The 57,671-nt window shown below is 36.0% G+C and carries 46 protein-coding genes and 2 tRNA genes (2 of these 48 only partly in view); 26 read left to right on the forward strand and 22 right to left on the reverse strand.

The genetic code is table 11. The annotated features are described in order from the left end of the window. From ATE49_RS15135 to ATE49_RS15150, 4 genes are all read left to right on the forward strand, one after another. Window positions 1-588 carry the 3' portion of an FAD:protein FMN transferase gene (locus ATE49_RS15135; protein WP_179124256.1) on the forward strand. It extends 384 nt beyond the left edge of the window, so the window shows 588 of its 972 coding nt (coding positions 385-972); its start codon lies off the left edge, out of view; its stop codon occupies window positions 586-588. 149 nt (window positions 589-737) lie between these two features. Next, complete coding sequence (locus ATE49_RS15140; protein WP_260256190.1) at window positions 738-3,869, forward strand: glycoside hydrolase family 2 TIM barrel-domain containing protein; 3,132 nt, start codon at window positions 738-740, stop codon at window positions 3,867-3,869. Window positions 3,870-3,996: 127 nt separating this feature from the next. After that, complete coding sequence (locus ATE49_RS15145; protein ID WP_065082829.1) at window positions 3,997-4,968, forward strand: hypothetical protein; 972 nt, start codon at window positions 3,997-3,999, stop codon at window positions 4,966-4,968. A gap of 9 nt (window positions 4,969-4,977) precedes the next feature. Next, window positions 4,978-7,485, forward strand: coding sequence for a hypothetical protein (locus tag ATE49_RS15150; RefSeq protein WP_065082830.1), 2,508 nt, complete (start codon window positions 4,978-4,980; stop codon window positions 7,483-7,485). Between the two features lie 67 nt (window positions 7,486-7,552). On the opposite strand, the gene ATE49_RS15155 is transcribed toward ATE49_RS15150, so the two are convergent. Beyond that, window positions 7,553-8,125 (reverse strand): YiiX/YebB-like N1pC/P60 family cysteine hydrolase, encoded by a 573-nt coding sequence (locus ATE49_RS15155; protein ID WP_081278504.1) that lies wholly within the window; start codon window positions 8,123-8,125, stop codon window positions 7,553-7,555. A gap of 161 nt (window positions 8,126-8,286) precedes the next feature. Continuing rightward, the gene (locus ATE49_RS15160) at window positions 8,287-11,265 is read right to left on the reverse strand and encodes a glycoside hydrolase domain-containing protein (protein WP_065082832.1); all 2,979 of its coding nucleotides are present in this window, start codon (window positions 11,263-11,265) and stop codon (window positions 8,287-8,289) included. Between the two features lie 167 nt (window positions 11,266-11,432). Between ATE49_RS15160 and ATE49_RS15165 the strand changes: the two genes are divergently transcribed. Beyond that, the gene (locus ATE49_RS15165; protein ID WP_065082833.1) at window positions 11,433-12,137 is read left to right on the forward strand and encodes a hypothetical protein; all 705 of its coding nucleotides are present in this window, start codon (window positions 11,433-11,435) and stop codon (window positions 12,135-12,137) included. A 72-nt stretch (window positions 12,138-12,209) separates the two neighbouring features. Here ATE49_RS15165 and ATE49_RS15170 read toward each other — a convergent pair whose 3' ends face one another. The 7 genes from ATE49_RS15170 to ATE49_RS15200 form a co-directional block, all read right to left on the reverse strand. After that, window positions 12,210-13,022, reverse strand: coding sequence for a sterol desaturase family protein (locus ATE49_RS15170; protein WP_052669360.1), 813 nt, complete (start codon window positions 13,020-13,022; stop codon window positions 12,210-12,212). An 86-nt stretch (window positions 13,023-13,108) separates the two neighbouring features. Next, window positions 13,109-13,927 carry a GLPGLI family protein gene (locus ATE49_RS15175; RefSeq protein WP_078793970.1) on the reverse strand — a complete coding sequence of 273 codons (819 nt, stop codon included), beginning with the start codon at window positions 13,925-13,927 and terminating at the stop codon, window positions 13,109-13,111. A 118-nt stretch (window positions 13,928-14,045) separates the two neighbouring features. Further along, on the reverse strand, window positions 14,046-14,351 hold the full coding sequence (gene rpsJ, locus ATE49_RS15180) for a 30S ribosomal protein S10 (RefSeq protein WP_009087374.1): 306 nt from the start codon (window positions 14,349-14,351) through the stop codon (window positions 14,046-14,048). 18 nt (window positions 14,352-14,369) lie between these two features. Further along, complete coding sequence (gene fusA, locus ATE49_RS15185; protein WP_034871611.1) at window positions 14,370-16,487, reverse strand: elongation factor G; 2,118 nt, start codon at window positions 16,485-16,487, stop codon at window positions 14,370-14,372. Window positions 16,488-16,495: 8 nt separating this feature from the next. Beyond that, window positions 16,496-16,972, reverse strand: coding sequence for a 30S ribosomal protein S7 (gene rpsG, locus ATE49_RS15190; RefSeq protein ID WP_034871612.1), 477 nt, complete (start codon window positions 16,970-16,972; stop codon window positions 16,496-16,498). Window positions 16,973-16,994: 22 nt separating this feature from the next. Then, complete coding sequence (rpsL, locus tag ATE49_RS15195; protein WP_009087380.1) at window positions 16,995-17,402, reverse strand: 30S ribosomal protein S12; 408 nt, start codon at window positions 17,400-17,402, stop codon at window positions 16,995-16,997. 150 nt (window positions 17,403-17,552) lie between these two features. Continuing rightward, a complete protein-coding gene (locus ATE49_RS15200; RefSeq protein WP_065082834.1) occupies window positions 17,553-18,515 on the reverse strand; it encodes a sulfatase-like hydrolase/transferase in 963 nt (320 codons plus the stop codon). A gap of 242 nt (window positions 18,516-18,757) precedes the next feature. Between ATE49_RS15200 and ATE49_RS15205 the strand changes: the two genes are divergently transcribed. The 7 genes from ATE49_RS15205 to ATE49_RS15230 all read left to right on the forward strand — a co-directional run bounded on the left by ATE49_RS15205 (window position 18,758) and on the right by ATE49_RS15230 (window position 24,021). Then, window positions 18,758-19,234: a Dps family protein gene (locus ATE49_RS15205; RefSeq protein WP_065082835.1), complete on the forward strand. Its 477-nt coding sequence runs from the start codon at window positions 18,758-18,760 to the stop codon at window positions 19,232-19,234. A 116-nt stretch (window positions 19,235-19,350) separates the two neighbouring features. Continuing rightward, entirely contained in the window at window positions 19,351-20,538 is a 1,188-nt protein-coding gene (gene pncB / locus ATE49_RS15210; RefSeq protein WP_034871615.1) for a nicotinate phosphoribosyltransferase, read from the forward strand. 113 nt (window positions 20,539-20,651) lie between these two features. Next, on the forward strand, window positions 20,652-21,140 hold the full coding sequence (locus ATE49_RS15215) for a TspO/MBR family protein (RefSeq protein ID WP_065082836.1): 489 nt from the start codon (window positions 20,652-20,654) through the stop codon (window positions 21,138-21,140). A 121-nt stretch (window positions 21,141-21,261) separates the two neighbouring features. Further along, window positions 21,262-22,758 carry a DNA recombination protein RmuC gene (gene rmuC / locus ATE49_RS15220; protein WP_065082837.1) on the forward strand — a complete coding sequence of 499 codons (1,497 nt, stop codon included), beginning with the start codon at window positions 21,262-21,264 and terminating at the stop codon, window positions 22,756-22,758. After that, complete coding sequence (locus ATE49_RS20610) at window positions 22,759-22,941, forward strand: hypothetical protein (protein WP_233174432.1); 183 nt, start codon at window positions 22,759-22,761, stop codon at window positions 22,939-22,941. It begins immediately after the preceding gene. Window positions 22,942-22,989: 48 nt separating this feature from the next. Next, window positions 22,990-23,184, forward strand: a complete 195-nt coding sequence (locus tag ATE49_RS20615; protein WP_233174433.1) for a hypothetical protein — start codon at window positions 22,990-22,992, stop codon at window positions 23,182-23,184. A 72-nt stretch (window positions 23,185-23,256) separates the two neighbouring features. Continuing rightward, a complete protein-coding gene (locus ATE49_RS15230; protein WP_065082838.1) occupies window positions 23,257-24,021 on the forward strand; it encodes a TrmH family RNA methyltransferase in 765 nt (254 codons plus the stop codon). Between the two features lie 117 nt (window positions 24,022-24,138). Here ATE49_RS15230 and ATE49_RS15235 read toward each other — a convergent pair whose 3' ends face one another. Beyond that, on the reverse strand, window positions 24,139-24,393 hold the full coding sequence (locus ATE49_RS15235; protein WP_065082839.1) for a hypothetical protein: 255 nt from the start codon (window positions 24,391-24,393) through the stop codon (window positions 24,139-24,141). A gap of 182 nt (window positions 24,394-24,575) precedes the next feature. On the opposite strand from ATE49_RS15235, the gene ATE49_RS15240 reads away from it, so the two are divergent. Beyond that, window positions 24,576-25,679 (forward strand): hypothetical protein, encoded by a 1,104-nt coding sequence (locus ATE49_RS15240; protein ID WP_065082840.1) that lies wholly within the window; start codon window positions 24,576-24,578, stop codon window positions 25,677-25,679. Continuing rightward, window positions 25,663-26,265: a hypothetical protein gene (locus ATE49_RS15245; RefSeq protein ID WP_065082841.1), complete on the forward strand. Its 603-nt coding sequence runs from the start codon at window positions 25,663-25,665 to the stop codon at window positions 26,263-26,265. The genes ATE49_RS15240 and ATE49_RS15245 overlap by 17 nt, the downstream gene beginning before the upstream one ends. Here ATE49_RS15245 and ATE49_RS15250 read toward each other — a convergent pair. Together ATE49_RS15250 and trhO are read right to left on the reverse strand one after the other, a co-directional pair. Beyond that, window positions 26,202-26,795 (reverse strand): 5-formyltetrahydrofolate cyclo-ligase, encoded by a 594-nt coding sequence (locus ATE49_RS15250; protein WP_065082842.1) that lies wholly within the window; start codon window positions 26,793-26,795, stop codon window positions 26,202-26,204. The two genes, ATE49_RS15245 and ATE49_RS15250, sit on opposite strands and share 64 nt — an antisense overlap. A 136-nt stretch (window positions 26,796-26,931) precedes the next feature. Continuing rightward, window positions 26,932-28,302 (reverse strand): oxygen-dependent tRNA uridine(34) hydroxylase TrhO, encoded by a 1,371-nt coding sequence (trhO, locus tag ATE49_RS15255; RefSeq protein WP_065082843.1) that lies wholly within the window; start codon window positions 28,300-28,302, stop codon window positions 26,932-26,934. Window positions 28,303-28,591: 289 nt separating this feature from the next. Between trhO and ATE49_RS15260 the strand changes: the two genes are divergently transcribed. After that, on the forward strand, window positions 28,592-30,115 hold the full coding sequence (locus ATE49_RS15260) for a trypsin-like peptidase domain-containing protein (RefSeq protein WP_034871625.1): 1,524 nt from the start codon (window positions 28,592-28,594) through the stop codon (window positions 30,113-30,115). 71 nt (window positions 30,116-30,186) lie between these two features. On the opposite strand, the gene ATE49_RS15265 is transcribed toward ATE49_RS15260, so the two are convergent. The 7 genes from ATE49_RS15265 to ATE49_RS15295 all read right to left on the reverse strand — a co-directional run bounded on the left by ATE49_RS15265 (window position 30,187) and on the right by ATE49_RS15295 (window position 42,984). Next, on the reverse strand, window positions 30,187-31,797 hold the full coding sequence (locus ATE49_RS15265; protein WP_260233684.1) for a RagB/SusD family nutrient uptake outer membrane protein: 1,611 nt from the start codon (window positions 31,795-31,797) through the stop codon (window positions 30,187-30,189). An 81-nt stretch (window positions 31,798-31,878) separates the two neighbouring features. Then, window positions 31,879-34,665 (reverse strand): SusC/RagA family TonB-linked outer membrane protein, encoded by a 2,787-nt coding sequence (locus ATE49_RS15270; protein WP_059346180.1) that lies wholly within the window; start codon window positions 34,663-34,665, stop codon window positions 31,879-31,881. Window positions 34,666-34,829: 164 nt separating this feature from the next. Continuing rightward, window positions 34,830-36,488, reverse strand: coding sequence for a RagB/SusD family nutrient uptake outer membrane protein (locus ATE49_RS15275; protein ID WP_233174401.1), 1,659 nt, complete (start codon window positions 36,486-36,488; stop codon window positions 34,830-34,832). A gap of 19 nt (window positions 36,489-36,507) precedes the next feature. Further along, window positions 36,508-39,375, reverse strand: coding sequence for a SusC/RagA family TonB-linked outer membrane protein (locus ATE49_RS15280; RefSeq protein WP_081278493.1), 2,868 nt, complete (start codon window positions 39,373-39,375; stop codon window positions 36,508-36,510). 148 nt (window positions 39,376-39,523) lie between these two features. After that, window positions 39,524-39,964 (reverse strand): hypothetical protein, encoded by a 441-nt coding sequence (locus ATE49_RS15285; RefSeq protein ID WP_045183140.1) that lies wholly within the window; start codon window positions 39,962-39,964, stop codon window positions 39,524-39,526. A 6-nt stretch (window positions 39,965-39,970) separates the two neighbouring features. Next, complete coding sequence (locus ATE49_RS15290) at window positions 39,971-40,351, reverse strand: RidA family protein (RefSeq protein ID WP_009087415.1); 381 nt, start codon at window positions 40,349-40,351, stop codon at window positions 39,971-39,973. Window positions 40,352-40,377: 26 nt separating this feature from the next. Then, complete coding sequence (locus tag ATE49_RS15295) at window positions 40,378-42,984, reverse strand: putative LPS assembly protein LptD (protein ID WP_065082846.1); 2,607 nt, start codon at window positions 42,982-42,984, stop codon at window positions 40,378-40,380. A 45-nt stretch (window positions 42,985-43,029) separates the two neighbouring features. Here ATE49_RS15295 and ATE49_RS15300 point away from each other — a divergent pair, with 45 nt between their 5' ends. The 4 genes from ATE49_RS15300 (at window position 43,030) to ATE49_RS15315 (ending at window position 44,873) form a co-directional block, all read left to right on the forward strand. Next, window positions 43,030-44,328 (forward strand): N-acetylmuramoyl-L-alanine amidase family protein, encoded by a 1,299-nt coding sequence (locus ATE49_RS15300; RefSeq protein ID WP_059155931.1) that lies wholly within the window; start codon window positions 43,030-43,032, stop codon window positions 44,326-44,328. A 61-nt stretch (window positions 44,329-44,389) separates the two neighbouring features. Further along, window positions 44,390-44,461: transfer RNA gene (locus ATE49_RS15305), tRNA-Glu, on the forward strand. 70 nt (window positions 44,462-44,531) lie between these two features. Beyond that, window positions 44,532-44,786, forward strand: coding sequence for a 30S ribosomal protein S20 (gene rpsT, locus ATE49_RS15310; RefSeq protein WP_021348600.1), 255 nt, complete (start codon window positions 44,532-44,534; stop codon window positions 44,784-44,786). A 12-nt stretch (window positions 44,787-44,798) separates the two neighbouring features. After that, window positions 44,799-44,873: transfer RNA gene (locus ATE49_RS15315), tRNA-Glu, on the forward strand. A 412-nt stretch (window positions 44,874-45,285) separates the two neighbouring features. On the opposite strand, the gene ATE49_RS15320 is transcribed toward ATE49_RS15315, so the two are convergent. The 3 genes from ATE49_RS15320 to ATE49_RS20620 all read right to left on the reverse strand — a co-directional run bounded on the left by ATE49_RS15320 (window position 45,286) and on the right by ATE49_RS20620 (window position 48,156). Beyond that, window positions 45,286-46,155 (reverse strand): hypothetical protein, encoded by an 870-nt coding sequence (locus ATE49_RS15320; RefSeq protein ID WP_065082847.1) that lies wholly within the window; start codon window positions 46,153-46,155, stop codon window positions 45,286-45,288. Window positions 46,156-46,176: 21 nt separating this feature from the next. Continuing rightward, window positions 46,177-47,370 (reverse strand): hypothetical protein, encoded by a 1,194-nt coding sequence (locus ATE49_RS20430; protein WP_065082848.1) that lies wholly within the window; start codon window positions 47,368-47,370, stop codon window positions 46,177-46,179. Window positions 47,371-47,862: 492 nt separating this feature from the next. After that, window positions 47,863-48,156 carry a hypothetical protein gene (locus tag ATE49_RS20620; RefSeq protein WP_233174400.1) on the reverse strand — a complete coding sequence of 98 codons (294 nt, stop codon included), beginning with the start codon at window positions 48,154-48,156 and terminating at the stop codon, window positions 47,863-47,865. A 410-nt stretch (window positions 48,157-48,566) separates the two neighbouring features. Here ATE49_RS20620 and ATE49_RS15340 point away from each other — a divergent pair, with 410 nt between their 5' ends. The 7 genes from ATE49_RS15340 to ATE49_RS15370 all read left to right on the forward strand — a co-directional run. Further along, window positions 48,567-48,743: a hypothetical protein gene (locus ATE49_RS15340; RefSeq protein ID WP_155759312.1), complete on the forward strand. Its 177-nt coding sequence runs from the start codon at window positions 48,567-48,569 to the stop codon at window positions 48,741-48,743. Window positions 48,744-48,760: 17 nt separating this feature from the next. Continuing rightward, window positions 48,761-50,467: an FISUMP domain-containing protein gene (locus ATE49_RS15345; RefSeq protein ID WP_065083180.1), complete on the forward strand. Its 1,707-nt coding sequence runs from the start codon at window positions 48,761-48,763 to the stop codon at window positions 50,465-50,467. Window positions 50,468-50,653: 186 nt separating this feature from the next. Then, the gene (locus ATE49_RS15350; RefSeq protein WP_065082851.1) at window positions 50,654-51,415 is read left to right on the forward strand and encodes a GntR family transcriptional regulator; all 762 of its coding nucleotides are present in this window, start codon (window positions 50,654-50,656) and stop codon (window positions 51,413-51,415) included. Between the two features lie 102 nt (window positions 51,416-51,517). After that, entirely contained in the window at window positions 51,518-54,808 is a 3,291-nt protein-coding gene (locus ATE49_RS15355; RefSeq protein WP_065082852.1) for a glycoside hydrolase family 38 C-terminal domain-containing protein, read from the forward strand. 360 nt (window positions 54,809-55,168) lie between these two features. Continuing rightward, window positions 55,169-55,423, forward strand: coding sequence for a hypothetical protein (locus ATE49_RS15360; RefSeq protein WP_065082853.1), 255 nt, complete (start codon window positions 55,169-55,171; stop codon window positions 55,421-55,423). Between the two features lie 4 nt (window positions 55,424-55,427). Next, window positions 55,428-56,369, forward strand: coding sequence for an ROK family protein (locus ATE49_RS15365; protein WP_065082854.1), 942 nt, complete (start codon window positions 55,428-55,430; stop codon window positions 56,367-56,369). A gap of 14 nt (window positions 56,370-56,383) precedes the next feature. Further along, window positions 56,384-57,671 carry the 5' portion of a class I mannose-6-phosphate isomerase gene (locus tag ATE49_RS15370; RefSeq protein ID WP_081278506.1) on the forward strand. The gene runs 467 nt beyond the window's last position, so only the first 1,288 of its 1,755 coding nucleotides appear in the window; the start codon lies at window positions 56,384-56,386; its stop codon lies off the right edge, out of view.

The raw sequence follows: 57,671 nt of genomic DNA on the forward strand, positions 1-57,671 counted from the left end.
AATGAGCTTCCAAGTGAACAGGCTATTAAAGAATCGGTAAGAAATGTTGGCTATCAGAATATAATACTCGATAGTACCAACTCTACTATTTTTTTGAAAAACCCCGGAATGAAAATAGGTTTCGGTTCTATTGGCAAAGGCTATGCTGCGGATAAAACCCGGGATCTGATGAAAAGTATGGGGGTAAAAGCAGGAATTATTGATGCTTCCGGAGATATCTCAACATGGGGAAACCAACCCGACGGGAAGCCATGGGCTATAGGAATCAACAACCCATTCAATGATCATAAAATGGCAGCTATTCTTTATTTCAAAGAAAATGCTGTAACAACTTCCGGCAGTTATGAGAAGTATGCAGAAATTCACGGGAAACGCTATTCTCATATTATGAACCCTAAAACCGGATATCCATCTACCGGCCTTACAAGCGTAACGATTACCGGACCTAATGCAACTATGGCCAATGGCTTCAGCACTTCTGTCATGGTATTAGGAGAAAAAGACGGCTTAAAACTCTTAAAACCGTTTCCGGAATATCATTATCTTCTAATTACTGACAAAGGAAAGATTATTAAGAATATCAAATAAAACAAAACGAGCCGGAAAATATTCCGGCTCGTTTTTGTTAATCTCTTGGGTATTCATATAGTTTATAAACAAGAATAATTATAATTCATTATCTTAGAGGTCATTATCTGCTTATAAACAGATATACACAAGCATAAACTAATACCAAGATGATCAAACACAAAACATTTTATTGCTGTGTAGCAATGCTATTTGGAGCATTGCTGTATAGTCAGGAAGCTTCCGAATCTTACATGTCGGATCCTACAGTCAACGCTGTGAATAGGGAACCTATGCGCGCCAGCTATTTCGCTTACTCTTCAGCAAATGAGGCCAGAGAAAACAATCCCTGGAAAGTGTCCAACTATCAGTCTCTTAATGGTGCCTGGAAATTTAATTGGGCAGATGCTCCTGCCAAAAAACCAAAAGGCTTCTGGAAAACAGATTATAATGACAGTCAGTGGCAAAGTCTGAATATTCCGGCAGTATGGGAACTCAATGGCTATGGAACTCCTATTTATGTCAATCAGCGCTACGAGTTCGACTACCTTATGAAGCCTAATCCACCATATGTTCCTCAGAATTATAATCCCGTAGGATCTTATCGCAGGGAGATTGTGGTAGATAAGAACTGGGATGGTAAAGATATTTATATTCAGTTCGGAGCTGTACGTTCCTGTATGTATCTATGGGTAAACGGACAATGGGTTGGCTACAGTGAAGACAGTAAGCTTCCTGCGGAATTCAATATTACCAAATACGTCAAACCTGGGCAGAAAAACGTCATTGCTTTTCAGTTATACCGTTGGAGCGATGGTACGTATATGGAATGTCAGGATATGTGGAGACTTTCGGGTGTTACCCGCGATACCTGGCTTTATGCGCGCGAACCTGTCCACATCAGAGATTTACAAATTACCGGGGATTTGGACAAAAGCTATAAAAATGGCATTTTAAATGTTGATCTAAATCTTTCTAATCATAAAAATATACCACTAAAGGGCTATTCTGCCAGTATAGAATTAAAAGACCAGCAAGGTAAAACTGTCGGGACAACAAAAATTCCGGTGGATAATCCCAGTGCACTTAAAAATATAAGAATACCTGTTAACCGTCCGGAACTTTGGTCAGCCGAGATTCCGAATCTGTATACAGTATTGGTTTCACTGCAAGACGCTTCCGGAAAGGTGCTGGAAGCTATCCCACAGAAAACAGGATTCCGTAAAGTAGAAATCATAAACGGAGTTTTACTCATCAATGGAAAAGCACCTTTAATAAAAGGAGTAAACCGACATGAAATGGATCCTGAAACAGGCTATGTTGTCTCGAAAGAACGAATGGAGCAGGACATCCGGATTATGAAGGAGAACAACATCAATACAGTACGTACCAGCCATTATCCCAACGATCCTTATTGGTACGAGTTGTGTGACCGCTATGGAATGTATGTAATAGATGAAGCCAATCTGGAAACTCACGGGATGGGCTATGGAGAAGAAACACTGGCCAAGAAACCAGAGTGGTATAACCAACACCTGGAAAGAAACCAGCGTATGGTAGAACGGGATAAAAACCATCCATCTGTAATCATTTGGTCTCTGGGTAATGAAGCCGGTATGGGTGAAAACTTTGAAAAAGCTTATCATTGGGTTAAAAACAGAGATGCTTCCCGTCCGGTACAATACGAACGTGCCAATATGGGTGCTACAGATATCTATTGCCCTATGTATGTATCCCCTGAAGACATGGTGCATCATGTAAAGGAAACTAAATCTCCAAAACCTTTTATACAAACAGAATATGCACATGCTATGGGGAATTCTCTTGGGGGATTCAAAGACTATTGGGATACCATCCGTGCTAATTACCCTAAAATGCAGGGTGGCAATATCTGGGATTTTGTAGATCAGGCCTTTCTGAAGATCACACCTAAGGGTGATTCCATTTATACATATGGCGGAGACTATGGTTTCAATATGCCTAGTGACAATAACTTCAACAGTAACGGGCTTATTGCTGCTGACCGCAGTCTGCATCCACACATGCTAGAAGTAAAGAAACTATACCAGAGTATTCACACTACAAATACTGATGCAGCTAAAGGAAAAGTAAAAATATTTAACGAGTTCCTTTTCAGAGATCTCAGCGATGTATATATGCAATGGGAAGTAATGGCGGATGGTAAGCCTATAAAAACAGGTCGTATTAATGACCTAAGAGTAAATCCTCTACAAAGCACTAGCCTTACTCTTCCTTATACTATTCCTTCGGATGATAAAGAATATTTCCTGAATGTATATTATAAAACCAAGAAGAAAGACGGACTTGTTGATGCCGATTGGGAAATTGCCAAAGATCAGATTCTCATCAAATCACCACAGCCAGACAATAAAATGACTTCGGATTCTCAAACCGGAGCTTTGCAACTAAAGAACAATCCTGATAATATCACTCTATCCGGAAATGGTATTTCAATTCTGTTTGATCGTAAAGACGGATTGATACATCATTATATCATTAATGGTACTGACTTCATGGAGAAAGGATTTGCCCTGAAACCAAATTTCTGGCGACCACCTACAGACAATGACTTCGGAGCCGGACTTCAGCAAAAGTTGCAAAATTGGAAGCGTGCCAGCTATGAATATGAATTAACGTCCCTTCTTTCGGAAAATGAGGGCAAGACTACTAAAATAACAGCAACCTACAACCTGCCTTATGTAAATGCAGTATTGAATATTGTATACAGAATTACTGATTCTGGCCAAATAGATGTTACTCAGACAATGAAACATCAGGAACTAACTGCCAAAATACCTATGTTTCCTAAATTCGGTATGCAGCTGGTACTTCCTGAATCTTATAAACAAGTCAACTGGTACGGCCGTGGTCCGGGTGAAAATTATCAGGACAGAAAAGAAAGTACATTTATAGGACTCTATCAAAGTACAGTGAAAGATCAGGTTCATCCGTATGTAAGACCGCAAGAGAGTGGTAACAAGTCGGATGTCCGTTGGTTCACACTGACATCTTCTAACGGAACAGGCCTTAAATTTAGCAGTGAAGCTTCTCTCAATTTTACAGCAAGGCCGTTCTTAGACGGAGACCTTGATGATGGTATTGCAAAGAAACAATCTCATTCAGGATCATTAATACCAAGACCATATACAGTACTGAGCATAGATTTGCAGCAAATGGGCTTAGGATGTATAGATAGCTGGGGCGCTCTACCCATGGAAGCCTATCGACTAAATTATCAGGATTATAATTATCAGTTTACCATAACTCCTGTAAAGCAATAAATAGTTTATTCATAATAATAATAAAGGCGGTCTGTATAAGACCGCCTTCTTTTTTATCCGGTTTTCTCATTTATGATAAACTGAATTACAGACCCGGAATACTTATAATAATTCAATACATTTGAGTATGAAAAAAAGTTTACTTCTCCTGTTATTAATATCCTTATTTACATGGTCTTGCAAAAAAGGAGAAAAAAAACATCCATATACTTTCTACTACTGGAGAACTAATTTTGAACTTAATCAGACAGAGAAACAGGCTTTGGAAAAAGCCACTACTCCGATATTGTACACCCGATATTTTGATATTGACAAAGTTAACGGGCGTTTTCAACCCGTGGGTATTCTGACATCTAAACAGAATATTCAGCAAAAAGTAGTTCCTGTTGTTTTTATTATGAACAGAGTGTGGGAAAATATAACACCTGAAGAATTGGACTTTCTTGCAGCAAAGACTAACGAATTCATCCAAAGAGTCAGTAGAGAAAATACTTTTAATAGCATTAACGAAATTCAGATTGACAGTGACTGGACAGCCGGAACTAAAGCCGATTATTTTGCTTTTCTGAAAAAACTAAAACAGGTTTCGGGAAAAGATATTTCGTGTACCATACGCCTTCACCAGGTAAAGGATAAAAAGAATACCGGTATTCCACCCGTAAGCAAAGGCTACCTGATGTGCTACTCTACCTCTTCTCCTCTGGAAGATAAACAGGAAAACTCTATCCTGGATGTTGCGACACTGAAGAATTATCTATCCGGTATAGGTGACTATCCACTAAAACTAGATATTGCTTTGCCTATTTATTCATGGGGTATTGTAACCAACCATTTGGGAAAACATAAACTCATAAACGCTGTATCAGAAGAAAATCTGAAGACCGATCCAAAGTTTAAAAAAGTAGCAGAACATATCTATCAGGTTGAAGAAGATCACTTTTACGAAGGTTTCTACCTGAGTAAAGGCTTTCAGGTCAAAGTAGAAGAAATCTCCCAAAAAGATCTGGATCAGGTAAAAGGCTTCCTGAGCAAAAAATTAAATAACTACAACATTATTTATTATCATTTAGATTCACGATTTTTACACTATCAATACTAAAAACCAATTATGAAAAAGATATTAACTTCCGTTGCACTATGCTTTCTGATGTACAATCAGGCTTCTGCATGTGCCGATTCAGACACAGATGGTATTTATTTCAATCTGTTTGGACAGGAAATTATCCAGCGTCCTGAATACTTTCCGTTTTTGTTGTCATATGATTATGCATATTATGAACCGGAAAGCAAACTGAAAGCAGAAGATGAAAATATAAAAGACTGGGAGAAGTACTTCAACAATCAGCTGTCTTATGAAGAAACCAATGCCCTGGTGAAGGTTGTTGGATTGAAGCATCTGCAAAACTGGAAAAAAGGAGATCTTACACACCAGCTTTCAAAAAAACTGGGAAAAGATTTCTATACCAAATACAGAGACGGACTGGATTACCTGACAAAGGCGAAGGAACTGGAGCCTTATATGTTTGTAAAATATGTTCCGAGCAAAGACTCTTTTTATTCGACACACTCAGAAGGGCAACGTAATGCATCGGATCTGAACTATGCTGCTACTGTAAAATCCTTGCTGGATGGTTATAATACAGCTAAGGGAGCCGATATAAAACTAAGATATGCCTATCAGCTTGTAAGATTTAATCACTATAATTTAAAATTTGATGAAGCGGTTAGGGCATTCAATACCTACGCTGCACCTTTGAAGTTGAAAAATGCAATCTATTGGGATGCACTAGATCAAAAAGCGGGTGCACTAAGAGGATTAAAGAAAAAGGATGAAGCTAACTGGGATTTCTTTCAGGTGTTTATTCATAGAAAAACGAATAAAGAATCTGTTTATTCTTCATTGAAGCTTACAGAAGCCAACGATTTCAAAAGTTTACTGGCAAGAGCCAAGACACCTGAAGAAAAGAACATGGCCTATTTCCTTTTGGCTTATAACGAGTACAACAATCCTGTACCTATTATGGATAAAATGATCGCCAACAATGCTGATTCTGAAATCCTGAAAGTTCTTGCAGTAAGAGGCATCAACCAATTGGAACGAAATTACCTGCCAACGAATATTTATTGTTACGATCTTAACTGCCAGTATAAAACTAACAAACTTCCGTTCTATGGTTCAACATATTTTTATCAGGACAAAGGAGGTGAAAACTTTATAGCAGCATTAGATAAAACTCTGCAAAATGCCAAAGCAAAAAGCCAGGACAAAGCGTTCTGGGATATTTCAATTGCTTATTTGAAATTTTTACAAAGCGACTATGCATCAAGTGTTGCTATCCTGAATAAAATATCTACTTCTAACCCCGAATATCAGCAGCAGATTACAAAAATGAAAATGCTGAATGATATCCTTTCTCAAAAGAAGATAACTCCGGAATTCGAAAACAGCCTGCTTACAAAATACAGTGAGGTTTTTAAAGAAAGCCAAAACACAGATGAAAGATATGCCTGGAGGCATATGCAGACCAGAGATTTCATCATAGATATACTAGCCAACCGCTACTTCATGGAACACCAGGATGCTAAATCTTTCCTACTGAATAATAAGCTTTCTGATCTGCAATATAACCCTAACTCGGATCTGGTAGCCAAAGTTCAGGCATTCTATAAAAAGCCAAATAAAACAGCACTTGAAAAATATATCGCCAAAAGCCTTGACAATGTTGGTGATGTAGATTCTTTCTTCAATATTATCTATGGAGACCGTGCCATGCGTACAGGTGATTTCCAGAAAGCGCTATCTTTCTACCAAAAGTCAAAAAACTTCAAAGGTATTCCAAGAACTGAAGCTATGTATGATGATAAGGGAAATTACCGTTCAAGTCTGATTGTTTATAAATCCGGAGTATACGACGGATACAACAATATTCCGTCATTGGTATTCGGAAGAAATAAATGGGTAAGTTATGAAAGTGCTCCAAATGAAACCATGATCGCAGAAGATACTTCGGCTTTCCCTTTCCTTACCAAAAACATGAATAAAATGCAGCTTACCGAGGCTCTTATACAGCTGAAAAAGATTGGTGAAGGGAATAGTGACAAAGCTAAAATGGCCAATCGTCTGATCGGTAATCTTATGTATAATACTTCTATTTTAGGATATTACCGCCATATTTTTGTAATGGATGTTGATAATGCTAACAGTCAGAAGTTTCATTTCGACAACTCCAAAGGTCAACCTTTCCACTTCTATTATAAGAACTTCCTGGACGCTCACTATGTAGAGCCCGATAATTTCGATATTGCTATCGGCTATTTCCAGAAAGCTTTACAACAGTCGCCAAATAAAGAGGACAAAGCCAAGATTCTCTTCCAAATGGCACAGGCTGAGCAAGGGAAATACTACCAGTGGGAAGCAGCACAAAGTTCGAACACCTCTTACAGTGATAAGGATTATGATGCTAAAATGAAGAAGTTTGATAATATGTTGCTGACAACAAAGAATCAAAAATTCCGAACCTATTTTGCTGAACTGAAAAAGAATTACAATAGCACTTCTACAGTAAAAGCTTTAGAGACTAATTGTCTGTATTTTGATTATTACATGAGTAAGTAATCAAAATACCTCTATAAATAAACATGGCGCTAAGAATCTTAGCGCCATGTTTATTTATATTTATTAATTATTTCTGCTCTCTTATTTTCCCAAGGAACTTTATTTTAGGCGAAGCGGCCATCCCATTGGGATTACATCCAGGCTTACCTTCCGGTACTTCCAGGTTTTGTTTTTTATAAAAAGCTTCCCATGCGACATCGGTTTTACCAGTTTTAGGATTCACAAAGGTCATTGGCTCTAACTGAAAAATAGAATCTCTGGCAAAGCTCCTGTGAACAAAGTCTGAACAGTATAACTGATCATCGGAAAGGATATAACTATAGTTGTATGGTTTTCCCAGCCAGTTTTTAGCAACGCTAATAGCATTGGGAATACTTTTACGATAAGCTGTTCTCAGGCGGTATACATCTACATGGTTGTTATCATTCTGTTCGTCCCGAAGGAAGTGGTCCAGAGGAACTCTTTCAGATCCGTTCCGGGTACCGGCATGCAAAACCCAATAGTCTTTTCCTTCTTTTTCTAACATCCCGACATGGGAATAGTGTGTTGATTTATCTGTCTGAGTCACCCGGTCTATAGCACCTGACAGCGTACTGCCATTGGCCGAAACCAGTAAAAGATCTCCGTTCTCTAACTGCATACCATATTTTGTTGCACAGGATCCTAAAACAAAAAGTATGATCCCTAATAATATTACCTTTAAACTTCTCATTTGCAACGGCAAATATAGCTATTCTGTAAAAAATAAAAACCTTACAGATTTTGTTTCTGTAAGGTTCATAATTTATCTGGTCACATTATTTATTCAATAACCAATAGCCATCCTTTGTTTTGCGCAACCGGAATAGCACCATTTATACCAAATGTTTTAGCTTCCTGGAAGCCTTCAATAGTCTGTGCTTTTATTATCGCTTTCTTAGGATTAATTCCCAGTTTCTTCCAGTCTATATTTAGTTTTACAGAGGTATCACCAGAAGCCCAGCTTGCAAGTGCTACCATAACTTTGTTATCTTTCTTATAAACTGTTGCCAGAACTTCTTTATTGTCAGTTTTTACCGGATTGTTATCTACCCAGTAGCCTATCATTTTAGATCCTTTAATTCCGAAATTGTCCCAAGCCTTCCACAGATGAGTTGGATTACTTTTATCCGACCAGCCTAACCTGTTTGTCATCCCGAAGATCATTCCTCTCCATTGATTTCCGTCATTCTGTAACATTTCTCCCATTAAACCGAAAGGAATACCACTAACTTCTGTAAGGAAAAAATCTGGTTTATTTTTCTCATAATCGAAATACTCCCCAAACCATAATCTGTTCAGGTACGGGAAATGCTCCATATAAAGATTAGCACTGTTGTTGAAGCCGTCTTTATCATTAAACTGATTGGCAGAATGCAGATCTATAATACCCGGATGTCCGTTTTTAGTCATCACTTTTTTTACACGCTTCATCGTTACTCTGTCGAAGGCTACATCATCCAGATAAATTCCGTCAATACCAATATTATCAACCAGCCAGTTCATACCTTCTACGTAGTAATTATGCCAACGGTTCATACCACTATTGATAATAGCTGCATCTTTAAATTCCGGAACATACCATGCGGCAATATAATCGTTGTGAAGATGTTCCTGCAGCCATGAATAACCACCACCCTTTCCGGCAGAAAAAACTTCGTGTCCAAGACTTCTTACAGGATACAGCTCGTACATTCTGTTGGAAACCTCACGGATGGTATTGTAGATTTTCACCTTCAGCCCGCTCTGGTGTGCCTTGCTGATATAATCTTTCATTTCTTTTGTAGCAATGAAAGGGTAATTGATATACGGGTTGATATCAGTACCATGGTGAATATTGATTACGTTGGCACCACTCTCTTTGGCCTTTTCTATCGGAACATATTTATGGTAAAATCTGTTTTCCCATTGCCATTCTGTATTTATAGTATGGAAAGGCGTGATGAGTAAATGGAAGTTATAATACAACTCCTCACCTTTTTTCAGGTTTCGGCTTCCGCTGTAATTATTAACAATTACTCCGGATTTGTCTTCTGTAATATTAATTCCGCCCTTATTATTATTTCCCCATGAACTCGGAAGTATCAGAGGTTTTTGCAAATAGAAATTAGTATTCAGCGGGCGCGAGTATTTTTCATCCCGAAGGCTGAACTGTAGCCCGGCATTTACATTACCCAACCAGGCACCATCCTGATTCTTTTTAGCCACATCCCATTTCCATGAGAAATTTTCAGGACGGTTTCCTCCTTTCTCACCTAGCCCCATCAGGTACCTGGATGCATAAGATGAAAACGGAATCTGCATAGAGATATCCTTTAGCTCTACATCATTCAGCGCCGTTACTTTTACTTTATATTCCATAAAGCCATCAAACTCCAGAGATCCTTCTATTTCCATTTTCAGGTTCTGTCCCTGACTTTGCGAATGCCAACTGTACAATCCTTCTTCTTTTTTGTCCAGCTTAAATTCTGCCTGACCAAACTTCTCGGGAGTTCCGTTAGTATTTACTATATTAAATTTAACTGGTGAAGCCAATACTTCATTAGCTTTTGTGGAGATTTCCGTCATCTCCTGAGTAAAGAATGTCTGTATTTTTGCGGGAAGTCCATCCGGCGAAAGAATTACCTTTCTTCCTAACAGAGAAATTTCACGATTGGCTGTATTATATACTAATGGTGTATAAGGTTTGATTACCGTATTCTCTTGTGCCATGGTAGAGTTAAGCCATGGAAGGCGCGTCATCTTCCAGGGTTCATCATAACCTTTGTGCTGCGCAACGGTACCGGAGATATTAATTTCTACCGGAATATTTTGTGCTGGTGCATTCTCAGGCTGAATAGTTACAACGGCTTTGTAAATCCCGGCAGGAACATCAGCAGGAATATCGAATCCACACCAAATGGGCTGAATATTACCTGGCTTTACATTTACAGCAAACTTAAGAGGTTTTCCTTCATAGCTGGTACCATCTGTATTGATAGAAGTAAAAAGCGATGCACTTATTTTACCTGCAGGGGAAATGAGATTTGTTGCAGTAACTTTTACATTTTTAAGCTCAGTATCTTTTGCCAATACACCCAACTGAAAAGCATAGAACTCTCCTTTGTCAGTCTTTCCGGCAAATTTGCTGTTATCCCTCTTAGGATCTACCCATATCTGTGGAAGTTCATTCATCTTTACCGGATTCTCTCTGGATTCCGGGAATATCAGATAGGCATCGTTTACATGTTTTTTCAGATACTGGTCTATCTCAGTTTTTGAAGCCAGAACTTCCATAGGATTGTTCTCGTTAAATCTGTCTACAGCATCTATCCGCATAAACTTTGCTACCTCACTTCCTTTTACATCCGAAGTACCGGAAACTGTTTTCTTGAGATAAACAGCTTGCGGGTAATTTTCACTGGCCTTCAACTCATAAGGAAGATAATAAATATAGTATGTCCCTTTTCCGGAAACAGGGTCGAAAAGAACTTCTCCCTGCTCTCTGTTGATATTGAGATAAGCACTTACTTCATATTGTTTCTGTGAAGTACTGTCTACTACTAAAATCCGTTGTCCATCTTTTACTTCGGGACTTCTCCACGGAATTATAGCTTTTGCAACTTTAGATTTTCCTTCAAATTTCACAACTGCTCTTTTGTTACCCAATTTATCGGGATTCCAAAGTTCTTTTTGTGGAGGATAAATATGCTGGGCATGTATAGCAATACCCAGAAATGAAAGTACGGACAGCCCTAATTTTTTAGAGTATGCTGTTTTCATAGTTTATGGTTATTTGTTTTATTCTATCAAAAGTACTACTCTTCAATTAATTAACCGTTATAAATTGTGACATTTAATCCCTGAAAACAGGGATTTTAGCAGTTAATATTCTCTAAAATACATTAAATATTGGGGCTTTTCGCTACTTTCACCATATAAAAACAAATATGAAAAATACATTCAGCTTATTATTTTCATTTATTTCTTTATTGGCTTTCTCACAGATGCAAACATATAAATTTGAAAATGCAGTATCCTACAGGATTAAAGACGATTTTTACTCCAATTTTTTAAATATTTTTTCCACATCTGATTATTCAGCTAATCTCTTTGTCGTAGCAACTCCTATGGGAAACACTGCTTCCTTAAATGTAAATAAGCATTTTTATGCGGTATATTCAGATGATGGGAAAGTTTTTAAAATTGCTGTTGAAGACACCTTTGACAGGAACAAGTATAAAAATAATGATGATCCGGATCTTGACTTAACAGATTTTAAAAATACTCTTCTGGTAAAAAGAACAAATAAGAAAGAAACTATAAAATCCAAACAATGTGATGTATATTCTATAATCAGTAAGGATAGTAAAAACAACAATGAAACAGTTTGCATTGATACAACATCCAGATTGAATACTGTTCCTTTTATAATTCCGGCAATAAAAGATTCAGTAAGGGGTTTAGTTTATCGTATTGGCAATAAAATTGAGCTTAATTATTCCGGTACAATTGAGGATATGGAAAAAGATTCTGAAGACGGAAGTGATGGCGAAGTGGCTAAGACAAAGCAAAAAGATCTCGTTATACAGTTTGATGAAAAAGCTGAAATAGAAAACTATAAGAAGGAATACAAAAAAAATAAAGGATTATAACTTTCAAGTTACAATCCTTTATCAGAGAATAATATAATAAAAACAGAATCTGTAAATCAATATAAAATTGATTTAAAAATACTTTTTCTTCAGTTTTCTAAAAGGTAATACAAAAAGTGTTTTGAAATCACTTGTCTCCACTTTCTTTGGATAATAATCCACGCCAAATACAATTTCGTGCGCTTCAGCTCTTCTGTATGTTCCAAAAATCCTATCCCATATAGTCAGAACATCTCCATAGTTGCAATCTGTTAACGGAAGCTTATGATGGTGGTGAACATGATGAAAATTGGGTGTATTGAAAAGCAAACTTACAATACGGTCTGTTTTTTCCGGAAGACGGAAATTGAGATGACTGAAAAGACTAAAAAACAACTGAATAATCTGGCGAAGGATAAGTACCCAAAACAAACTTCCGGAAAGAAATACCCAAAGCAATGTCAGAAGCATTCTTAAAAGATTATCACCGGGATGCTCTCTTAATGTTGTCGATATATCCATGACTTTATCACTATGGTGTACAGCATGAAAACTCCACAATGGCCTTACTTTATGTGCAACAACATGGTAGATATATTCACCAAGATCTAAAAGCAGAAAACTGACCACAAACAATAATACAGGATGACCATCTAAAGGCAAAAGGTAGATAACACCAAAATGATGTAACTGCGTCCATGCAATTGTCTTAACAAACAGTACACTCAGAATAAGTTCTGCAGGCAGGCTGGTAAAAATAAATGGCATGTTGGTAAAGGCATGTTTCCATTTTTTATAATCAAGTCCCGAAGAGATAAAATTTTCAAGATTCCACCCAACAAAAAACAACATGAAGAAAATAGCAATCTGAATCTTTTCTCCGTCTCTTAATAATAATTCTTCCATAGGCTTGCAAAGGTATTTTCCCGTGCTTAAAACCAAATTAAAATACCCTGAAAAAAATATTAAAAAGTGGAGTTATTTATCTCACCCTAATTATATTTAATTGCCTTGTCCAGTTCTATTGGATTATACTCTCTTCTAATCTTCTCCTGCATTTTTACAGAAAGCTCCTTAAACTGCTCTTTTTTAGTAATCCTTATTCCCATTACAGCAGACTGGGACTTTCCCTCTACAAAGTTTTCTCTGGCCCACTGTAGAGGATCATTATATGTTTCTAAAAGTTTTTGCTGATACTTTTCTAATGTAATTGGCACTGGTTTCTTACCATAGGCAGTTTCGAAGAAATTAGTTGTATTGTATGCAGCCTTCTCATTTGTACTTCTCACAAGATTGAAAATGAAGTTATGTCCAGTATCTTCAACTTCAAAAATAAGTCCCGGTAAGCCTCGAAACTTATAAGGTCCTTCATCTATATTTACTTCTTTACAAAACCAGGCAACCCAATTGCGTCCTCCAAATTTTGTAGTAGCTTTTTGTAGCTGGTATCCGTCCTTTATCTTAGTTTCTTTGGTAAGCCTCCAGTCCATCTTGTCAGTACTAGCCAGTGAAAAACTGTTGAAATCTAGTTGTACTCTGCTTATATTATTAAAAGTATTCCTTTTACGCTCCAACATCGGAGCACCTGTATAACCTTCCATCTGCCCACCTTTCATGTTAATAGAATCCATACTTATATATTCATTATCATAAAACTTCACAGTATTCGGTAATACTTCCAGAATCATTTTTACTTCATCATAATGGCTACTCAAAGAATCTGATTTGTATTTGTACTGGTAAATAAACTTATGTACCTGCCCTTGCATAACTGAAACGCAGAAACTTAGAATGAGAAGAATATATTTCATATATGTATATTATTTCTCTAAAATTAGAGAAAAATTTTATCGTGGCAACAGTACATAAAAAAACACCACATTCTTTCGAATGTGGTGTTTCTATTATCACGGCAAAGTATGCACGTTATCACACTTTAATTTCTACGTCTACACCGCTAGGAAGTTCTAACTTCATTAGAGCATCCACAGTTTTAGAAGAAGAAGAATAGATATCCATCAATCTCTTATGAGCAGAAAGTTGGAACTGTTCTCTTGATTTCTTGTTTACGTGTGGAGATCTCAACACAGTGAAGATTCTTTTATTTGTTGGTAAAGGGATAGGCCCGTTTACGATAGCCCCTGTAGCCTTTACTGTTTTTACGATTTTCTCAGCAGATTTATCAACTAAGTTGTAATCGTAAGATTTTAGCTTTATTCTGATTCGTTGTGACATTTTTAATCTAATTTAAAATTAACCTCTAGCTTTTGCGATTACATCCTCAGCAACATTGCTTGGAGCTGGTTCGTATTTCTCAAATTCCATAGAAGAAGTAGCTCTACCAGAAGATAATGTTCTTAATGAAGTTACATAACCGAACATTTCTGATAATGGAACGAATGCTTTGATAACTTTAGCGTTATTTCTGTCATCCATACCGTTTACTGTACCTCTTCTTCTGTTAAGGTCACCTACGATGTCCCCCATGTACTCCTCAGGAGTTACAACTTCAAGTTTCATAATAGGCTCCATGATTACAGGCTTAGCAGCTCTACCAGCTTCTTTGAAACCTAGCTTCGCAGCTAATTCGAAAGATAACTGATCGGAGTCAACCGGGTGGAAAGATCCATCCTTAAGAGTTACTTTGATACCTTCAATTTCGAATCCAGCTAAAGGACCATTTTTCATAGCCTCTTTGAAACCTTTTTCTACAGAAGGAACAAATTCTCTTGGAATGTTACCACCTTTAATTTCGTTGATGAATTCAAGACCTAACTTACCTTCTTCTGCAGGACCGATTTCGAATACGATATCTGCGAATTTACCACGACCACCAGTTTGTTTTTTGTAAACTTCTCTGTGGTTAGCAGTAGCAGTAAGAGATTCTTTGTACTCAACCTGAGGCTGACCTTGGTTAACTTCAACTTTGAATTCTCTTCTTAAACGGTCTACAATGATATCTAAGTGAAGCTCACCCATACCAGAGATAATAGTTTGGCCAGAAGCCTCATCAGTTTTAACCTGGAAAGTTGGATCTTCTTCAGCAAGCTTAGCTAATGCGTTACCAAGTTTATCCTGGTCTGCTTTAGTTTTAGGCTCAACAGCGATACCGATTACCGGATCTGGGAAGATCATAGATTCAAGAACGATAGGGTTCTTTTCATCAGATAGAGTATCACCAGTTTTAATATCCTTGAAACCTACAGCTGCACCAATATCTCCTGCCTCGATATACTCAACAGGGTTTTGCTTGTTAGCGTGCATCTGATAGATTCTTGAAATTCTTTCTTTGTTACCAGATCTTGTGTTAAGAACATAAGAACCTGCATCTAGTCTACCAGAGTAAGCTCTGAAGAATGCTAAACGACCTACGAATGGGTCAGTAGCAATTTTAAATGCTAAAGCTGCGAATGGTTCTTTAACGTCTGGTTTTCTTGTAATTTCTTCATCAGTTCTTGGGTCTGTACCTTTGATATCGTCTTTATCCATTGGAGAAGGAAGATATTTACATACAGCATCCAGCATGAACTGAACACCTTTATTTTTGAAAGATGATCCACAAGTCATTGGGATAATAGAAAGATCAATTGTAGCTTTTCTTAAAGCTTCGTTGATTTCGTCCTCAGAGATTGAATCTGGATCTTCGAAGAATTTCTCCATCAAAGTCTCATCATAGTCAGCAACAGCTTCAACTAATTTCTCTCTGTATTCAAGAACTTCAGCTTTCATATCCTCAGGAATTGGAACTACTTCGAAAGTAGCACCTTGTCCAGCCTCATCCCATACAATTGCTCTGTTCTTAATAAGGTCTACAACACCTTTGAAGTCTTCTTCAGCACCGATAGGTAATACAATTGGAACTGCGTTAGATCCTAACATATCTTTAACCTGGTTTACCACGTTAAGGAAGTCAGCACCTTGTCTGTCCATTTTGTTTACGAATCCCATTCTAGCAACTTTGTAGTTGTCAGCAAGTCTCCAGTTGGTTTCTGACTGAGGCTCTACTCCGTCTACTGCAGAGAATAAGAATACTAAACCATCTAATACTCTTAAAGAACGGTTTACTTCTACTGTGAAGTCAACGTGTCCTGGTGTATCGATGATGTTGAAGTGGTATCCTTTAGTTTCTGGTAAAGATTTACCTTGGTCTGTAGGGAAGTTCCAGCTACAAGTTGTAGCAGCAGAAGTAATAGTAATACCTCTTTCAGCTTCCTGCTCCATCCAGTCCATGGTAGAAGCACCTTCGTGAACTTCACCAATCTTGTGAGTTTTTCCTGTATAGAAAAGGATACGCTCAGTTGTAGTAGTTTTACCAGCATCGATGTGTGCAGCGATACCAATATTTCTTGTGTATTTAAGATCTCTACTCATCTTACAAATTAAAATTTAAAGTGTGAGAATGCTTTGTTAGCCTCAGCCATTTTGTGCGTATCTGTCTTTTTCTTAACAGCAGCACCTTCTTCTTTAGCAGCAGCAACAATCTCTGCAGCTAATTTCTGAGCCATAGACTTATCATTTCTGGCAGTAGCATACTTAATTAACCACTTCATTGCCATAGAGATTTTTCTATCTGCACGGATAGGCATTGGAATTTGGAAGTTAGCTCCTCCAACTCTTCTAGATCTTACCTCTACGTGTGGCATTACGTTAGTTAACGCATCTTTCCAAATTTCAAGGGAAGTTTTTTCCTGATCTTCTTTCTTCTTTTCAACGATTTCTAATGCATCATAGAAAATTCTGAAAGCGATAGACTTCTTACCGTCTAACATCAGGTTATTTACAAATCTTGTTACCAATTGATCATTAAACTTTGGATCTGGTAGCAAAGGTCTTTTTTTAGCTTTTGTCTTTCTCATTGTACTGTTCCTAATTTAATGATTACTTTTTCTTACCTGTAGCTGCAGGCGCTTGTCCTGGTTTAGGTCTCTTAGCTCCGTACTTAGATCTTCTCTGAAGTCTTCCGTTAACTCCCGCAGTATCTAAAGCACCACGTACAATGTGATATCTAACTCCCGGTAGGTCTTTCACCCTTCCGCCTCTTACCAATACTATCGAGTGCTCTTGAAGATTATGTCCTTCTCCCGGGATGTAGGCGTTAACCTCTTTACCATTAGAAAGTCTAACTCTCGCAACTTTTCTCAAAGCTGAGTTAGGTTTCTTAGGCGTGGTTGTATATACTCTCGTACATACGCCTCTTCTTTGTGGACATGATTCCAAAGCAGCCGATTTACTCTTCTTAGTAAGCGTGGCTCTTCCTTTTCTAACTAATTGTTGAATAGTAGGCATGTAATTGCTTTATTATTTTTTATTTGAGGATGCAAAAATATAAATTATTTTTTGATTTACAAACAATTATGTTTTTATTTCGTGCAGAAAAATCAGTATTAAAATTTGTAAACCATATCATTACAATTCTAAAGCTCATTATTTCTTCACTTATTTAAATACATCTTTTATTACTTTTCCTTTTGAATATTGCAGCGGAAATTGCAGAAGTTCTGCAATCGTATTTGCAATATCTATTTGCTCGTAGTTACCCGTATTAATGGTAGCATTCTTTTTAAAATCCGGACCCATTGCAAAAAATTCAATATGTCTGCAACCCGCACAATCATCTCCATGATTCTGGAATCCACCCTTAGTATCAATGTGCCTTCCGTGATCATTACTTACAATTAATGTGGTCTTATCTTTATATGAAGGCAAAGATTGGATATAATCCCATATTTCTTTAATTGAAGCATCTGTTGTTTTTATAGCCTTAATATATTCCTTCCAATTATTATTGTGCCCATAGGAATCTACATCTTTCAGATTTATAACAATAATATTAGGGCTATACTTTTTCATTACCTCTTTTGTATTCGCTACAGTTACAGCATCATCACGATAGTCGGATCCATTACCACTAATACCACAATCTGCACTAGGTTGAAACTTATCTTTCCAACCATCAAGCTTGCAATTATTCAGGACTTCAAGTTTGTCTTTAGAAGCAATCACCCAAGCTTTAGTCTTATCCGCTCCAGTATACTTCAGCCACTGCTGCATTACTGACGGAAAGCCTGGCAGCTCTTTCCCATTATTTTGGATGGACTCATAGACTCCACTACACATTGCACTATGCCCCGGATTGGTATTGGTTGTACCATTATTTTTGAAGTCACTGATAAAAACTCCCTGTTGTAAAAGATTTACTCTGTTCGGAATATTTTCTTTATTGGCAGCCTCCCAGGTCTCGGAGATACGGGGACCATCTACTACAAGCAGGACAACATTTTTAGTCTGGTACTTTTCTGCCACCTTTTGAGCGGACTCAAATGACTCATTATTATTATCATTACATGAAAATGATAACAACAATGAAATAAGAGGAAATAGCAATGTAAATTTCTTCATTATAAAATATTTTGTGATTGGTGTTTTATATGACCGCAAAAATAACCTTCCTCTCCTGTTAAGACGATGAACATAATATTACAGAATCATTAAAAGTATTTAACACACTTTTTCATAATTATCCACTGCAACTTTCAATGTTTATCTTTTAGTTAGATTTAATCTATCAAAATTAAACAAGTCAATAGTTTTAATTTATTAAATTTGTATATCGAAATATTAACATTAATAAAATAATACAAATGAAAAATTCTAATTTAATAGGACTAAAAGCTGAAAATTGCAAGAACATTGCTGAAAAACTAAATGTTTTATTGTCTAATTATTCAATATTTTATCAGAATACACGTGGAGCGCACTGGAATATAAAAGGTGATTTATTCTTCACACTTCACCCAAAATTCGAGGAACTATACAACAGCCTTATATTAAAGATTGATGAAATTGCTGAAAGAATTCTTACACTAGGTGCACAACCACAGCATAATTATTCATTCTATATTAAAAACTCATCTATTAAAGAGAGCAACGAAGTAAGCGATGGCCGCAAATGTGTTGAAGACATTCTTGTTTCTTTCAAAAAGATTATTGAACTTCAGAGAGAATTGCTAGACATTACAGACGAAGCAGGTGACGAAGGCACAAACTCTTTAATGAGCGATTATATTACAGAACAGGAAAAAGAAGTATGGATGTACAGCTCTTTCCTTGGAAAATAAACCCATTCTATATCATATAATATATAGAACAAAGCAGCCTCTTGATTTTAAAGAGGCTGCTTTTTATTTCTATAATCTTTCATCTATCTTCCTTATATTAGCATAAATAAACGAAGATGTTAGAAGATCATAACGTAAGATTGGTTTCCCTATTAGATAATGATTTTTACAAATTCACCATGCAATGTGCTGTTGTAAAGCTGTTTCCAAGTGAAGTTGTAAAATATGATTTTATAAATCGTGGTAAACACGAATATCCTGAAGGCTTTGCGGACGAGCTAAAAAAAGCTGTCAATGCAATGTCTCAACTAAGGCTTACCAAAGAAGAAAAACAATTCTTAAAAAAAACATGTCCATATCTGGACCTACCCTATATAGACTTTCTGGAAGGCTATCGCTACGACCCATCCGAAGTACACATTAAACAAGAAGGAACAAGCCTGGAGGTACAGGTTTCAGGATTATGGTACCGGACAATCTTGTGGGAAGTTCCTTTATTATGTTTGATCAGTGAGCTTTATTACTCGATGAAAGGCCTTCAAAGAGAAGATGACGAAACAATCATCCAGAAGACTATAGAGAAAGAGAAAAAGTTCAAAACACTTCAGGTTCCTTTTGCAGAATTCGGAACGAGAAGAAGACACTCTTACAGGGTACACCGATTGGTTATGCAGGCACTTACATCGATGGAAGACTCTACCTTTACAGGATCTTCCAATGTACACATGGCTATGCTGTACAATGTAAAACCAATTGGCACACATGCCCACGAATGGTTTATGTTCCATGCAGCAGAATATGGTTTCAAGATGGCCAATTCTCTTTCCCTGGAACACTGGGTGGATGTTTACCGTGGTGATCTGGGAGTTGCTCTTTCCGACACTTACACTACAGATGTATTCTTTCAGCAGTTCGATAAAAAATTTGCAAAACTATTCGATGGCGTAAGACACGACAGTGGAGATCCTATTGAATTTGCTAACAAAACTATAGAACATTATAAAAAGCACGGCATCAATCCATTATTTAAATACATTATTTTCTCTGATGCCCTGAACCCTGAGAAAGTTGAAGAAATCACTAAAGCCTGCCGTGGCAGAATTGGCATTTCTTTCGGTATCGGAACCAATCTGACTAACGACGTTGGTCTTGCGCCAAGCAACATCGTAATGAAGCTTATCAGTGTAAAAGGAATTAACAACGAATGGATTCCAACCGTAAAACTTTCTGATGAGAAGGGTAAATATACCGGAGATCCTAAAATGATAGAACTTGCCAAAGAATTTCTTCAGATAAGAGATTAGCAGAGTCTACACTTTCATTTGCATCAAAAAATTATAAAAAATAGTTAAAGAAAATCCTTAGTGATTTTCTTTTCTATTTTTGAGTAAATTTGCACAACCAAAGAGAAGAGCACATGAAAAGACAAATTGACTGGAAGGCTTTAGCTGCATGTATATCCTTTCATGTATTTGTATTTTTCATTATACACGCTTTAACGCCTGCCAACTCATTCAATGTATGGTACAATCATTTGGACAAACCTCTTTTCACTCCGCCATCTAATTTTCTATTCCGGACTATATTTTTAATGTATTTCCTTTCCGGCATTGCATTTTATTTCATCTGGAAAGCCAAAGAGAATCGTTTCAAACATCGCCAGAAAGCGCTTACCTATTATTATATCATTTTCGTACTCATATCTTTATGGTTCATTATTTTCTTTAACTTCAAATTATTAGATCTTGCAGTTATCGTAAATATTATAACATGGGTATTGACCATAATTTTATTCTTTCTCTTCAAGCGAGTTTCTAAAACGGCAAGCTACCTCATACTTCCCACTTTATTATGGGATACTTTCAATATGGTTTTAGCCTGGGGATTCTGGCAGCTAAATCATTAAATATTTTTTCTTTTCTTTCTTCTTAATTATCAGCAGATAAACCATTATTTTACGGTTTCCAGTAAAGAATACCTTTATAATTAGTTTTATATTGCCACACAATATTTTGTAATTTTGAAAGATGGAAATAACCTATTTACTTATTGGATTTATTGTTGGCGGAGTTATTGGTGCTGTAATTTTGTATTTTATTTCAAAATCATCTTCCATTTCCAGAAACTCATACAATGAATTAAACAATTCATACATTAAAAGTGTATCAGACCTGGAAAACCTTAATCTGAAAAATCAGGAACTAGCACTGATTATTAATAAAGAAAAGGAACTTAGCCAGCAGCAGTCAGATCTATTAAGCGATCTGAAAAACGAGTTTGCAAAAATATCAGCTGAATATTCGGCTCTTAACTCTCAATCTCAGGAGCAAAAACAAATAAACACAAAACAGGTATCTCAGATTGAAAACCTTATATCCGATAAACAAACATTATTTGCAAAAAATTCTGAATTATCTGCTATTAATGAAAGTTTACAGAAATCTCTTGAAACCCAAAAAGAAGAGGTAACTAAAATTCAGGAAGAAGCAAAACTTCAATTTGAAAACCTGGCCAATAAAATTCTGGAAGAAAAAACTGAGAAATTCACCACTCTTAATCAGAACAACCTTAAAACAATTTTAGAACCCTTCCAAGAGAAGATTGCTGAACTAAAAAACAGAGTCAATGAAGCTTATGAAAAGGAAAATAAGGAGCGTTTTTCATTAGCAGAAAAGGTAAGAGAACTCGCGGAACTAAATCAGCAAATCTCTGAAGATGCAAAAAAGCTGACAAGAGCCTTGAAAGGAGAAAGCAAAACCCAGGGAAATTGGGGAGAAATGATTCTGGAAAGCATCCTGGAAAAATCCGGACTGGTAAAAGGAAGGGAATATTATCTTGAACACGAACTCCGCGACGAAAACAACAAGGCTATCTATTCTGAATTCTCCGGAAAAAAAATGCGTCCGGATGCTGTTGTGAAATACCCTGATGAAAGGAATGTAATTATAGATTCCAAAGTTTCTCTAACAGCCTTCACTGAGCTTGTAGATGAAACTGATCCTGAAATCTATGCAATAAAACTCAACCAGCATTTAGCATCCATTAAAAACCATATCCAGCAGCTTAGCCAGAAAGCCTATGATGATTATGGAAAATCTCTGGACTTCGTCATGATGTTTATCCCTAGTGAGCCAGCCTATATTGCAGCAATGCAGGCAGATCAGAATCTATGGAATTATGCCTATGAAAGGAGAATTCTATTACTGAATCCAAGCAATCTTATTACTTCTCTTAAGCTGATTGCTGATCTGTGGAAACGGGAATACCAAAACAGAAATACAATGGAGATTGCCGACAGAGGCGCTAAATTATATGATAAATTTGTAGGCTTTGTAGAGAATTTAGAGAAAGTAGGAAAAGGCCTTGATCAGGCTAAAAATGCATATACAGATGCTTATAAACAGCTTTCCACAGGAAATGATAACCTTGTAATACAAACTCAAAAGTTAAGAGCACTGGGAATAAAAAGCAAAAAAGAACTTCCACAAAATCTTATTGAAAACAGTGAAAGTATCGAGGAATAAATGAAACCACAAAGCCTGGCACCTATCATAAGTATAGCGCTATTTCTTACATCATTAACACAGACTGCTGTTAATATGGATAGTGACTATATGCTTTCTATAGCATGCCTGCTGTTAGGCTGGGCCGAAATTTTTGAAGGAGGAATTGCCTGGCTGGCAAATCCTCTTTTGTTTATTTCATGATTACTTCTTCTTATAAAACAACCTAAAATATCTACACCATTAAGTCTAATGGCTTTTCTTTTAAGCCTTTCTTACCTTTACGCCAGCACTATTACCGTTAATGAAGGTGGTGGCAAAGCCGCAATCACCTCTTATGGCTTAGGATATTATCTATGGCTGGCAAGCAGCATTTCTCTGTTCATTGGAAACCTCTGGACAATGATATCATACAGAAGATCTGTATCAGAGAAATCATCTGTATAAAAAAATCATTATCCTGCTTTATGAAACAGTAATGAAATCTTTCTAATGATAAATTTTGCCTAGTTTTGCAAAATGCAAATAGAAAGTATACAGAACGATAAAATAAAGAAATTAACCAGACTGATGTCCAAAAACAATGAACGCCGTAAAAGTGGCATTTTCATTGTAGAAGGTGTTCAGGAAAACGAAAGAGCTATTCAGTTTGGCTATACTCCTACAGAATTCTTTATCTGTAACGATATATTCCAAGGAACCATCCCTTCTGCCGTAATTAATAATGTTTCTGCAAAGGTTTATGAAGCAATTGCATACCGAGGAACTTCAGAAGGTATTATTGGAGTTTATCAGGAAAAACAAAAATCATTAGAACATTTTACTCCAAAACCTAATTCCGGAATTATCCTTCTGGAAAGTGTAGAAAAGCCTGGTAATCTTGGCGCTGTACTGAGAAGCTGTGAAGCTTTTGGAATTGACGCTATCATCATTACCGATCCTAAAACCGATTTTTATAATCCAAACGTAATACGCTCCAGTGTTGGCTGTTTGTTCGGAATGAACTTCTTCCAGACAGATAATGAATCGGCTATGGATTTCTTTAAACAGCACAATTATCAGATTATCACAACATTTATGGATGACAACACCAAACAGATCCAGAATGCTGATTTTAATAAGAAGACAGTTGCTTGCTTTGGCACAGAACATTCCGGATTAAGCGATTTCTGGAAAGATAAAGGCAGTAATTACCTGATCCCGATGACAGGCAGCATAGATTCTCTTAACCTGAGTAATGCTGTAGCAATTACATGCTATGAAATCCTGAGACAAAAGATATAAGAATCCTCTACAGAATAATAAAAATCCCTTAATATATTTAAGGGATTTTTTACATTATAATCTAATGCATAAAAAAAACCGCTCAATGAGCGGCTTAATAATTATCTTTGTGAGAAATTATTTTTTAACTTCTTCTTTCTTAGCGTCAGCAGCTGGAGCTTTAGCATCAGCTTTAGCAGAGTCAGCTTTAGGAGCTTCTACCTTAGCAGAATCAGCTTTTACTGGAGCAGCAGCAGAATCAACTTTAGCAGAGTCTACTTTAGCAGAATCAGTTGTACCTTCTGTAGCAGTAGCTTCAGTTTTTTTACAAGATACTAAAGAGATAGCAACGATAGCAGCAGCAGCAGCGATGTTTAAGAATGACTTTTTCATAATAAATTAAATTTAATTTTGTTAAAAATATTTTTCTAAATTGTAATGTGTTCTCTATTTGAACAAGACAAAGGTATGGCAGCAATAAAATTTGTCTGAGAAAATTAATTGTAATACCTTTGTAAAACTATTTTACAAAATAATATAACTGATAATCAATAGATTAAATAAAAAATAAATTTTTGACTGATTTAGAATTATTACATTTCGAACAGCTAAAATCTGAAGTTCAGGCCAAATATCTGGAAAATCATACACCTTCCTATGATGAAATTTCTAAATGGAAAGGCATTGACATCATCTATTTCCAGGAGGACCTCAGAAAAAATGCAAAAGGTAACATTAGTGAAAAGTCATTTTACACTTATTTCAAGACTTCTCCAACAGCTAAGTTACCACGTATTGACATGCTGAATATACTTTCGATATACGCAGGTTATAGCTCATGGTATGACTTCAAGAAAAATCATGCATTCGCCGAAGAACTTCTTTTAGAAAACGAAAACAACCTTTCCGAAACTAAAGAATCTCAAGTCGAAATTCCTTCCGAAGAGGAATATAAAGCTCCCGTCATTAGTGAAAAAGAAAACTCTCCGGTTACTCAGCCTCAGAACTCATTACCAGAAGTAAGTACAAGCAATAGTAAGCCAGCTTCTAAACCAATTATATCCAAGGTAAAGAAATACTTATGGATCGGTATTTCTGCTGTTCTTGCAATATTCGTAGCGGCATTAACCTTCGCAGACAGTTTCTTCACAAAGACTTACACATTTAAGTTTACAGATGCAGACAGAAGCCAGCCTGTGCAGAATGAGGTAGAAATAAAAGTATTGAAAGCGGGTGAATCCCCCCTTACCTACAGAGTAAAACCGAATGAAGCTTTTGTATACCCAACAAAGGACAAGACACTTAAAATGGTGATTAGCTCCGTATTTTACCGTACTGACACCATAATAAGAAACTTGGAAAATGCACCAGAAACTGAAGTAATTCAGCTAAAACCAAATGAATATAATATGATGTTATATTCCTATTCCAGGTCCAAAGACTTTAAGAACAGAAGAGCCCAACTGGAGAACCTGATCAGCAATGATGCAGTTATATACCAGGTATTTGACAATCAGTATTTCAATGTGGAAACTATGAGCAAGCAACGTTATATTAACTTTCTTTCGCTTCCTACTACCTCACTGGAAAACCTGGACGTTATTGAGACTAAAATCTCTTCCAATGGAAAAATAGTATTAATCAAATTCAGAATCAGAAACAATGAAAAGGGTTCATAACATATTTAATATAATAGCTGTTACCATAATTCTCATTATAGGATTAGCTGCCTGTAAAGAAAAATATAAGGGGAAAAACTCTCTGGAAACCGTAAAGTACAATAATAATACAACTACATTTTCTCCAATAGAATTAGACAGCCTTCAAACCATTAATAATATTACTGCTCTGAAGCTACAGGAGGTATATGATCTGGGAACTAATTATGCAGCAGGAAATAAGGATTCAGATATTGATGTTACGCTGTATAACCAGATTCAGGAATATTTCGAAAAGCCTGATTCTACCAAAATAATGCCTTTCATAAAGCAGTTGGACAGCCTGAAAGCTCGTTTTGTCAAAATTAGTGATGTATCAACATCCAAATACATTAGCGCTAAGGATACACTGGACTTTGCGAAGTATAAAATGGACTACTATGATAAGGAGAGAAAATATATCGGCTACCTTAATAAAGAAGTACAATATGCACTAAAAGAAGCTCCTGCAAAAGAAAAGAAATTCAAAAGTGAATTCAAATTCTATTTTGTAGAGTTTAAAGGTCCACCGAAGAAAGACAGTATTCCTTCTGGCAAGACTAAATAATCCAGCTTTATATCGAACTGATCTACATCCTGAATTAATTCATCAGGAGCAAAATAATTGACCCCAATTTTCAGTGCCGAATCTTTAACAGAACTGAAGAATCTGTCGTAAAAACCTTTGCCATAGCCTACTCTGTTACCTTGCTTATCCGCATAAAGCAATGGTGTAATAACCTGATCAAAGTCAACATTCTCGGGAATATTTGAGACAGGCTCCCAAATTCCCCATGAGTTTAACGCAAGTTCTGTATCCGGCTTATATGCTATTGAGATAATCTCATCATCTACCATCTTTGGAATAAAGACATTGATATTTTTTTTCCAGAAGTAATCTATCCACAGATGGGTATTAATTTCATTTTTAGCAGAGATAGGCAGAAAAATATGAATATTCAGGTTTTCAGAAATATTAAATTGTAAAAGATATTGTTTAAAGATCTTTTCAGACAAAAAAGCAACATCTTCAAGAGACATTGCTTTTCTTTCTTTTAAATATTTTTTTCTAAGTTCTGATTTTAATGAACTAATCATTTTTCATATTGATTTAACAGAGATAATGTTTACAGGCATACTTTTGCAGCTTTTCCCACCTGATCAAAAGCATCTTCCATAGGAGTTTTCACTGTAAAGAAGCCTTTTTTATCATAATCAGACTTTATTCTAAATCTTAATCCTGAACTATTTTGTATAGCTTGTCCGACAATCGAACTCTGAAAGGAAGCTCAAATGTAATCTGATCTCCTATCTTTGCAGTTTCACAAGGACCTCCATTTACATGGATCTGAGTAATTGTGATTTCCTGATCACCTGTTGTTGGCCCGGAAATTAAAACTTTATCCCCAACCGAAAGTTCTTTATTCTCGATTAAAAATTGTGCAATTTTCGATTTTGAATAATAATGTTCAGCTTTTCCGATTAAAGTCTTTTTAATTTTTATTTTCTGACGAATATCTTTCGTTTCAGGTTTTACTGTTACTTTTCCTAAAGATTCAGTTGATAAATCACCAGAATGTTTAAATTTCAATGCATCAGATTTTCCTTTTCTGAAAACCTTATTTCCAACCTGTAGGCCTTTTCTTAATGCAACCTGTTCTTCTAAAGGCAAATGGATTGTTTCCAGACATTCTGTTGAACAACAGTTTTCCATTGCTGCTTTACAATCATCACATTGGATAAACAATAGATGACAGGCATCATTGGCACAATTCGTATGATTATCACAAGGTTTACCACACTGGTGACATTGCGAAATGATATCATCTGTAATTCTTTCTCCTAATCGGTGATCAAATACAAAATTTTTACCAATAAATTTACTCTTTATGCCTTCTTCCTTTATCTGGCGGGTATATTCAATAATTCCGCCTTCCAACTGGTAAACGTTTTTAAAACCTTGATGTTTGAAATAAGCACTGGCTTTTTCACAGCGAATTCCACCAGTACAATACATCAGCAGGTTTTTATCTTCTTTAAAATCCTGTAATTGATCGTTGATGATCGGCAAACTCTCTCTAAAGTTTTCCACATCCGGAGTAATAGCACCTTCAAAATGCCCAACTTCACTTTCATAGTGGTTTCTGAAATCGACTACAATAGTATTGGGATCTTCAAGTAAATTATTAAATTCTTGTGCTTTTAAGTGAATTCCTTTATTCGTAACATCAAAAGAGTCATCATTCAAACCATCAGCGACAATTTTATGTCTCACTTTTATGGTTAGTTTTAAAAAAGAATGATTGTCCTGTTCAACTGCTACATTTAAACGAATCCCTTTCATAAAATCGTAAGCTTCCAACGTATTGCGAAAATCTTCTAAATGATCCGCAGGAACACTCATTTGAGCATTAATGCCTTCATTCGCTACATAAATACGCCCGAGAGCCTCAAGTGCGTTCCAGGCTATAAATAATTCGTCGCGAAATTTTTTAGGATCTTCAATTTTGGCATACGCATAGAAAGACAATGTAAGGCGTTCCTTACCAGCTTCATCAATAAGTTGAGCTCTTTCTTCTGCGCTTAATGTGTTATACAGTTGCATGCTATAAACGTTTTAAGTGAGAAAAATATATTTTGCAAATATAGTGATTTTTCAATTGAATATATTTGATCCGATACCACTACAATTTCCAATCCCCCTAAAACATGTATAATTATTTGAGTAAATATTTCAATAATCTAACAATATCCCGTTAAGATTACATTCATAACAATTAAAATTTCAAAACACTTGTTAAACTTAGTTAAAATAAGCCCTTTTAAGAAAAATACATCAACATTTGCCTTAAATTTGATTACTCAATAATAAATAAAAAAAGTACTATAATAAAATGGATTTCAAAAAAATTATGCCGTTGGCTGTAGTAGGAGTCCTTTCTGCAGCGACTACTGTAGGCACCCTTCACTACTTTGACAGTAATCATGATACAAATGGAGATTTTAATTATTTCCATTCTTCAAGAAAAGACGGGCAATTTGCCAGCCTGAACGCAGTGGCATTAGGAGATGACTTTGTAAAAGCATCTAAAACTGCAGTTCCTGCCGTTGTCACAATTAAGAACTACCAGAGCAATGCCGGAAGAAACCGTGGAATGGATCAGGATCTGTTCGACTTCTTCTTCGGTGATCCGTTTGGAGGAAGAAAACAACAGCAGCCTCAGCAGCAGCAACCACCAAAGGATATGCCTTCAGGTCTTGGTTCGGGAGTTATTATCTCTCCGGATGGCTACATCATTACCAACAACCACGTGGTAGCTAATGCTAATAAACTGGAAGTTGTACTAAGCAATAAGAAAAGCTACACCGCGAACCTGATAGGAACTGACCCTAGTACAGATATTGCTCTTTTGAAAATTGAAGATAAAGGTCTCCCTTATCTAAACTTTGCTAATTCAGATTTAGCAGAAGTTGGGCAATGGGTATTAGCTATTGGTAACCCATTAGGTCTTAACTCTACTGTTACTGCCGGAATTATTTCTGCAAAAGGAAGAAGCATAGACTTACTAAGCCAGCAAAGTAAAACTCCGATAGAATCATTCATCCAGACTGACGCTGTAATTAACAGAGGAAATAGTGGTGGTGCATTAATCAATATCAACGGAGATTTAATTGGTATTAACTCTGCAATTTCATCTTCATCAGGTTATTATGAAGGTTATGGATTTGCAGTACCTTCCAATCTTGCCAGAAAAGTTGTAGAAGATATTAAGAAGTTTGGTATTGTACAGAGAGGTTTCTTAGGCGTAAGCAATCTGGATCTTTCTGACGAAATGCTTATCAGACAATACAACCAGCAATACAAAACCAACATAAAGCCAGGAATTGGTATGTATGTTATTAATGTTGCTGATAATAGTGGTGCGTTAGATGCAGGAATTAAGAAGGGTGACATCATCACTAAAATAGATGGACAAAACATTACAAACTTTGCTGATCTTTCTCTTGCCATCGGTAGTAAAAGACCTGGAGATGTTGTAAAAGTAAGCTACCAAAGAAATGGTAAGGAAAATACTACATCTGTAACTTTAAAAGATCAGGATGGAAATACTAAATTCCGCAGTAAAGCTGATTTACCTGTAGCCGAAAAGCTTGGCGCAGATTTCCAACCTTTAACTGAACGTGACAAAGTATACTTTGGATTAGACAGTGGTGTAGGTGTTACAAATGTTACCGACAGCGGCTTATTAGCTTCAATTGGTATCGGTGAAAGAAACATTATCACCGAGATCAATGGTAAACCTGTAAATTCTAAAAAAGATGTTGAAAAAATCCTGAACAACTATAAAGGTCAGGTAAATGTAAAATATCTTGATGATAATGGCAGAATGACCAGCAGAGGTTTCAAAATGCCTTAATCTGAATAAGGATTAATAGAATAATTGACACATAAAAAACCCCGGAAGCAATGCTTCCGGGGTTTTGTTTATTAATCTGGATTTTGAATCAGATTGGGCTGTGCTATAATTTGAGACTCTGGCAAGTATAAAACTACACGTTTATCATCAGGTTTGACTTCATAGAATGGGGAGGTTCCGTTAAGGTGAGTACCTGGATACCTTCTATTTAATGTTTTGCCATTTCTAAATATATCAAACTTACGATGCCCTTCGAACGCAAGCTCTAACCTTCTCTCATCAAGAACAACATCAAGGATATTACGGCCTGTTGGCAGAGAAGTATATGCTGAAATACCCGCTCTTTGTCTAATCATATTAATATCTGCAAGTGCAGAAGCAACATTACCTTGTTTAGCATATGCCTCAGCTCTATTTAAATACATTTCTGCAAGCCTAAGTATTACAGGAGAATAAAGCTGAGGAATTCCATCTTGTAATGAACATTTTAAGATATAGAATTTTGGATAACCATTTCTTTTATCCATATCATAATCTTTAGTAACATATGTTTTAACATTATTTTCATCATATGTATAATACAATGTCCCTTTTGGCCCTCCGGGCTCACTTAATAAATCATAAGTATAAGTAATATTAGTTTTAGGGTCCGTTGGATTAGGTTTAGTTATTTTAAATTTAGTTTTTCCTCCTTCTTCATATAGACGGCCAAACCAATATTTATAATTATTATCTACATAATAAACTGCTGGGATTTTACTACCGTTATTATCCAAAGTATACACTGGAGAAATAAATTTCCTTCTGGCATCTCCCGTATTTTGATCAATTAGATCCAGGTATGTTTGCGAAGCATACATCTCGCCCCAACCAACATCTTGAATATTGGCAAACATGGAACCGATAGTATACCAACCATGGTTATAATCACCATCTTTATTATACTTAAAAGCTAAAATAGTTTCATTGTTAGCTTCAGGCGTTTTTTTAGAATAATCTCCTAATTCATTTGTTGGTAAAAGACCTCTTTCCCCTGAGCTAATTACTTTATTTGTATAGTCAATAGCTTTCTGATTATCTCCCATATACAAATAAACCCTTGATAACAATGCTTGAGCAGCGATCTTAGTTGCGCGAATATGAGAGGTATTATCAGACATTAAAGTCTCAGCCTTCAATAAATCACTGATTACCTGATCATAAACCTGACCAACAGTAGACCTTGGTGGAAGATTGTTTACATCCGTATTTATTTTTATAGGTACTCCAAGATTCTCTTTCCCCTGATAATAGGGTCTTCCAAATATATTGACTAGCTGAAAATAACTATAGGCTCTTAGGAAATAGTTTTCTCCAATTAATTGATCCGTGGTTGAGTCTTTTCCCTCTTTTGCTAATTCTATAACCTTGTTACACCCGATAATTGCTTTATAGCCATTACTCCATATATTGGCAACTCTTCCTCCAGTTTTTACAAGTTTGTAATTATACATATAGAAAAAGTCATCAGTAGTTGTACCACTTAATGTAACATTATCTGTACCATATTCTGACGCACGATAAAGATTATTGTAAAAACCTCCTCCATCAGCATCTCCTTTTAATATTGCATAATTACCATTCGTTACTGTAATTATACTATTGGGATTAGATAGCAATTCATCAGAAACAATCTCCGACATTGGCTGTGTATCCAAATTACAACTCGTAACTGTCGCTGTAATTATTGCTGTATATATAAAATATTTTTTCATTTTTAATTATTAGAATGTTAAATTAACGCCTAAAGTTATCTTACGAGGCACTGGATAATGCGCAGCATCTGCTTCATTATATGGACTTGTACCATTTGGTCCAAAACCTACTTCAGGATCCGTGAATGAAAATTTCGTAAATGTAAACATGTTCTCTGCATTGACATAAATACTAGCATTCTTTATTTTCATTCCTTCTAACCATTGTCTAGGAATATTATAACCTAATCTAATCGATCGTATTTTAATAAAGCTAGCATCTTCAAGATATCTAGATGATGTTTTATTGGATAAGCTTGTATTATTATAAACTGCTTTTGGATGAGTTGCTTCGTCTCCTGACTTCTGCCATCTAGTCCAACCCTGCTCTGCAATATACATCTGGTTATAAGTAGGATAAGCTCCATCTGAATCAAAAAGTTCACGTGGCCCATTATAAATAAGACCTCCTTTAGAGAAAAATGCATTAATATCTAAGAAAATTCCTTTATATTGTAAACTAGAGTTTATCCCCCCAAAATAATCAGGCGTTGCAGTTCCTACTTTTTGTAAAGTAGCAGCATTATAATTATTCGTTGTCGATACTGTTCCATCAGCACCAACAACTTCCCACAAAGGATCTCCATTTTTAGAATCTACTCCTGACCACTTTCTCATATAAAAAGCATTAATATCTTCTCCTTCAATATATCTCTTATTTCCATTTGGAATTGGTTTACCATCTTTTAGAGATAGAATTTTGTTTCGATTCAGACCGATATTAAAATCCAGAGTCCATTTAAAATTTTGGTTTTTAACTACATCATAGTTTACTGCAATTTCAAACCCTTTATTTCTTAATTTACCAATATTTTGATATTGCCATACTTGACCTGCAAGAACCGGATACGTATAACGATATGACATATCATTATTATCCTTAATATAGAAATCCGCTGTAATTCCTAACCTGTTAAAGATTCTAAAATCAAAACCAACATTGGTTGTTTTAACAATTTCCCATGAATATTTTTTATTTTCTACCTGTGTCAAAACTGCTCCCGGGAAACCATCATAAGTATATCCAAGGCTTGTTCCAGGAATTGTTGTATAATAAAGGTCCTGCCATCCATAATAAACACTACCTGGTTGATTACCTACCAAACCATAACTCGCTCTAAGTTTTAATTCCGTTAACCAGTCTCTTTGAAGAAAGCTTTCTTTATGTAGGTTCCACGCAGCACTAGCTGACCAAAAAGTACCATATCTAACATCTGCGCCGTATATCGATGCTCCATCTCTTCTAATAGAAAACTGAGCTAAATATTTTCCTGCATAACTATAGTTAGTATTAAATAGAAAACCTTGGAACATATAAGAATTCCCGCCTCCAGTTGGCTTCTGCATTGTAGATGCCCCTGCATCAAGAACTTCCTTCCCTCCTACAATGTGAGATACAGAAGCATTAACCGATTCATTTTTGCTATCTTGAAATTCATAAGCAGCTAATGCATCAATAGAATGCTCTCCAAAAGTCTTATTATACTTCAGCATTTGGTTAAAGTATCTTGAAAGACGTTTTGTGGTATATTTATATATAGCCCCACCATTAGCACTTCCACCTATTGAAAGAGGATCCGAGTATGACATGCTATCATCATAGTAGAGAGTAAAGTTATTTACAGAGGAGTAAACAAGATTCTTTAATATTTTATAATCGAAATCCCCGTTAACAGAAACATTAAAGTTACTTCCTTTACTATAATCTCTTTGCAAATCATAATAATAATTAGACATATCTCTACCCCACCACTTATCCGGACCACTTGTTGGATAGTCTAATCTAGGCCTTCCTATTTTACCATCAGCCAAATATGGAGAATCCCATGGCATATTAAGGTACATCTGATATAAGCTATGCTGCTGATTATAATTTGTATTATAGGTAATTGATACTTTAGGCTTTAGAATCAACTTATTATTTACTTCATACTCATGATTAAGACGAAAAGCAATTCTATCCATTTTGTTTCCAATTACCGAACCCTCTTCTTTATAGTAATTTCCAGAAATGTAAGTTTTCGACTTATCCGTTCCTCCAGAAAACTCTACAGTATAATTCTGAATTAAACCCGATTGGGTTCCGGCATTTAACCAATCAAAATTTCGATTTCTAAGAACAGGTGTAAAATCTACGTCAGAATACTTCATCTCATCTGCCCAAAAATCATACATCTGCTGGCCGTTCATCAACTTAAACTTTCCTGTATTGAAGACCGAATAAGTTGTATTTGCCGTTACAGATAGTTGATTTGTACCTTTTTTACCAGATTTTGTAGTGACTTGAACAACCCCACTTGCTCCCCTGGAACCATATAAGGCAGTAGAAGCAGCATCTTTAAGAACACTAATACTTTCAATTTGATTAGGATCTAGATTAGGAGATCCATTAAAAATAACACCATCCACTACCCAGATAGGATTTCTTGCACCACTTATTGATGTTGCCCCTCTTATGATTATGGATGCCCCAGAACCTGGCGCTCCACTGGATTGTATTACCTGAACCCCTGCAGCCCGTCCCTGAATCATGTTAGCTACATTGGGCGTAGTAACTGCTTTCAAATCCTCTTTTTTTATAAGAGAATAACTTTCAGAAGTATTTCCTTTTCTCTGGGTCTTATATCCCAGTACAACAACTTCTTCAATTTTTTTTTCGTTAAGGGAATCTTTTTTCGTCGTCTGGGCATGTATTATTCCGGACATCAGAAAAAAGCATACCCCTACCTTCCCAAAATTTTTAATTTGAGTCTTCATAGATTATTACTTTTTAACTGTTTCAAATGTACAAAAAATGGTTCCATAAGCAAATTCACATCTTAAATAGCGTTAAAATATTGTGTTTTATACACTTATAGAACTAAAATATTGACTAATTAAAAAAACAGATTACCCAAAAAGAGTAATCTGTTTAAGTTTTTTTAATATCCTTTTTCTGACTGAGCTTGTTTTAATAACGGGTTATAATCAACTGCACTCTGAGGATAAGGAAATCTATTATACCTATCATTCCATACCCTTTTCTGAACAAGGCCATTGGTAATATCATAAGTATCCTTCATTACATCTTTGGCTATTCCCCATCTTCTAATATCTGAATACCTAAAACCTTCTTGAGCCAATTCAACCCTTCTTTCATTTCTTATGATATTTCTAAGACTTTCTTTTGTCTGATTCCTTTGGATCTTAGGCATTGAAACCCGGTCTCTGATAAGATCTAAAGCATCATATATACTTGCATCAGGCCCTGCCTGCTCATTTTTAGCCTCTGCGTATGTAAGCAGAATCTCTGCATAGCGGATAATTGGATAGTCCTGAGGAGCATTTGCTTCCTGTTTATATTTTGGGTCTACAAGCTTCCTGAAGTTATATCCTGTCCTTGATGTATTATTCCCTCCTTTATTCCAATTAAATGTGAAACCTTTTTCGATTTGATTCCATCTACTGGTTGGAAAAATAATACTTGCATACAATCTTGTATCTCTGTTTTTAAATTCTTTAATGTAATCCGGTTTAACCGCGCCATTATTATAATTAGCCGCACGCTCCTGCAAACTTGGTGGCGTAAATACCGAACCATCCCTGTTTAAATAAGCATTTACAAACTCAATAGTCGGTGTAATAGAACTCCAGCCGCTTAATTCATTAGGCATTAACAAAGTATATATTGAGCTCGCCTGATCCCATTGGCTATTTTCTATAAACTGTCTGGTTAAAATAAACTCTGAATTCGTTTCGTTTTCAGCCCAGAAAAGCTTTTCGTAACTTTTTAAACCTTTATAAAAATTAGTTTGATCATCTGCAGAAGAAAAATCAACAAAGTCTTTTCCATAATTATCTGCCATATCTTCTGCTGATACATTAGTTACTTTGAAAAGATTATAAGTCCCGGAATCTATAACCTGTTTAGCCGTTACAGCTGCATCATTCCACAGACCACTATATAGCTGCACCCTCGCCTTTAAAGCCAATGCCGCTCCCTTAGTTACCCTTCCTTTTTCATCGCCACTTCCACCTCCGTAAGAAACAGGAAGTACATTTGCTGCATCTGTTAATTCTTTTAAAATAAAAGTAACTACATCCTTCTCAGGAACAGGGGTTAGTTTATCGCCTGTTGGAACAGCTTCCTGAAACAAAGGAACTGCACCAAAAAGTTGTGTCAAGTTAAAATAATTAAAAGCTCGTAAGAACCTGGCCTCAGCAATAAATCTATTCTTTCTGCTTTCATCCATTTTTACTTTCCCTATATTTTCAAGCAGTGTATTTGCCCTTCGGATGGTTACCCAATCATAACCAAAATCAGTATTTGCAGTGATATCTCCGGCAGCCCCCACCGTTGCTGACGTCTCCCAAGGATATTGAGCATATGTATTATCGGTATAGGCATCAGAATACCATGCAGAACTCGCCGCACCTCCCAGAAACGAATAAACTCCGTTTAACGCTAGTGTAGCATCTTTTTCTGTATTCCAATAGGTTTCAGTTGCTATTTTGTCATCCGGAAATCGATCCAGATTACATGAATTGAGAGAGACTGCCATTATCAGAGAAGATAATATTGGCATTATATTTTTTTTCATAAGATTAAGAGTAATAAGATTAAAATTTAACGTTAAGTCCCAGTGCAATTACTTTTGTCTGAGGATACGATGCCCTTGAGCTTGCCATTTCAGGATCGAAGTCCTTCATTCTTTTATCTCCCCTAATTGTAAAGAAATTATTCGCTGTTACATAAATTCTGAATTTCTGAATTCCAAGATTTGAGAGTACAGAATTCGGAAGAGAGTATCCCAATGTTAAAGTTTTAATACGTATATAATCCGCATTGAATAGCCAAAAACTTGACGTTGTATTATCATTATAGTTCTGATTATTATTTGCCGATTCTAATAATCTTGGGTACACAGCATTAGGATTCGGATTCTCCGGTGTCCACCTTCCAAGAACATATTCTTTTGGACTACCACCATTAAAGAAAGCTTGTGAAGCCTCATTACCTAAATACACTTTAACATCCGCAACCCCCTGAGCTATAAAACTAAAATCAAAATTTTTATAAGTAATTCCTCCACTTAATCCAAAAGTAATATAAGGTACATCATTACCCAAAACAACTCTATCTGCAGCATCAATCTTCCCATCACCATTCTGGTCTTTATATTTTATATCACCTGGCTGAGTATTAGTACTAATTTTGGGATAGTTATTTTTAACATCATCCGCCGTATATAACCCCATAGCTTCATAACCATAAAAAGCCCCTACAGCATCATTTTGCCTTGAAATATATTTTCCATCTATAATAGGATCATTCAATTTTATAATTTTATTCCAGGTACGCGAGAAGTTAGCATTGATATAATATTGAAGATCTTTCTTATTCTTTTGATAGCCCACGCTTAATTCAACACCTCTGTTTCTTACTCTTGATAAATTCTCAGAAGGCCATTCTTTAGCGGGATCTGCCACACCTAATTCAGCAGGAACCGGGACCCTGTATAAAATATCTTTTGTCAGCCTGTCGAATACATCTAACTGAAATGTAAAGCTTCTGTTAAATAAAGTACCATCCAAACCTATATTTTTAGAAATTACAGTCTCCCATCTCAAATTTGGATTAGGAATCTTTGCAGGCCACACACCATTAATTTTTGCCTCATCCAGAACACCTGAAACACCTGTTGATAAAAGGCTTAAATAATCCCAATATCCAACATTATATACATTTCCTGTTTTCCCAACAGATGCGCGAAGCTTAAGATCATTTACAAACTTTACATCCTCCATAAACTTCTCTTTATCAATTCTCCAGGAAGCTAGTATACTTGGATAATAACCCCATCTGTTATTACTTGAAAATCGAGATGTTGCATCTGCCCTGAACAATGCTTCTATGAAATATTTGTCTTTATAACTATAATTAAATCTGGAAAAGAAAGACTGAAAAGCATCAGATTGAGGAAAGCCACTATTAAGCACATTCCCATCCGTATTAGCCCCTGCATCAATAGCCTCCATACCGTTGCTTAGTACATTTTTCCGCTGTGCCATAATTTCTCTAAGTCTGTTATCTTCGTATGAAACTCCCGCCAATAATTTAAAATCATGATTTCCAAATCTTGTGTCGTAAGATCCATAAAGCTGAGCAGCAAAAGAGGAGGTTTTATTCCATGTCTCTTTGTAGCTATTAGGTGTTATCTCTGAACCCGTAAATGGTTTTCCGGTAAGAAAATTCATAAGAGGCCCAATTTCATTTTTAAACTCTGTTGCTATCTGGGTCCGATCTTTATACGATAACTGACCTTCTAATACAGCTCCTTTAAACGGCTTTAACGTCCCGGTTATCGACCCTAAAAAAGTAGTTGATTCATTTCTGGTTTTCCCACTTTCACTTAATGAACGTAAAGGATTATCTTTTCCCAATGTTACATCAGCCTTACCTGCGTTAACACTACCCCAATCCCCATTACTCTGTATAGGCACCATTGTAGGCACCATTCTTGCAAGTGGAGTAATGATATCTGTCGCAGAACCACTTTTAATATCTTCTTTTACAAAGGAAAAATTAGAATTAATATTAAATATATCGCTCACCACAGAGCTTGTATTAGCCCTTACTGTATAGCGATTTAGTCCTTTATCCGGCTGTAGAGATTCCTGATTTAAGTAACCTAAACTAAGATAGTAGCGTGTCTTTCCCCCTCCGTTCATACTTACTGTATGTTCCATAATTGGGGCTGCTTCTTTGTAAACCAATTTATACCAATCAGTATTAGGATACAGATCCGGATACTGCCCAGATTTTGCTTTTTCTATTTCTTCACTGGTATAATATGCTTTTTTACCAGCATTTACAGCAGCTTCATTTCTAAGTGTCATATAATCTACAGAACCAAGTTTTTTAGGTAGATATGTAGCCATCTGATACCCCATCATTGCATCATAATTTACTGACATCTTTCCTCCAGTCCCTTTCTTAGTAGTCACCAATATAACACCATAAGCCGCCCGAGAACCATAGATAGCAGCAGCAGCATCCTTCAGAACAGTAAGATTTTCCACATCGTTAGGGTTAATCATAGCAAAATCTGTTTGGCTTACAATCACACCATCAACAACAAATAGTGGAGCTGATCCGCCTAGATTTCCACGCCCCCTAATATTGGGAGTACCTCTGTCATTACCGACATCTCCGGGGCGTTGTAAAATAGTAACACCAGGGAGGGCTCCCTGCATTGCAGTTAAAAGACTGGTTACAGGGCGGTCTTTCACAACAGCTACGTTAAGATTTGCAGCTGCTCCTGAAGCAGTAGTTTTTTTTTGGGTGCCATACCCTACTAAAACTACCTCTTCAATCTTTTTTTCATTCAGGGAATCATTCTTTTTGGAAGTCTGGGCATTTGCAAATCCTGACATTAGGAAAAAGCACACGCCTACAGTCCCAAAATTTTTGAGTTGAGTCTTCATAGATTACAGGTTATTAATTTTTTAGCTTTATCAAAAGTATAAAAAAAAAGCACATATAATAATATGTACTCATAATTTTAGTTAATTTTTTCAGAAAAATTTATTTTTCAATATATATTGAAATTATTTATTTCATATGAAAACAGGATTAACTTTTATTTTTTTTTATTTTACTCCACTTATTTGTCAAAACTTCAACAACCTTACCCCCAATCCATGAAAATGGGAAAAATATAAGAAAAATAGAAATTTTATAAAACGTAGGATGAAACGGAAATATGATAACATCAAGCATTGCAATAAAGAGCAATATAAAGCCGATAAGGATAGCATATGCCACTTTTGCATACTTTACCACAAGTGCTGTTACCACCCCTCCTATCATCGCTCCTATACCCGAAGACACCAGTAATGCTATGAAGAAATAATCCTTATTTCTGACGCTATAAAGAAGGTACTCCCATCTTTTAAAAGGAGCGAATTGCTCATAGGTAATCCAGGCAGGATTCAGCCGAACCCCTAAAGTAATAATCAGAGCTGCAACAAACAACCCCAGAATAACGCCAAATGTATTTCTTAAAAAATTCACGCTCTATTAACCCTTATGTGCAATCATAGAAATTTCTACATTCACATTCTTAGGAAGACATGAAACCTGAACCGTTTCTCTCGCCGGATAGCAAGAAGAATCAAGATAAGATGCATAAATATCATTCATCACTGCGAAGTCATCCATATTCTTAAGAAAGATAGTAGACTTTACAACGTCTCTGAATGTTAATCCTGCAGCATCCAGAATCGCTTGAAGATTTTTCATTACCTGATGCGTTTCTTTCTCGATACCATCAAGTATTTTCCCTGTTGCAGGGTCCATTGGGATCTGTCCTGAAATATACAAAACACCATTGATCATATTCGCTTGCGAATATGGCCCGATTGCCGCTGGTGCATTGTCTGTAGAAATAATTTCTTTCATGATTATTTTTCGTCAAATATATAAAATTAGAACGAACTTGTTGTATTAGGGAAACTCCTTGATTTATACTTCACTGCATCTCTCAGGATATTTGCCTTAATCCCGATAAAGAAGTCATAAACCTTATATGGCCCTCCGGTAGGAACCCAGTTGAAGTTAATTGTAAAGCTTCGTTGATCTCTGGAAAAACCTATACGAGTATACGCCAACTGCCCTGTAACAACATCATAATAAGTACTACCATTAATATTCCAGTAAGGTGTAAGCTTTATACTACCGTCCAATCCCACTGAGAAAGTTTTTGTTCCGGTACGGGTTAATCCTTTATTATAGCTATACTGTGCATTCACATTTAATGTCCACGGCTGCTTGAACCTTGCATAGTAATTATCGTCGAAATAATAATTTTCGTAACGTATTTCCCCTTTAGTTTTGTATTCTTTTGCAGGATCTTTCCTTTCTCCCAGAATAGCCTCAGATAGAGGTAATGACAATTGCGCATTGAAATTAGCAATACTAAATGCCCCGAATTTCTCTGTTCTTATCCCCTGCTCTATACCCGGTAAAAATTCAGTTTTATAAGGATCCAACATCATAGACATATTTACATTCAGTTTATTCTTAAAGAATGAAGACTGCGTATTGACACTAATCATTGACCATTTATACTTTGGAGCAGCAAAATTATAGTTTCCGGAAATATTCAGGTTTTCAAAGATTTTCACTTTTTCAACCCCCGTAGAGTCCTTTTTAGATTTAACTTTCATCTCCAGGCTGTTATTAATATTAAAGCCTACAGACTGCGTCAATCCTGTTCCGGGAGAACCATAAATACCTCCTTCAAATATAGAGTAAGGTACCAACATACCTGTTCTGTCATAGTATTCATTATAATACCCCCATGACTGAGCACTGAAGTCCGGCGCATAATTAAAGCTGATACTTGGCGTCACCATGTGTCTTATCGCCTGAACCTTGGAATTTTTATTAAATTTCAACATCCCGTACAATACCGTTTGCAAACTTGCTGAAGTCGTAAACGTACTGAACCCGGAGATATTCTTTTTATAATTATTATCAATTTTATCAGTAACAGGATTATAATTCCTATCCAGCGTCTTGGTTGTCATAACGTTATTCACATTAGCACTAAGTGAAAACGTAAAATACTTGAACAATGGTGTATTGGTAGTCAATCCAATCGTATTCTGCAATCCTGTCTGCATTTTGTCAAACATCGACTTAGTGAACAGTTCATCCTGTTTAGCATTTACGTAGTTAGTAAATGATAAATTTGTATTCACATTAATATTCTCCAGAAGACCGGTTCTGACTCCGGTTTTTGGTTTAAACAGATAAAACTGGTTCACATTTACCGTTAATTGAGGCAAACGAAGATCCACCAAACCTGTTGCAAAGTTCTGGGAATAAGATGCTGTTCCGTTAATCGTAACCGGCAGATTTAAAAACCTTTTGGTAAAGGAGATAGAAGAACTCTGCTGTGTATTAAGTGCATTACCCTGGAAGATATAGTTATTATTAAGGGTATTGTTATAGAACTTTGTACTTACAATATCTACGGATGCAGAAAAATTAAAATATGGATTAGCTTTTGTATCTTGGGAATGCCTCCATCCGATTCTGTACGTACTACTCTGTGAATAGCCATCAAGTCCTTTAATCCCTACAATTCTAGATCCGAATTCTGCTATAAAGTTACCGGTATAGCGGTAATTTTTCTTATAACCTATTTCTGGTCGCAAATTCCAGCTTCCTTTAGTATAAATATCACTAAGGATTTTAAGGTCAAAATGCTCGCCTATTGGCTGATAATAACCTAATCCATTCAGGAAGAAACCTACATCTTCTCTTTCACCAAAACTCGGAATTAGAATACCGGCACTCCTTTTTTCCGAAAACGGAAGAATTGCAAACGGAAGCACTAAAGGAGTTGGTACGTTTTCAATATACATTTGGACTGGCCCGGTAATAACCCGTGAGCTTTCCTTTCCTTTTATCATCTTGATTTTAGGTGCCAACAGATAATAATCGGACATGGAATCCTTTTTCTTCAGGAAGTATTCATCCGTTGTATATTTCCCCTGCCTCAGATAATAAATAGAGTCATTCGCCTTCTTTGTTTTACTAGCAACAATAGCTCCCTCACTCTCCTCAGTCCGGGTATTATAAGCTATTGCCTTATTGGTTTTATAGTTATAATTAAGACTTTCGGTTTCATATTTTTTTCCTCCCTGAGTCGTAATTACCGGAGAAACAATCTTTCCTTTATCATTAAGCTTTCCTCTTGCAAAAATCTGATTTTTGTCCCAGTCTATAGAGATATAATCAGCATCAATCTGAGTATCCTGATACACTACTGTAGCATTTTTATTCAGGATTGTCATCTTTTTAGGGACGTCACTCTTATTGTTATCTGCTTTGGTTTTTACTACGTCAGCAATCTTCTCTGTTTTAAGCAGAGAATCTGACTTTATACTATCCGTTTTCACCGCTATAGTGTCTGATACAACCTTTTTTCCTTTAACAGTTTGCTTAGTATTCTGTGCTAAAAAACTGTTAAAAATTAGGAAAATTAAAATATGTAAGGTATTTTTGAAACCGTTTGAACCCAAATCTATTCTATAATTATTCGGGTCAAAATTAGCAAAATTTAAAAAATGAAGATGAATAACCCCTTATTTAATCTTAAAAAATATTTATTCCTGCTTGCAGGCGTCCTTTTTATCAGCCTTTCGGCTCAAAAAAAATTTACACTTGTTATAGATCCCGGACACGGAAGTAAGAATGGCTCGGCCAGAACTTATTCTGATCTGGGTGAAGTAAGAGAGGATCATGTCGTCTTAGCCGTCGGGCTAAAATTGGGCAAGCTTCTTGAGAAGAATAAAGACATTAAGGTTATTTTCACCAGAACGTCGGATGTACTTCCATCACTAACAGAAAGAACGAATCTGGCCAACAGAAGTAAAGCCGATTTATTTGTTTCCATCCATTGCAATGCGACAGGAACCAACAACGGCTCCGCATACGGCACTGAAACTTATATACAGGGCCCCAACCAAAACAGTACAAATCTGGAGGTGGCCAAGCGAGAAAACTCGGTGATTTATCTGGACAAAGAAGACCGTCAAAACTTCGCCTCATATGATCCAAATTCTCCGGAATCACTTATTGCTCTGAAACTTCAGCAAAGCAAATATTTGGAAAGCAGTTTGCTTATCGGCAGTATGGTGGAAGAAAATTTTGAGAAAAAAGATAAAAGACTTTCCCGTGGAGTAAAGCAAGCCAACTTGCACGTTTTACGGCTTAATGCTATGCCTTCCATTCTTGTAGAAACAGGTTTTGTCAACAATTACGAGGAAGCACAATACCTGATCTCTGAAAAAGGGCAGCAGGAAATAGCAGAATCCATTTATGAGGCTATCATTAATTACAAAAAAGCCGTTGAGCGAAACAGAGGCTCTGTAAGCGTAGAAGAGGCTAAACCTGTAAAAGTAGAGACACCTCTGAAAAATGACTTCAGAATACTCTTAATGACAACCCAGAACAGGTATAATGAAAATGATCCTGCCCTGAGAGGACTCAACTATATCCTTCCGGTAAAAGAAGGGGTATTTTACAAATATTATTACGCCACTACAAACCTGGCATCTGTAAAAGACGGAAATATAAAAACAGCCAAAGATGCTGGTTTTATAAATGCTGTAGCCATTGGTTTTGTACCCAATGCTGTTATCGCAAAAGGCTATTACACTATAGAAGTTGCAGTTTCTAAAGAGAAGCTCAATAGTTCTTCCTATATACTTCAGACTCTTAAAGACATTAAGCGTGACAAAAGAGATGGTACATTTTACTATACTTTTGGCAAGGTAAATACCCTGGAAGCGGCTATTAAGCTCCAAAAAACACTAGAAGAGAAAGGCATTAAGAACACAATTATTGAAAAAGTTACAGAATAATTGAAAAATTATTTTGCAGTATCAAAAAAACGTTCTATATTTGCACTCACAAAAATCAAATGGCCTATTCGTCTAGTGGTTAGGACTCAAGATTTTCATTCTTGCAACAGGGGTTCGATTCCCCTATAGGCTACAAGTTTTTTGTAAAAATTATTTTGGTAATTAAAAAGATTTTTATATCTTTGCAAAAGTTTTAAAAAGTTATGGCAAATCATAAATCAGCTCTTAAAAGAATTAGACAAAACAACGTTAGGAGATTAAGAAACAGATATTATCACAAGACAGCTAGAACTGCTGTTAAAGTGTTAAGAAGTGAGACTGAAAAGGCTTCTGCTACTGAGCAACTGCCAAAAGTAATCTCTTTACTAGATAAGTTAGTAAAAAAGAACATTATTCACAAGAATAAGGCTGCTAACTTAAAAAGTAAATTAACTAAGCACGTTAATAAGTTAGCTTAATATAAAATTTAAGGCCCGTTCGTCTATCGGTTAGGACCTCAGATTTTCATTCTGGTAAGAGGGGTTCGATTCCCCTACGGGCTACCAAAGCTCTCAACAAATGTTGAGAGCTTTTTTATTTTCAGATTTTTCATTCCTCCACTTCTCAAAATCTGAAAATACTTTATAATAGTATTGAAACAGATGTTTTTTTTAGCCTGTATATAGCTTATGATTTTGTTCCAGTATAGTTTATTAACAATTTGCTATAATGCTAAACATAAAAACTGGGAGAGAACAATACCGAACTAAGAATACAAAGAATGACTTTACACTAATGCAAGCCCTAAATCTGAATCAATCTATATACTATATTACTATATAGCCACCACTTATTAGGTAAAAAAGATTCAGGTGTAGAAGCTGCATATTGTCTTTTATTAGGTATGCCTCAGTTCTTATATACTTACGGCACATACAAAGAAAAAGGCTCAGATTCTAAATCCAAGCCTTTATATAGTTACTTTAGCTCTTCAGCAATCATTACTTTTTCGTTGATTATATTTTGCCAAAGCTTTTTCAGTGGGATTGGAAGTTCAACATGATTGTTATACATTAACTTAGGCTTATATGCAAAATAGAAATCATAAGAACCTCCAACAATACCTTTTTCTGGAATATATACAAAACGATCAATTCCTCTATGCTTATTATATCCATCTTGTGTCCACCACCCATCTAATGTCCAAAATTGGTAGGCTTTGCTTCCTTTTATAGTATATTCTCTGGATAAATAATTACGAAGAGCATAACCATTATCTAACATCTTAATTCTATAATCGTCATTAATATCAAGAGGAAATTCTTGTTTTGGACGTAATTTCTCAAACATCTCTTTCATCTGGACAATACTTACCTTAGAATCAGCTATGTTTATAGTTCCGTATGTTGAAATTATTGGAAATGAATACTCATAGATATTAAACGCTTCGGCTAAACAAACCTCAGCCATATAATAATCTTCTCCTCTTTTTTTTATAATCTTATATTCAAAAGTTTTCTTATCAGGAGTATTATCGTTTAACCAATCTAATATTTTATTTTCAAGTCTTGTTTCTGTCAATATCTTATCTGAAATACTATTATAATCTATTTTTTTCCAACTATCTTTTTTTTCAAAATTAGGTAAAACTGATATTAAAAATAATTTATTGGGATTTATGAATATATTATAAATTTCAATTGTTTTATTAAAATCATATATTCCTTTAGTGTTTAGAGTGTATTCTTTAACTTTAAATTTAACTTTTAGGTTATCTATATTTAATATATTCTGGGAATAAATAGCTAAGCTAAAAAGAATAAGTACTACGGTTATATTTTTTTTCATTGCAAATAATATATTTGTTATTTATGGACAACTTGTACCTTTACTCAAGCCTTTTGATGTATCTCTTTCGTTTTGGTTTAATACGATCTCCGAATCTGATAAATCAGAGAAAATCCCTGCTCTGGCCATTGCTTTAACTATATCTTTAGATAGACTAGGATTGTATGTTGAAATGGCATTTTCTAAAGAATCAATAAAACTTGTAAATCTTGGGTGCCCATCTGTTTGGCTATTATTAATAAATGTAAAACGTTGAGTGACTTCCCCCTTAGAATTAGTAACATCATAACAGTCTATTTTAGGATATTTTTCTTCAAATGATTCTTTACCTAAAACTAATCTTTGATATGATAAATATGCATGTATAACTTCGTGATACATAGTTACTAGAATATACTCTTTAGTTGCAGTTTGTAACATATTAGCATTTAACGAAATTGTCATGCTTAATTTTTGACTTGTTACGTTTCCTTTTCCTACGGTTTCCCCGTCATCAATTGGACTCATATTGGGATCTGCTTTGAAAGTAACATTAATATTTTCATTAACTCCAAAAGTATCCCTCAAAAGCTTAGCAATGTTATTATCTAAATTTGGAAGCTGTTGAGCTACCGCAAACGCACAAGGATATGCTTTTAAATCTGTAATAACAATTTCGTCAACATTTTCAGGAGAAGGCATATCATTTCCACCACCGCCTCCAGGATTATATGCAATACAATTTGCAAATTCTGGACAGCTTCCTCCTTCTTCAGGAGGTCTAACTGTACCTATATCCTCTTTTTTCTTTCTTTTTACCGTAATTACAACCCCTTCAATTTCAGTGTCTGCCATTGGCTTTATTGAAGCACTAAGCCTTATCTGTCTTCGGTTTTGATATCGATCCAATGCATCCTGAAAATCATCTTTATAGTCTTTATACAAGCTACTTTCTGAATTATATGTATAATAACTCATATGAGTTTCCTGTTTGGTGAGAACTGCTTCTACTAAGCCTATTACTTTATTTCCTCTAACCTTTGGATAAATTATTGATTTATCTCCATTTTCTTCTGTAATCATTTCTGTGCGAATATTAAATTCCACATAAGTGTCTCCTTTCTCAAGAGTAAGAGCTAAAGGTCTTTTGTTAATGCTAGCAGTTAGATTATTTATCACAACAGTGTTGTTAAGACCTGATATATTGGTATTTTGCACTTTGTCATATCTTTTCATAAGATAAGCAAAACCATCGATGTAATTAATGACTTTTCCATCCTTTGGAACAAAGACTGCAAAACGTTTGTCTTCTATTTGTTTTTGTGTAACTGCACTATCTTCAGTACGACAAGATGAAAGTAAGGATAAAGTGAAGATTCCCCATAATGGAGCAAAGAGTAATTTTTTTCTAATTTTTTATGATTTTATGTTTTTAATTGGTTAAATATATAATAAAAATTTATAAGCACGTTACGGATTACCATAAATTAATGTAAAATCAGTATTATTTTCTATTCGTATTTAGTAAAACCTTACTATTAGAGGTTTAATATTATAGATGCAATAATTTTATAAAAGGTTAGATAATTATTAAAAATATTGTTTACCATATCTGATAAAGGCTAAAATATGGTTTTAGTAAGTTCTTCTGAACTGGACAGATCAAAACTGGAATAAAATGAGCTTAAATTATGATTCCAAATTTCAATATGATATCAAAGTTTACGCCTATTCAAAGCATCTCTTGTTAAAAAGAGCAGCAATGTTATGTTGCATTAGTTCATAATAATTCCTGCTTACACCTAATAATCCCAGAATCAAATCGTCATCAAAAAGAAATTCGTCTTCTCCATCTATAACAGGGATTCTCTTTGAAATACAACATAAAATATTTTCGTCTTCTTCTAGCCTTTGTTTAGAAACTCGGTTACTTAGCTCTTTTCTCTCGTTACTTAAGTGAACTGTTCCTGTTTCGTGTGTAACTAAAGCATCCTCATAGAAACTGATTGCATACCGAGTCATATGACTGTCCAATATTTTAATCAGATCTCCATTCTTTTCTAAACCAGCTATCTTGTAAGGATCTCCACCATTCTTTTTTATAATTTTCCAGAACTCACGGTGTTCTTTAGAGCTGACAGGATCTGCTTTAGTAACTATAGCCCGTAGAATAGTCTTAGTACTTAGATTAAGATTTAATCAATTAACAGTTATAACAAATTATGAAAATATATTTAGCAATAATCAAAAGGCAAATGAATCACAATTAATACATGACAAACAAATGCCATTAAAACAAAATCGCCAGTAAATACAGTATATCCCTATTAAGTGTTTTTTCTATAAATAAAACATATTATTAATATTTCATTAAAAACATATTTTAATATTTTTATGAAAACAAATCAACATCAACCTACAAAATGAATAATATGAAAGAAGAAACAGAAAAAAAAGATTACCTGTATCCCCAAATCAACGTATGGGTTATAGAGATGGAAGAAGGCATTTCTACAACATCAGCTACCATTCTTCCAGTAAATACTTCCAATCAGATACAAGAAAACTGGAATGAAGGAACAAATGAAACTAATAATGTCCCTTGGTAAACCTAAAAAACGAAAAAATGAAAAAAATTAAACTTTCTAATGTTTTCAGCCTTAGCCTTTCCGCTTTCTTAATTTGGTTTTCGGTTTCCTGCCGGAGTTCTGATACAGATAACAAAACATTAAATGATAATATAGTTGCCATTAATGTAAATCTGGTACAAGATGATTATGAAGATATAGCTAATAAAAATTTTAAGGCTTCATCCAATCAAACTCTTAATTCGGATAATAAAATCCAAAGGCAAACTGTTCCTTTCGGAGGAGGATTTGATCTTGTTGCTGATCTAAAACCTGATGCTTCTTCTCTGAAAAGCATTACACAAGCATCTTTAAGCCCTGTCGCACTTCCCTCACCAATAACAAGGATGATTAAGTTCCGTATAGTTGTATACAATGCATCCGGGCAATATGACTCTTCATATGTCTACAGTGTAAATGCTGGCGGCACTGTCACCCCCGATTCCGGTAATCCCATGAAGCTAAATGGTGGACAGAGCTACACCTTTATTGTCTACTCCTATAACACCAATGCAGACCCTGCAGAAAACCTTGTCGGGTCTAATTTGAGCACAGCAAATATTAATGTTTCAAGCCAATATTTCATGTATTACAAAGCTACAATGACACCAAATGGCAACATGGGAGCACAAAACTATTTAAACGTAATACTGAAACACAGCTTTAGTACTATTACAGTTAATATAGATTCATCACTTACTAATGGCTATAACATCACCAACATCACAGATGCTACTTTAGGCAAAGTATTCCCTAGTGCAACAATAGCTTTAAATACTGGTACGGTTATTTCTACAGGAACTGCCACCACAACATCAGTTCCTTTTCCAACAAACCCCAATTCCAACAATGTCTCAGCAACATCTGTGGTCATAGTAAACAATACAAACAATACAAACGATGGTAGCTTTAATATATCATCCCTTACTGTAGGATCTTTGACCAGCACAAATGTCGCTTTTAATAATCTTACCATACAACCGGGCGTAAGGTACAATATGACCATAAAATTAGTTCCACAAGACGCATTCATATACGATCAGCTTAGCGCTCCGGGCGCTACAATTAAGGCTGCCAGAATCAACGGGAAAGTATGGATGCGTTATAATCTTGGCGTAGACACCAGTGTAAATCCTAATCCTGACTTTACAAATCCGGTCAACGGAAATTTATTCGGAAATTATTATCAATGGGGACGATCCGGAACATTAGCTAATGGTAATTCAGGGCCAGGAGCTATAAATGGCTGGGACAATACAGCAGTTCCGCCTGCCAATTCATGGAATACAGGAACAGAAACAACTCCGATAAGAACAACTAACGACCCCTGTCCAGAGAACTACCGCGTACCAACGATAACCGAATTTCAGGATCTGATAGCTTCAACAACTCAGAGTAACGTAAATGATTCCAGTTGGGATAATGGTTCAGCTACAAATTACACTTCAATAAAAGTCTTCACCAGTAAAAGAGATAAAAATATTATACTGAGCTTTCCGGCTACAGGTTTTCGGGATTATGTAAACGGAGCTCTTTCTAATGCTTCTTTACGCGGTACCATAGGAATTTACTGGGCATCTTCTACACCTACATTCTCTCCCTCCAACTACAAAAACATGCAGTTATACAAGTCTACAATAAGTACAACTTCAGGAGCCTATAACCAAAATTTTGGAGAAAATATACGCTGTATCAGAACTTACTAAAATCATATCCCAATAAAAAATATTCAGATGATATAAAAATTATACTTTAAAAATAGGGCCCCTTGAGAAGTTTCTTGGGGCTTTTTATTAATCTACATAATATTTATTCTTACCGGATTATTATAAAGCAGAAAAAAAATATACATTGGGAACAAATATTTTCTATCTTCGTACTTTCTTATATGTATGAACATACTAGCTAAAAACTTTATAATTGATCACAACAGCAAACTGCCTTTACATGTACAGGTAGAAGAACTTTTTCGTAAGCTAATCAAAATGGAAGTTTATAAAAAGGGAGCTTTGTTACCAAAAGAAGTAGATCTAGCTAACCTTTGGGGGGTATCTCGGAACACCATCCGCCAGGCAACAAACAAACTGGAGCACGAAGGCCTCATTATACGTAAAAAAGGGGTAGGCACACGTGTTGCGGAAAAGAAAAGCCTTGTAACCGGACTAGATCATTGGTATAGTTTTACCAGAGAAATGCAGGAGAAAGGAATCAATGTTATCAATCAGTTATTAAAGACAGAGGAAATACAGCCTAATGAAGAAATCTGCAATTTCTTCAGCATTGCGCAAGATAAAAAAATATTCAAGCTCTCTAAACTAAAAGGAGAAAACTCAGGAGACCCTATTGTTTACTTTGAAAGTTATTTTCATCCAAGAATCGGAGTCAATAAAAATGATGATTTTGATATGCCACTATACAGTATGCTTCAGGATCATTTCGGAGTTATAGTAGACCGCTCACGCGAAAACATAAGCGCCTGCCATGCTGGTGCTGTAATAGGAAAAAAGCTAAAGGTACCCGCTACTTTTCCTTTATTAAAAAGAGAACGCTTTGTTTATGATATAAACGGAAAGCCTGTAGAATATAATGTAGGCTACTACCGTTCTGACAAATTCACCTATACCATAGATATAAATAAGTCTATGGAAAGTTGATTTTATTTTTTTAGCTTTTAATATGTTCAAACATTCTAACATATAACCATAAAAATGAAGCTCATGTATTACAGGTATTTTCTTTTGCTAATGTCCTTCTGTATGACAGGCAATTTTATTTATGCCCAAAAAAAGGTTCCGTATTTTGGCAATATAAATGCTATAAACGGATATGAAAATGAAATAAGCGGTGAGAATATTGATTATTTTTCTGCATTTCCGGATCATGCAACCCGTGCATTGCTCACAAGAACAACGGACGGAGCAAAAATAATAGAATGGGAGACCGCTAAAGTCCCTCAAAAAAGCTCCGCCCCGTATGTATATTTTAACTGGCTGGTATCACATTCTTCAGGCAGTAGTGGCGGAGTCCGCAATTTTGATTTGTACATAAACGATCAAAAAGCACTTACCCTTAGTACCTATCCTGCGAACCAGCATCCGACATGGATTTCCAAAGCTGCAGACAGTACTGCTTTTGTTTTTAATCAGACCAAAATGGACGGACTGAAAGACTCATATGGTATTGCCTACCTAAGAGTTCCTATAAATAAAGTAACACCCGGCAAACCTCTTCGATTAAAACTGGTAGGGCAGGCACAAAACAGCAGAGACTGGTTCATGACTTATAAATTTACTTTTCAGGAAAAAATGGATGCAAGCGCAACTCCGTTCATCCTGAAAGATGGTAAACGGCTAATTAATCTCACTACACTGCATTTCGGTCCGGAAGAGAAAATCACTGCAAAAATTGACAACAAGGAGAGTTTTTCTTTTACAATGCCAGATGGTATTAAAACATTTGACATTCCGGTAACGCTTTCACAAACCGGAGGCAATGTACAACTAACTGTAACCTCAGGAAAAAAAGAGCTTCTGCGCAAAACTATACAGGCAGGCACCATTGTTCCACGTACTTTATATTTCATTCATCATTCTCATACTGATGTAGGATATTCCCATTTACAGGCAGAAGTGGAAAAGATTCATACCAAAAATATTTATGATGCATTGAAGATGATTGATGAAACCCGAAATCTTCCTGAAGAAGCTCGTTTTAAATGGAATGTAGAAGCACTTTGGGATGTAGAGAATTTTATGCAAAAGGCTACACCCGAAGATAAAAAGGCTTTTGTAAAAGCTGTAAAAGAAGGAGGAATCGGACTTTCTGCTATGTATGGTAATATACTGACAGGACTTAGCCAGCCGGAAGAGCTATTCCATTACACTGAATATGCGCAGAAGCTGGAGAAAGAGTATGGCCTTAAGATCAACAGTGCAATGATGTCTGACGTTCCGGGTTTTGCATGGTCTCTAGTTCCTGCGCTAACCACTTCAGGTGTAAAATATTTTTCCAGTGGCCCCAATTATCTAGGGAAAACAAATCCTTACCTGGGTGATCGTGTTGGGAATTTTGTGAAAAACTGGGGAGATAAGCCTGTATGGTGGCAGTCTCCTTCAGGAAAAGAAAAAATATTATTCTGGACAGCAGGAAGAGGTTACTCATCATGGCATGGTATTCATCCCGGAGCGGTATTCGAAACTGGCCAGAAAAAAATTGCAGAATACCTCGATGATCTTACCCGAACCAATTACCCATATGATATTGTACAATGGCGCTACAATATTGTATCGGACAATGGACCTATCGACCCTTCAATATCAAAGTTTGTAGATGAATGGAATAAAAAATATACTTCTCCAAAAATTGTACTGAGCACTAACGAGAATATGTTTGAAGTATTTGAGAAAAAATACGGTGACCAACTTCCAGTTGTAAAAGGCGACATCAGTCCACATTGGGAAGATGGTGCAATGTCTACAGCTAAAGAAGAAGGAATAAACAGAAACAGCGGACTGAAGCTACAGCAGCTAACCACTCTTTATTCCATGCTTAATCCCCGCCTGTACAACAGCCAGCGTTTTTATGATGCATGGAGGAATGTAATTCTTTTTCATGAACACACATGGGGAGCTTTCAATAGCATTACAGCTCCTGACCTACCATTTGTTACCGATCAATGGAAGGTAAAAAGACAATTTTCACTTGACGGAAATTCTCTTACCAATCAATTGGAAAAAGATTTATTACAACCTCTGACTAATCCGGGTTCTAAAAAGATTGAGGTTTTCAATACTTCCTCCTGGATACGTAGCGGAGTTGTAACTATTCCTGCAGCAGCAGAAGGCAATAGTGTCCAAGATGCAGCAGGCAACAAAATACCATTACAAAAGCTGGAAAATGGTACAATGGTATTTATGGCTAACAATATTCCGGCATTGGGCACAGCCGTCTATACTATTATTAAAAATAAAACATTAGCAACCTCACCGTTTGTAGTTACCAACAATAGTGTATCAAACGGAAAAATTGCACTGACATGGGATAATAAAACAGGAAGCATTACCCATTTTACAGATAATGGTGCAACTAATTATGCAGGAAGCTATAACAATCAGGGGCTGAACAGTTACTGGTATGTACCGGGACCTGATCCCAATGAAGCCAAATCAAATACTGAAGTACATACAAAAATATTGGAAAACGGTGCAGTAATGGTAAAAGTTTTATTAACCGCAGAAGCCCCCGGAGCTAACAAATTAGAGAGAATCATCACCTTATATAAAGATAGCGATGAAGCATTATTAGAGAATATTGTAGACAAAAAACCCATCCGAACTAAGGAGTCTGTCCATTTTGGATTTCCGTTCAATTCCGGTTTCAAAAATATTACTGCTGATGCCGGTTATGGTATTATGAAATACCTTACCGATCAACTACCGGGATCTAATATGGATTACTGGTATAGCCGCCGCTGGGTAGATGCATCTTCAGGACAGAAAGGAATTCAGTGGATGATGATAGAAACACCACTAACAGAAGCTGCAGAAATGATAGATGAAAGAATGCTTATTGATAATAGTCATAAGAAATGGAAAGATAAGGGCACTCCCGGAACTACTAACTGGTTTAGCTATGCGATGAACAATTACTGGCATACCAACTACAAAGCAGATCAGGAAGGCCCTGTACATTACCGCTACGCACTCCGTCCTCACGATACTTTTAATTCTGTGGAGAATGAAAAGTATGCAGCCGCATTCACGCAACCTCTTATCGCCATTCCTGTAAACTACAAAGCAGATATCAAAGGAAGTCTTTTCCACATGAAGAATGATAAAATCGTAGTGACTAGCATAACTCCTCAGGACGATCAAAGTTTTATCATAAGGCTTTATAATCCGGATGAAAAAGAGCAGACAACCACATTTACATGGGAAAGATTAAAACCATCTAAGCTGATTTATAATAAAACAGGAAAAGAAATATCCATAAACGATTCAATTAGTCTAAATAGTATGGATGTAACTGAAATAAAGGCAATTCAATAAATAAGATATTCTAAACAGCATTGTATACAGTCAGAAACGATATCAAAATTTATTACAGCTATCAATGTGTGGATAAAAGGAATCAAAACAGTGCAGATATATACATAGTATGATACTGGCTTACCTACCTGATACCATATAATTCTGTACAAACCTATCCCATACAAAGCAAATTGTGGATAAACTGTTAAGAAATATAAAAACCCCCATAACAAAGGGATAATTCAATAATATTTATTCACCAAATGCTGTGGATAAGCATATAAAAAGCCCCCTTTTGTGGATAAAAATGTAAAGTTCTGCTGTATAAATAAGAGCTATGGCTTATATCAGAATTAGCAACTTTCAGAGGTAAAGAAAGTGACAAAAATCAAAAAGAGAATTTCAGACAAAAATATAGTCCCGGTTTCTTATCTGAACATGATATCCGGCAAAAAATATCCCGTTTGGAATTCTCATACAGGAGAAATTGTGGATAAACTGGGCCGGTATCAGGAAATCCGCTATATAAACATACCAGAGCTTATTTTTTATTCACCAAATATTGTGGATAAACCTGTGGAAACAGCCCCTTTTGTGGATAAAAAACAGCGTTATTTTGTAAATAAAAACTAAAAAAATGTCAAAACCAGTTATTGCCATAGACATGGGCGGCACCAAAATAAAAATTGGAATTGTTCATCAAGATACTATTCTGGCATCAGCTTCTATAGATGCTTATTCAGGAGAAGGTCTTAGACCAAGACTACCCCTTATAAAAGAAATTGTGGATAAACTATTGAAAAGAACAGGAACCCCCATTACAAGCGTATCGGGGCTCGGTATTTCTTCACCAGGAATTGTTGATAACCATAGAAAAAGGATACTATCTGTGGATAAAAAATTCAGCGATGCACCGGGCATAAATCTGGAAGAATGGTGCTTATTAACATTCGGAATTCCATTTTTCATAGAAAATGATGCCCGCTCCGCTCTTCTCGGAGAATGGAAATATGGAAACGCAAAAGATGCTGATAATGTTATACTGATGACACTAGGTACAGGAATAGGAAGTGCAGCGGTCACAGAAGGTCAATTACTAAGAGGCAAACACTTCACCGCAGGTATCATGGGCGGACACTTTGTTATCAATTATAAAGGCAGCCTGTGTAATTGCGGAAATAAGGGCTGTGTAGAAACAGAAGCTTCTACCTGGAATATTACCAACATTGCAAAATCCGAAAAGGGTTTTACAAAAAGCAGGCTGGCAGATTTTCCGGTAATTGATTACGAACTTATCTTCAGACTAGCAGGAGAAGGAGATGCCACATCCATATATCTACGGGACCAAAGCCTGCAGGCATGGTCAGCTTCTGCCATCAACCTCATCCATGCATATGACCCAGAGATACTGGTACTCACTGGCGGGATTATGGCAAGCAGTGCCCACATTATTCCTTATATCAGAAAGCAGGTTGAAACCCATGCATGGACTCCTTGGGGAAAAGTTGATATCAGAGAAGGGAAATTCCCTGCAACGGCGGCATTGCTTGGCATTGCCCACATAGTAAATAATGGATAAATAAAAGAATGCACATGAAATCAAATTTTAATAAATTTCCTGTTATCAAAATACAAGAACACATCTGTATAAGCGGATGGGAAAATATTGCCGAAGAAATTAAAACATATGCACCTAAAGTAATAGCTATTGAATGCTATTCCGGTGTATATACTGAAGAAATCAATACTTCATTACAGGAGCTACTAAAACCGGAATTAATAATAAACACCATAGAGGCTATGAAACCGGAAAGCGAAATTTCTGCACTGGTAGAGCCTTTTGTGACAGACGACCCTGTATTTGGTAATTTAACATCATTGGAGTTGGAAAACTATTTTGATATCTCCAAAATAAGTAATCTTCGCAACCGTATAGCTGCTACCGAGGGTCTTATAATTGTTACCGGTCCTGGAGCTACGTTAATAGCCCGACAGGCAGATCTATGCATATATGCAGACATGCCACGATGGGAAATACAATTGCGTTACCGCAAAGATACTGCCTGCAACCTAGGTAAAACTAATTACACCGACTCTTTCGCCTATAAATATAAGCATGCATATTTCGTAGACTGGCGCGTATGCGACCGCTACAAAAAACGAATATTGAGTAACTGCCAACTCTTTCTGGACACAACCAAACCTCATCAGCCTCAAATGATAAGTACAGATACTTTATATGATGCTATGCAAGAGACCATAAAACGTCCATTCAGAGTCATTCCGTTCTTTGATCCTGGTCCATGGGGAGGACAATGGCTGAAAGAAGTCTGCGATCTGGACAGAAGCCTGCCCAACTATGCATGGGGATTCGATTGTGTTCCGGAAGAAAATAGTCTCTTGTTAGGGTTCGGTGATCAGATAGTGGAAATACCATCTGTAAATCTGGTATTTTTCCAACCGGAAGCTTTATTAGGAAAACAAGTATACAAAGGGTTTGGTGATGAATTCCCTATCCGTTTCGATTTTCTGGACACTATGGAAGGAGGCAATCTCAGCCTGCAGGTACACCCCCTAAAAGAGTATATCAAAGAAAAATTTGGGATGTCTTATACACAGGATGAAAGCTATTATATACTAGATGCCGGAGAAGATTCTTTTGTGTACCTTGGATTAAAAGAAAATATTAATCCCGATGAGATGCTGAAAGATCTGGAAGCTGCCCAAAACGACAATATAATTTTCGATGCAGAACAGTATGTACAGAAATGGAATGTTCAAAAACATGATCATGTATCCATACCTGCTGGAACAATACATTGCTCGGGAGCAAACACTGTTGTTTTAGAAATTAGTGCCACCCCCTACATTTTCACATTCA

This window comes from Elizabethkingia miricola (genome assembly GCF_001675285.1).
GTDB classification, from domain to species: domain Bacteria; phylum Bacteroidota; class Bacteroidia; order Flavobacteriales; family Weeksellaceae; genus Elizabethkingia; species Elizabethkingia miricola.

Coding starts and splice junctions, on each gene's coding strand:
- ATE49_RS15140 (WP_260256190.1), top strand. CDS start 738: ATGATCAAACACAAAACATTTTATTGCTGTGTAGCAATGCTATTTGGA.
- ATE49_RS15145 (WP_065082829.1), top strand. CDS start 3,997: ATGAAAAAAAGTTTACTTCTCCTGTTATTAATATCCTTATTTACATGG.
- ATE49_RS15150 (WP_065082830.1), top strand. CDS start 4,978: ATGAAAAAGATATTAACTTCCGTTGCACTATGCTTTCTGATGTACAAT.
- ATE49_RS15155 (WP_081278504.1), bottom strand. CDS start 8,125: ATGCAGTTAGAGAACGGAGATCTTTTACTGGTTTCGGCCAATGGCAGT.
- ATE49_RS15160 (WP_065082832.1), bottom strand. CDS start 11,265: ATGAAAACAGCATACTCTAAAAAATTAGGGCTGTCCGTACTTTCATTT.
- ATE49_RS15165 (WP_065082833.1), top strand. CDS start 11,433: ATGAAAAATACATTCAGCTTATTATTTTCATTTATTTCTTTATTGGCT.
- ATE49_RS15170 (WP_052669360.1), bottom strand. CDS start 13,022: ATGGAAGAATTATTATTAAGAGACGGAGAAAAGATTCAGATTGCTATT.
- ATE49_RS15175 (WP_078793970.1), bottom strand. CDS start 13,927: ATGAAATATATTCTTCTCATTCTAAGTTTCTGCGTTTCAGTTATGCAA.
- rpsJ (WP_009087374.1), bottom strand. CDS start 14,351: ATGTCACAACGAATCAGAATAAAGCTAAAATCTTACGATTACAACTTA.
- fusA (WP_034871611.1), bottom strand. CDS start 16,487: ATGAGTAGAGATCTTAAATACACAAGAAATATTGGTATCGCTGCACAC.
- rpsG (WP_034871612.1), bottom strand. CDS start 16,972: ATGAGAAAGACAAAAGCTAAAAAAAGACCTTTGCTACCAGATCCAAAG.
- rpsL (WP_009087380.1), bottom strand. CDS start 17,402: ATGCCTACTATTCAACAATTAGTTAGAAAAGGAAGAGCCACGCTTACT.
- ATE49_RS15200 (WP_065082834.1), bottom strand. CDS start 18,515: ATGAAGAAATTTACATTGCTATTTCCTCTTATTTCATTGTTGTTATCA.
- ATE49_RS15205 (WP_065082835.1), top strand. CDS start 18,758: ATGAAAAATTCTAATTTAATAGGACTAAAAGCTGAAAATTGCAAGAAC.
- pncB (WP_034871615.1), top strand. CDS start 19,351: ATGTTAGAAGATCATAACGTAAGATTGGTTTCCCTATTAGATAATGAT.
- ATE49_RS15215 (WP_065082836.1), top strand. CDS start 20,652: ATGAAAAGACAAATTGACTGGAAGGCTTTAGCTGCATGTATATCCTTT.
- rmuC (WP_065082837.1), top strand. CDS start 21,262: ATGGAAATAACCTATTTACTTATTGGATTTATTGTTGGCGGAGTTATT.
- ATE49_RS20610 (WP_233174432.1), top strand. CDS start 22,759: ATGAAACCACAAAGCCTGGCACCTATCATAAGTATAGCGCTATTTCTT.
- ATE49_RS20615 (WP_233174433.1), top strand. CDS start 22,990: ATGGCTTTTCTTTTAAGCCTTTCTTACCTTTACGCCAGCACTATTACC.
- ATE49_RS15230 (WP_065082838.1), top strand. CDS start 23,257: ATGCAAATAGAAAGTATACAGAACGATAAAATAAAGAAATTAACCAGA.
- ATE49_RS15235 (WP_065082839.1), bottom strand. CDS start 24,393: ATGAAAAAGTCATTCTTAAACATCGCTGCTGCTGCTGCTATCGTTGCT.
- ATE49_RS15245 (WP_065082841.1), top strand. CDS start 25,663: ATGAAAAGGGTTCATAACATATTTAATATAATAGCTGTTACCATAATT.
- ATE49_RS15250 (WP_065082842.1), bottom strand. CDS start 26,795: ATGATTAGTTCATTAAAATCAGAACTTAGAAAAAAATATTTAAAAGAA.
- trhO (WP_065082843.1), bottom strand. CDS start 28,302: ATGCAACTGTATAACACATTAAGCGCAGAAGAAAGAGCTCAACTTATT.
- ATE49_RS15260 (WP_034871625.1), top strand. CDS start 28,592: ATGGATTTCAAAAAAATTATGCCGTTGGCTGTAGTAGGAGTCCTTTCT.
- ATE49_RS15265 (WP_260233684.1), bottom strand. CDS start 31,797: ATGTCGGAGATTGTTTCTGATGAATTGCTATCTAATCCCAATAGTATA.
- ATE49_RS15270 (WP_059346180.1), bottom strand. CDS start 34,665: ATGAAGACTCAAATTAAAAATTTTGGGAAGGTAGGGGTATGCTTTTTT.
- ATE49_RS15275 (WP_233174401.1), bottom strand. CDS start 36,488: ATGAAAAAAAATATAATGCCAATATTATCTTCTCTGATAATGGCAGTC.
- ATE49_RS15280 (WP_081278493.1), bottom strand. CDS start 39,375: ATGAAGACTCAACTCAAAAATTTTGGGACTGTAGGCGTGTGCTTTTTC.
- ATE49_RS15290 (WP_009087415.1), bottom strand. CDS start 40,351: ATGAAAGAAATTATTTCTACAGACAATGCACCAGCGGCAATCGGGCCA.
- ATE49_RS15300 (WP_059155931.1), top strand. CDS start 43,030: ATGAAGATGAATAACCCCTTATTTAATCTTAAAAAATATTTATTCCTG.
- rpsT (WP_021348600.1), top strand. CDS start 44,532: ATGGCAAATCATAAATCAGCTCTTAAAAGAATTAGACAAAACAACGTT.
- ATE49_RS15320 (WP_065082847.1), bottom strand. CDS start 46,155: ATGAAAAAAAATATAACCGTAGTACTTATTCTTTTTAGCTTAGCTATT.
- ATE49_RS20430 (WP_065082848.1), bottom strand. CDS start 47,370: ATGAAAAGATATGACAAAGTGCAAAATACCAATATATCAGGTCTTAAC.
- ATE49_RS20620 (WP_233174400.1), bottom strand. CDS start 48,156: ATGACTCGGTATGCAATCAGTTTCTATGAGGATGCTTTAGTTACACAC.
- ATE49_RS15340 (WP_155759312.1), top strand. CDS start 48,567: ATGAAAGAAGAAACAGAAAAAAAAGATTACCTGTATCCCCAAATCAAC.
- ATE49_RS15345 (WP_065083180.1), top strand. CDS start 48,761: ATGAAAAAAATTAAACTTTCTAATGTTTTCAGCCTTAGCCTTTCCGCT.
- ATE49_RS15350 (WP_065082851.1), top strand. CDS start 50,654: ATGAACATACTAGCTAAAAACTTTATAATTGATCACAACAGCAAACTG.
- ATE49_RS15355 (WP_065082852.1), top strand. CDS start 51,518: ATGACAGGCAATTTTATTTATGCCCAAAAAAAGGTTCCGTATTTTGGC.
- ATE49_RS15365 (WP_065082854.1), top strand. CDS start 55,428: ATGTCAAAACCAGTTATTGCCATAGACATGGGCGGCACCAAAATAAAA.